Source organism: Acetobacterium sp. (genome assembly GCF_041752335.1).
Taxonomy (GTDB): domain Bacteria; phylum Bacillota; class Clostridia; order Eubacteriales; family Eubacteriaceae; genus Acetobacterium.
In genome coordinates, this window is sequence record NZ_JBGSHG010000015.1 from 1 (window position 1) to 57671 (window position 57671).

At 45.9% G+C, this 57671-nt stretch carries 52 protein-coding genes, 1 tRNA gene, 1 other RNA gene and 1 riboswitch; of the genes, 12 read left to right on the plus strand and 42 right to left on the minus strand.

Annotated elements, in window-relative coordinates; all coding sequences use genetic code 11:
- Positions 1-276: 276 nt before the first annotated feature.
- Positions 277-1047 carry a methyltransferase domain-containing protein gene (locus ACEW8F_RS02705; protein ID WP_373481938.1) on the minus strand — a complete coding sequence of 257 codons (771 nt, stop codon included), beginning with the start codon at positions 1045-1047 and terminating at the stop codon, positions 277-279.
- A gap of 121 nt (positions 1048-1168) precedes the next feature.
- Here ACEW8F_RS02705 and ACEW8F_RS02710 point away from each other — a divergent pair, with 121 nt between their 5' ends.
- Positions 1169-2029: a LysR family transcriptional regulator gene (locus ACEW8F_RS02710; protein WP_373481939.1), complete on the plus strand. Its 861-nt coding sequence runs from the start codon at positions 1169-1171 to the stop codon at positions 2027-2029.
- Between the two features lie 105 nt (positions 2030-2134).
- On the opposite strand, the gene ACEW8F_RS02715 is transcribed toward ACEW8F_RS02710, so the two are convergent.
- Positions 2135-3274 (minus strand): 1-propanol dehydrogenase PduQ, encoded by a 1140-nt coding sequence (locus tag ACEW8F_RS02715; protein ID WP_373481940.1) that lies wholly within the window; start codon positions 3272-3274, stop codon positions 2135-2137.
- Positions 3275-3485: 211 nt separating this feature from the next.
- An RNA gene (gene ffs / locus ACEW8F_RS02720) (signal recognition particle sRNA large type) lies at positions 3486-3751 on the minus strand.
- A 138-nt stretch (positions 3752-3889) separates the two neighbouring features.
- Between ffs and ACEW8F_RS02725 the strand changes: the two genes are divergently transcribed.
- The 7 genes from ACEW8F_RS02725 to ACEW8F_RS02755 are packed head-to-tail and all read left to right on the plus strand — an operon-like array spanning position 3890 to position 10600.
- Positions 3890-5566 (plus strand): 2-oxoacid:acceptor oxidoreductase subunit alpha, encoded by a 1677-nt coding sequence (locus ACEW8F_RS02725; protein ID WP_373481941.1) that lies wholly within the window; start codon positions 3890-3892, stop codon positions 5564-5566.
- A 1-nt stretch (position 5567) separates the two neighbouring features.
- On the plus strand, positions 5568-6419 hold the full coding sequence (locus tag ACEW8F_RS02730) for a 2-oxoacid:ferredoxin oxidoreductase subunit beta (RefSeq protein WP_373481942.1): 852 nt from the start codon (positions 5568-5570) through the stop codon (positions 6417-6419).
- Positions 6420-6448: 29 nt separating this feature from the next.
- Entirely contained in the window at positions 6449-6883 is a 435-nt protein-coding gene (locus ACEW8F_RS02735) for a desulfoferrodoxin family protein (RefSeq protein WP_373481943.1), read from the plus strand.
- 30 nt (positions 6884-6913) lie between these two features.
- Positions 6914-8149: an iron-containing alcohol dehydrogenase gene (locus tag ACEW8F_RS02740; RefSeq protein ID WP_373481944.1), complete on the plus strand. Its 1236-nt coding sequence runs from the start codon at positions 6914-6916 to the stop codon at positions 8147-8149.
- A gap of 59 nt (positions 8150-8208) precedes the next feature.
- Positions 8209-8382: a MoaD/ThiS family protein gene (locus ACEW8F_RS02745; protein WP_373481945.1), complete on the plus strand. Its 174-nt coding sequence runs from the start codon at positions 8209-8211 to the stop codon at positions 8380-8382.
- A 12-nt stretch (positions 8383-8394) separates the two neighbouring features.
- Positions 8395-10395 carry an aldehyde ferredoxin oxidoreductase family protein gene (locus tag ACEW8F_RS02750; protein ID WP_373481946.1) on the plus strand — a complete coding sequence of 667 codons (2001 nt, stop codon included), beginning with the start codon at positions 8395-8397 and terminating at the stop codon, positions 10393-10395.
- The gene (locus ACEW8F_RS02755; protein WP_373481947.1) at positions 10388-10600 is read left to right on the plus strand and encodes an ATP-binding protein; all 213 of its coding nucleotides are present in this window, start codon (positions 10388-10390) and stop codon (positions 10598-10600) included. The genes ACEW8F_RS02750 and ACEW8F_RS02755 overlap by 8 nt, the downstream gene beginning before the upstream one ends.
- Positions 10601-10661: 61 nt before the next feature.
- Here the strand turns inward: ACEW8F_RS02755 and ACEW8F_RS02760 are convergent, their stop codons facing one another.
- From ACEW8F_RS02760 to ACEW8F_RS02825, 14 genes are all read right to left on the minus strand, one after another.
- A complete protein-coding gene (locus tag ACEW8F_RS02760) occupies positions 10662-11165 on the minus strand; it encodes a GNAT family N-acetyltransferase (protein ID WP_373481948.1) in 504 nt (167 codons plus the stop codon).
- Positions 11166-11332: 167 nt separating this feature from the next.
- On the minus strand, positions 11333-13603 hold the full coding sequence (locus tag ACEW8F_RS02765; protein WP_373481949.1) for a glucose PTS transporter subunit IIA: 2271 nt from the start codon (positions 13601-13603) through the stop codon (positions 11333-11335).
- 263 nt (positions 13604-13866) lie between these two features.
- Positions 13867-14775, minus strand: a complete 909-nt coding sequence (locus tag ACEW8F_RS02770; RefSeq protein ID WP_373481950.1) for an FMN-binding protein — start codon at positions 14773-14775, stop codon at positions 13867-13869.
- Positions 14776-14981: 206 nt separating this feature from the next.
- Entirely contained in the window at positions 14982-15563 is a 582-nt protein-coding gene (locus tag ACEW8F_RS02775; protein ID WP_373481951.1) for a chromate transporter, read from the minus strand.
- Positions 15563-16156 (minus strand): chromate transporter, encoded by a 594-nt coding sequence (locus ACEW8F_RS02780; protein ID WP_373481952.1) that lies wholly within the window; start codon positions 16154-16156, stop codon positions 15563-15565. Before ACEW8F_RS02780 ends, ACEW8F_RS02775 begins: the two co-directional genes overlap by 1 nt.
- A 10-nt stretch (positions 16157-16166) precedes the next feature.
- The gene (locus tag ACEW8F_RS02785; protein WP_373481953.1) at positions 16167-16853 is read right to left on the minus strand and encodes a 4'-phosphopantetheinyl transferase superfamily protein; all 687 of its coding nucleotides are present in this window, start codon (positions 16851-16853) and stop codon (positions 16167-16169) included.
- Positions 16854-16988: 135 nt separating this feature from the next.
- Complete coding sequence (locus ACEW8F_RS02790) at positions 16989-17198, minus strand: (Fe-S)-binding protein (protein WP_373481954.1); 210 nt, start codon at positions 17196-17198, stop codon at positions 16989-16991.
- A 107-nt stretch (positions 17199-17305) separates the two neighbouring features.
- A tRNA-Gln gene (locus tag ACEW8F_RS02795) sits at positions 17306-17380 on the minus strand.
- 99 nt (positions 17381-17479) lie between these two features.
- Positions 17480-18268 carry a TatD family hydrolase gene (locus ACEW8F_RS02800; protein ID WP_373481955.1) on the minus strand — a complete coding sequence of 263 codons (789 nt, stop codon included), beginning with the start codon at positions 18266-18268 and terminating at the stop codon, positions 17480-17482.
- On the minus strand, positions 18262-19596 hold the full coding sequence (locus ACEW8F_RS02805; RefSeq protein WP_373481956.1) for a CCA tRNA nucleotidyltransferase: 1335 nt from the start codon (positions 19594-19596) through the stop codon (positions 18262-18264). Before ACEW8F_RS02805 ends, ACEW8F_RS02800 begins: the two co-directional genes overlap by 7 nt.
- A complete protein-coding gene (locus tag ACEW8F_RS02810) occupies positions 19586-20164 on the minus strand; it encodes an HDIG domain-containing metalloprotein (protein WP_373481957.1) in 579 nt (192 codons plus the stop codon). Before ACEW8F_RS02810 ends, ACEW8F_RS02805 begins: the two co-directional genes overlap by 11 nt.
- 249 nt (positions 20165-20413) lie before the next feature.
- Positions 20414-21235 carry an aminotransferase class IV gene (locus ACEW8F_RS02815; protein ID WP_373481958.1) on the minus strand — a complete coding sequence of 274 codons (822 nt, stop codon included), beginning with the start codon at positions 21233-21235 and terminating at the stop codon, positions 20414-20416.
- A gap of 2 nt (positions 21236-21237) precedes the next feature.
- Positions 21238-22608 carry an aminodeoxychorismate synthase component I gene (gene pabB / locus ACEW8F_RS02820; protein WP_373481959.1) on the minus strand — a complete coding sequence of 457 codons (1371 nt, stop codon included), beginning with the start codon at positions 22606-22608 and terminating at the stop codon, positions 21238-21240.
- Positions 22602-23189, minus strand: coding sequence for an aminodeoxychorismate/anthranilate synthase component II (locus ACEW8F_RS02825; RefSeq protein WP_373481960.1), 588 nt, complete (start codon positions 23187-23189; stop codon positions 22602-22604). Before ACEW8F_RS02825 ends, pabB begins: the two co-directional genes overlap by 7 nt.
- A 254-nt stretch (positions 23190-23443) precedes the next feature.
- A riboswitch (cobalamin riboswitch) is annotated at positions 23444-23612 on the plus strand.
- 115 nt (positions 23613-23727) lie between these two features.
- Between ACEW8F_RS02825 and ACEW8F_RS02830 the strand changes: the two genes are divergently transcribed.
- Together ACEW8F_RS02830 and ACEW8F_RS02835 are read left to right on the plus strand one after the other, a co-directional pair.
- Complete coding sequence (locus ACEW8F_RS02830) at positions 23728-24261, plus strand: ECF transporter S component (protein ID WP_373481961.1); 534 nt, start codon at positions 23728-23730, stop codon at positions 24259-24261.
- A gap of 101 nt (positions 24262-24362) precedes the next feature.
- A complete protein-coding gene (locus ACEW8F_RS02835) occupies positions 24363-25094 on the plus strand; it encodes an alpha-ribazole-5-phosphate synthase (RefSeq protein WP_373481962.1) in 732 nt (243 codons plus the stop codon).
- 115 nt (positions 25095-25209) lie between these two features.
- Here ACEW8F_RS02835 and ACEW8F_RS02840 read toward each other — a convergent pair whose 3' ends face one another.
- The 3 genes from ACEW8F_RS02840 to aroF form a co-directional block, all read right to left on the minus strand.
- Positions 25210-25815 (minus strand): aromatic acid exporter family protein, encoded by a 606-nt coding sequence (locus ACEW8F_RS02840; RefSeq protein ID WP_373481963.1) that lies wholly within the window; start codon positions 25813-25815, stop codon positions 25210-25212.
- 175 nt (positions 25816-25990) lie between these two features.
- Positions 25991-26884 (minus strand): prephenate dehydrogenase, encoded by an 894-nt coding sequence (locus ACEW8F_RS02845; RefSeq protein ID WP_373481964.1) that lies wholly within the window; start codon positions 26882-26884, stop codon positions 25991-25993.
- The gene (gene aroF, locus ACEW8F_RS02850) at positions 26884-27894 is read right to left on the minus strand and encodes a 3-deoxy-7-phosphoheptulonate synthase (RefSeq protein ID WP_373481965.1); all 1011 of its coding nucleotides are present in this window, start codon (positions 27892-27894) and stop codon (positions 26884-26886) included. The genes ACEW8F_RS02845 and aroF overlap by 1 nt, the downstream gene beginning before the upstream one ends.
- A 593-nt stretch (positions 27895-28487) precedes the next feature.
- Here aroF and ACEW8F_RS02855 point away from each other — a divergent pair.
- Both ACEW8F_RS02855 and metA read left to right on the plus strand, forming a co-directional pair.
- The gene (locus ACEW8F_RS02855; protein ID WP_373481966.1) at positions 28488-29771 is read left to right on the plus strand and encodes an O-acetylhomoserine aminocarboxypropyltransferase/cysteine synthase family protein; all 1284 of its coding nucleotides are present in this window, start codon (positions 28488-28490) and stop codon (positions 29769-29771) included.
- Between the two features lie 29 nt (positions 29772-29800).
- Positions 29801-30721 carry a homoserine O-succinyltransferase gene (gene metA / locus ACEW8F_RS02860; protein WP_373481967.1) on the plus strand — a complete coding sequence of 307 codons (921 nt, stop codon included), beginning with the start codon at positions 29801-29803 and terminating at the stop codon, positions 30719-30721.
- A gap of 41 nt (positions 30722-30762) precedes the next feature.
- Here metA and ACEW8F_RS02865 read toward each other — a convergent pair whose 3' ends face one another.
- From ACEW8F_RS02865 to ACEW8F_RS02970, 22 genes are all read right to left on the minus strand, one after another.
- On the minus strand, positions 30763-31182 hold the full coding sequence (locus tag ACEW8F_RS02865) for a hypothetical protein (RefSeq protein ID WP_373481968.1): 420 nt from the start codon (positions 31180-31182) through the stop codon (positions 30763-30765).
- A 329-nt stretch (positions 31183-31511) separates the two neighbouring features.
- A complete protein-coding gene (gene mtnK / locus ACEW8F_RS02870) occupies positions 31512-32798 on the minus strand; it encodes an S-methyl-5-thioribose kinase (RefSeq protein ID WP_373481969.1) in 1287 nt (428 codons plus the stop codon).
- A 109-nt stretch (positions 32799-32907) separates the two neighbouring features.
- Entirely contained in the window at positions 32908-33681 is a 774-nt protein-coding gene (locus tag ACEW8F_RS02875) for an ABC transporter permease (RefSeq protein ID WP_373481970.1), read from the minus strand.
- Positions 33681-34298 (minus strand): ATP-binding cassette domain-containing protein, encoded by a 618-nt coding sequence (locus tag ACEW8F_RS02880; RefSeq protein ID WP_373481971.1) that lies wholly within the window; start codon positions 34296-34298, stop codon positions 33681-33683. Before ACEW8F_RS02880 ends, ACEW8F_RS02875 begins: the two co-directional genes overlap by 1 nt.
- A 44-nt stretch (positions 34299-34342) precedes the next feature.
- Positions 34343-35164, minus strand: a complete 822-nt coding sequence (locus ACEW8F_RS02885; protein WP_373481972.1) for a nitroreductase family protein — start codon at positions 35162-35164, stop codon at positions 34343-34345.
- 39 nt (positions 35165-35203) lie between these two features.
- Positions 35204-36034, minus strand: coding sequence for an undecaprenyl-diphosphate phosphatase (locus tag ACEW8F_RS02890; RefSeq protein ID WP_373481973.1), 831 nt, complete (start codon positions 36032-36034; stop codon positions 35204-35206).
- 235 nt (positions 36035-36269) lie between these two features.
- On the minus strand, positions 36270-37517 hold the full coding sequence (locus tag ACEW8F_RS02895; protein WP_373481974.1) for a serpin family protein: 1248 nt from the start codon (positions 37515-37517) through the stop codon (positions 36270-36272).
- Between the two features lie 64 nt (positions 37518-37581).
- Complete coding sequence (locus tag ACEW8F_RS02900) at positions 37582-38154, minus strand: carbonic anhydrase (protein WP_373481975.1); 573 nt, start codon at positions 38152-38154, stop codon at positions 37582-37584.
- A 48-nt stretch (positions 38155-38202) separates the two neighbouring features.
- Entirely contained in the window at positions 38203-40101 is a 1899-nt protein-coding gene (locus tag ACEW8F_RS02905; RefSeq protein ID WP_373481976.1) for an HD domain-containing phosphohydrolase, read from the minus strand.
- Positions 40091-43084, minus strand: a complete 2994-nt coding sequence (locus tag ACEW8F_RS02910) for a response regulator (protein ID WP_373481977.1) — start codon at positions 43082-43084, stop codon at positions 40091-40093. The genes ACEW8F_RS02905 and ACEW8F_RS02910 overlap by 11 nt, the downstream gene beginning before the upstream one ends.
- Before the next feature lie 136 nt (positions 43085-43220).
- Positions 43221-44054, minus strand: a complete 834-nt coding sequence (locus ACEW8F_RS02915) for a protein-glutamate O-methyltransferase CheR (protein ID WP_373481978.1) — start codon at positions 44052-44054, stop codon at positions 43221-43223.
- A 50-nt stretch (positions 44055-44104) separates the two neighbouring features.
- Positions 44105-46036 (minus strand): HD domain-containing phosphohydrolase, encoded by a 1932-nt coding sequence (locus ACEW8F_RS02920; protein ID WP_373481979.1) that lies wholly within the window; start codon positions 46034-46036, stop codon positions 44105-44107.
- A 37-nt stretch (positions 46037-46073) separates the two neighbouring features.
- Positions 46074-47075 (minus strand): diguanylate cyclase, encoded by a 1002-nt coding sequence (locus ACEW8F_RS02925; RefSeq protein ID WP_373481980.1) that lies wholly within the window; start codon positions 47073-47075, stop codon positions 46074-46076.
- Positions 47076-47146: 71 nt separating this feature from the next.
- On the minus strand, positions 47147-48406 hold the full coding sequence (gene uvsE, locus ACEW8F_RS02930) for a UV DNA damage repair endonuclease UvsE (RefSeq protein ID WP_373481981.1): 1260 nt from the start codon (positions 48404-48406) through the stop codon (positions 47147-47149).
- A gap of 297 nt (positions 48407-48703) precedes the next feature.
- On the minus strand, positions 48704-51142 hold the full coding sequence (locus ACEW8F_RS02935; RefSeq protein ID WP_373481982.1) for an HD domain-containing phosphohydrolase: 2439 nt from the start codon (positions 51140-51142) through the stop codon (positions 48704-48706).
- Positions 51143-51305: 163 nt separating this feature from the next.
- The gene (locus ACEW8F_RS02940; RefSeq protein WP_373481983.1) at positions 51306-51992 is read right to left on the minus strand and encodes a CDGSH iron-sulfur domain-containing protein; all 687 of its coding nucleotides are present in this window, start codon (positions 51990-51992) and stop codon (positions 51306-51308) included.
- 54 nt (positions 51993-52046) lie between these two features.
- On the minus strand, positions 52047-52781 hold the full coding sequence (locus tag ACEW8F_RS02945; protein ID WP_373481984.1) for an amino acid ABC transporter ATP-binding protein: 735 nt from the start codon (positions 52779-52781) through the stop codon (positions 52047-52049).
- The gene (locus tag ACEW8F_RS02950; RefSeq protein WP_373481985.1) at positions 52753-53538 is read right to left on the minus strand and encodes an amino acid ABC transporter permease; all 786 of its coding nucleotides are present in this window, start codon (positions 53536-53538) and stop codon (positions 52753-52755) included. The genes ACEW8F_RS02945 and ACEW8F_RS02950 overlap by 29 nt, the downstream gene beginning before the upstream one ends.
- An 8-nt stretch (positions 53539-53546) precedes the next feature.
- Positions 53547-54359: a transporter substrate-binding domain-containing protein gene (locus ACEW8F_RS02955; protein ID WP_373481986.1), complete on the minus strand. Its 813-nt coding sequence runs from the start codon at positions 54357-54359 to the stop codon at positions 53547-53549.
- A gap of 25 nt (positions 54360-54384) precedes the next feature.
- Complete coding sequence (locus tag ACEW8F_RS02960) at positions 54385-54684, minus strand: cupin domain-containing protein (protein ID WP_373481987.1); 300 nt, start codon at positions 54682-54684, stop codon at positions 54385-54387.
- Positions 54685-54775: 91 nt separating this feature from the next.
- Positions 54776-55753, minus strand: a complete 978-nt coding sequence (locus ACEW8F_RS02965; RefSeq protein WP_373481988.1) for a YbgA family protein — start codon at positions 55751-55753, stop codon at positions 54776-54778.
- A 135-nt stretch (positions 55754-55888) separates the two neighbouring features.
- Positions 55889-57646: a GGDEF domain-containing protein gene (locus tag ACEW8F_RS02970; protein ID WP_373481989.1), complete on the minus strand. Its 1758-nt coding sequence runs from the start codon at positions 57644-57646 to the stop codon at positions 55889-55891.
- Positions 57647-57671 lie beyond the last annotated feature (25 nt).

Below are 57671 nucleotides of genomic sequence, written 5' to 3' on the forward strand. Positions count from 1 at the left end.
TCAGACCGGAAGTTTGCCGCCGGCTTCCTTCAGATTCCCCGTCGCCGGGGACACCCTTGCCTTAAGCTATGCACTTGGCACTACCTACCCGTGCTCGGGACTTTCACCCGTTAGATTGCGCCCATGCCGGGCGCACCATAAAAAGACACCCTTCTTAATGAATGGGTGTCTTTTTTTATGCCGCCGCGCCGCGCTGGCTTATTGATTGATCTTGCGGGCCAGTCGCTCATCGTCATCAAACTGGAAATAAAGGCTCCGATCTGTATATAGCCAGCACTATTTTGTCGCAATGAAAAAAATCCGCTTGAACTCAAATAAAATCTTACCGTCTTTCTGAACATTATACCCTTTTTTAATTTCATACAATACTTTTTTATAGAATTCCGGTTTCTGTGACTCCGCAAATCGATTTGCATAGGGTCTTAGCCCGGTACTCATACAGAATTGTAAAATGTCTTCATGGGTATTCATAAGATGAAAATAATTGGTTTGCCATAATTCGATCTTTGAAAAATGGTTTGTCAGTTCATCATAATAAAATCCTGGCGAATGAGATCGGAACAAGTCTTTTTCAACGCCCTTGAAAATCTCCGCATCATAAGTCTTTACTGCTTCAGCTATGCATCCGGCTATGGTCATGGCCGAGAAATAGGGTATCTGAACCGCCAAGATTCCATCTGGCATCAGAATTTCACTTAGGTTCCTGATCACTTTTGCCTGATCTTCAAACCATTGCAGGGCGGCATTCGAAAAAACCAGATCAAATTTTCCTAAATCCTTTAGCGGTTTGCTGCAGTCTCGTTCCAGCCAGGTTACATCCTTTAGTGTTTCTCTTGCTTGTGTTAACATGGATGGCGACGAATCGGCACCCAGAATTTCCGCTGCTGTGAAGCGATTTCGTAATGGCAGGGTACTCATTCCCGAGCCACAGCCAATATCAATTATCCGTTTTAATGAATCGCTGCCGATTCTGTTTACCAGATCTACTGAAGGTTGTGCTCGTTCTTTTTCAAATTGACGATACAGTGTTACATTCCAGTCTTCCATCTTTTTGTCCCCCCAAAAAAATTTTTTTGAATTGATTGTCTTATTATAACGGATACTATATAATTTGTGAAATAGATCTTATTGATCTTATCAATTCGAAATGACGATCACAGGAGAGCTCATGGATACCCAGTACTTAAAAACATTTATTCAGCTATCAGCCACTAAAAATTTTACCCAGACCGCAAAACTGCTTTTTGTGGCCCAATCCACCGTCACCAACCGGATCAATGAACTGGAAAAAGCGCTTGGCAAACAGTTGTTTGTCCGCGCTAAAAAACAGGTTGCCCTAACTGCCGAGGGGCAATTATTTTTAGGCTATGCCAAGCGACTCCTGGAGCTCGAGGAAAATGCCATCGAACAAATCAATGCCCCTGATTTCAGCCGCAAGCTGATTCGTTTTGGGACGACCAATTCCATTTATGAAAATTACCTGTATCCCATTATCCGTTCGGTGTTAACCAATGATTTAAATACCGCCAGCAGAATCGTCATCAATCATTCTTTCGAGGTGCTTTCATTTCTTCAGGACGGTTTAATCGACATTGCCTTTACCTATATTCCTTTTACCAAAAACGGCTATATCTGTACGCCCTTTAAAGAAGATGAATTGATTCTGGTGACTGGCAAAAAAAATCCTGCTTTTGCCAGTGGCATTGCGCAGAAAGATCTGATCGCACTTGATTATCTCTTCTGCAATTTTGCCCTTTTGAAAGTCGGGCTGTTCATCCGCGAATTATTCCCGCCCCACCATCAATTTAAATTTGAAATTGATAACAGCAGTAAACTGATCCCCTTTTTATTAGACGGCATCGGCTACAGTTTTTTACCCAAAAGTCTGATTTCCCAATATCTTGCGGATCACTCGCTGATCTCAATTCCGTTATTGGATTTTAATACCCCCACCATCAAAAGCTATTACACCTATAAATATGACGATTCCTTTGTTTTGACTAACATCATCCCCCTGATTGAGGCTTGATGCGTTCTCGAAATAGCCGCAAACAAAAAAACACCCGGTTGAAGACTTTTTATGGTCTTCTAGCGGGTGTAATTCTTAGTTCTTAATTTAATTGCAACTGTTTATTTAGACGCCGTAATAGGCCTGATCCATCACACCTTTCATTTTTTCCCGGGTGACGGCCACCGGGTTGGTGGTGGTACAGATATCAGCCATGGCTTTGTCCAGCATTTCTTCCCGGGCGCTAAGGTAATCTGCTTCGGAAACTCCGAAAACCTTGAGCGAAACCGGGATATTTAATGAAGCACTGAGAGCGACCACGCTGTTATACAGAGTTTCGGTGACGTTGCCGGAGACGTTTAAGATGCCAGAGCCGCTTAACAGCCGGGCATACTGATGCTGAACCTTTTCGTCCTGACCGTTAAATTTGATCACATAGGGCAGGACAATGGCATTGGCCAGTCCGTGGGGCAGATGAAAGATCGCACCGAAGGCATGGGCAATACTGTGGGTAATACCCAGACCGGCGCTGTTAAAGGCGATTCCGGCCATACAGGAGGCAATCTGCATACTGCCTTTAGCTTCTAGATCCGAGCCGTTGACATAACTGGGATAGAGGCTGCGAAAGACCAGTTCCACGGCCTTGTTGGCATAACACCGGGCAAAGGGATTGTTATTGGTGGAAATAAAGGCTTCGATGGCATGGGTCATAACATCCATGCCAGTGGCTGCGGTGGCGCCGGCCGGGACGCTTTCAATCAACTGGGGATCAAGGATCGCTTCATCTGGCATCATCAGGATATCGGTTAAGGGAATTTTGGTATTTTTCTGTTTATCGGTGATAACAGCATATTCGGTAACCTCCGAGCCGGTGCCGGCGGTGGTTGGAATGGCGATAAACAAAGGTTTATGAACATAACGATCTTCAAAAAAGATTCGTTTAAAATTAACGCAATAGAAAATAATCGCCTTGGCCGCATCAATAACCGAACCGCCACCGATGGCAATCAGGGCATCTGGCTTGTTCATAATAATATGCATCAGTCCTTTTTCCACAATTTCAGTGGAAGGATCGGACTCAATATCGGCAAAAACGTGATAGGTAACGCCTTTGGCATCCAGTTCATCGGTTAATTTTTTTAACAAACCAAACTTCACCATCCCCTGGTCAGTGGCAATACAGACATTTTTGAAATTATGTTTCTCAATTTGTTTCAGGGAACCTTCCCCATAATAAATTGCTGGCTTCACTTGAAAAAATCGCATGGGTTTTTCCTCACATTCTTAGTTTATTCTATCCGTCAGTACGGAATCATGCTCAAAACGCTTTCGTTTTTTATTATAACAAGAATAATAATTGAAATACAGGTCATCCCTAATTTTTATTCCATGATGACCATTAAGTATCATAATTTTGCACCAACACAAAAAGTCTATTGAATACCAAACTCAGTTTGGCATTCAATAGACTTTTTTGTCGTGCACCCCACTTCGACTACCAACTTCCAAGCGTTACACAGGCAGTTAGCTCAAATCAGATGATCCTCCGGCACATAGAAGGCCTTACTTACCGCTGCTTCATTCCTGACCTGACGGGGTTCATAAGTTTCTATTGCGAAGGGTCCAACTCTCAACGCCACTTTCCTCTGGCTGACCTCAAACTTTGGCGCCTCGATGGGGAATTCAACCCTGCTACAGCGGATTGCAGGTTACAAAGCACCGCTAACTCTCCGTCTAGCACGACCTAGTTATTATAGCCTATTAATTTATAATTGACAAGAAAAAATAAATCCTTTAAGAAAGATGAAAATGTCTTTAATTGGGTAAGTAATAACAGAGCCATGTTTATCATTGGCTATTATCTTGAATGGAGGGTTCTGTATGTATAACATACTTTTAGGCGGAGCTGCCGGAGACGGCATCGAAACAATGTCCGCGCTTTTTGAAAAAATGCTGAAACAATCGGGTTGTCATCTATTTACAATCCGTGATTTTATGTCCCGGGTCCGGGGGGGCCACAATTTTACCCAGATCCGCTTTGGCAACCAACCCCTTCACGCCCACCGGGATGCCCTGGATGGGATCTTTGCCATCGATGAGACAACTTATCAGGAACACCAACCCCAGCTTACTTATGATGGTTTTATTTTATGTGATGAATCATTGCCGATTGACGATTTCCGGGCCATAAAATTACCCCTTAAAGCGATCGCCACCAAGCTTGGCAACGCCAAAGTGGTCAGCAGTGTGGCCACCGGGGCCCTGCTTAAGCTCTTTAATATTCCCCTTGATCACGCTGCGACGATTATCAAGTCAGAGCTCCGGGCTGACCTGGTGGAGATCAACATAAGCGCCATCAAAAGCGGCTATGATTTAGTGGACGCGAGTTATGGTTTCCCGCTGGCCCAGACTACCGAACACCTGCTGTTATCCGGGAACACCGCCATTGGCTTAGGTGCCGTGGCAGCCGGGATCCGTTTTTATTCGGCCTACCCAATGTCTCCATCAACTACCCTGCTGGACTTCTTTAGCGCCCAGAGCAGCACCATGGCCATCGCCGTGGAACAGGCCGAGGACGAGATTGCCGCCATCAACATGGCGATTGGGGCCTCCTATGCCGGAGCCACTGCCATGACCGGCACCTCCGGCGGCGGCTTTTCACTGATGGTGGAAGCCCTGGGCTTTACCGGTATTGCCGAAATTCCGCTGGTGGCAGTAGATGTTCAGCGGCCCGGACCGGCCACCGGCTTTCCCACCCGAACCGAACAAAGTGATCTCAAATTTGTGATCTCCGCCTCCCAGGGGGAATTCCCGCGGATGGTCATTGCCCTGCGGGATCATGCCGATTGTTTCTATCAGACGGCCCGGAGCCTGGCGCTGGCAAAAAAATATCAGCTCCCGGTGATCCTCTTAAGTGATCAATATCTGGCTGATTCCACCACCACCATTCCGATTCTTGATGCCGGTGAAATTGTCCGTTTTAATGAGCCGGAAGCTGCAACCCTGACCCCAGATCACCCCTATCAGCGCTACGCCCTGACCGAAAACGGTATCTCGCCGCTGCGCATCCCAGGAAAATCCGAGGCTCTGGTACGGGTCGACAGCGACGAGCATGATCAATGGGGGCAGATTACTGAATCCGCCAGTATCCGCAATCAGATGGTGGAAAAGCGGATGAACAAGCTGGAAGGGCTGAAAGCAGAACTGGTTGAACCGGAATTCTGGGGAGCTCATCACTGTCAGTCCTTATTGGTCGGCTTCGGCTCCACCAGTGGCGCCATTAAAGAAGCCATTGACATCCTTAACCAGGAAGAACAAAATTACGGCGGCCTGCTGTTCGGGGATATCTATCCCCTGCCCACCGAACGGCTCCAACATTTTGCCGGTCAGGTAGTGGAAATAATCAACGTCGAACAAAATGCCACCGGCCAGCTGGCGGCGCTGATTCGGGAAGAAACCCTGATCAACTGCGAACACAGCATTCTCAAATACGATGGCCGCCAGTTATCGGTGGACGATATCTTAACTGGCATTAAAAATCTTAAGGGAGGTTTCTAATATGACTAAACCAGCATTCACCACCTCTGAAACAGCCTGGTGCCCAGGTTGCGGCAATTACGCTATTATTGAAACCCTCACCGGGGTTTTAAACCAGCTGGAAACACCGCCCCATCAGGTGGTTCTGGTGGGCGGCATTGGCCAGGCTGCCAAAACAAACCAGTATATCTCTGCCAATGGCTTCAGCGGTCTCCATGGCCGTTCCCTGCCGGCAGCGGTGGCGATCAAAATTGCCAATGATGACCTGACGGTGATTGTCAATACCGGCGACGGCGATTCCTATGGGGAAGGGGGCAATCATTTTCTCCACAATATCCGCCGCAATGTCGACATCACCCATTTTGTTCACGACAATCAGATCTATGGTCTGACTAAGGGGCAGCCCTCACCCACCTCGGATCCCTGTGACCTGGCCCATAAAACCAACGCCTGCAACATGGGAGCAAGCTTCAATCCGCTGCTGATTGCCATTGCCGCCGGCGCCACCTTTGTAGCCCGTTCCTTTTCCGGCGACAAAACCCATCTGGCTCAGATCATGGCCGCGGCAATTAAGCATCCCGGCTACGCCCTGGTGGATATCCTCCAGCCCTGCGTCAGCTTTAATAAGACCAACACCTTTGCCTATTACAAACAGCGGGTTAAACCCCTGGATGACAGCTATGATGCCACCAATAAACTGGCCGCCCTCGAAAAAGCGATGGAATTCGGCGACACCATCCCCATTGGCATCCTCTATCAGGAACAGGCCCCCACCTACGCCGCGAAACGTCCGGAACTGTTTGACACTGTTCCCCTGGTTGATAAACACGTTCCCTGCAGCGATGTTCAGGCCTTAATCAACAGCTATATCTAAAACGAATTAGTAGGAAAAGAGGTAATATTATGGATCCTAAGTTATTTTACCAATGCAACGATTGTAACTCCGTGCTGCTGGAGCTGAACGGCACCCTGACCGAGTACTGCAATCATTCCCAGGCCCTGCTACCGCCCAATACGGTGGACGCTGCCAAAGAAAAACACGTCCCGGTGCTTGTTTTTACAAACCACCAGCTTCGGGTTAAGGTCGGCAGCGTACCCCACCCGATGACTGCCGATCACTCAATTCTCTGGATTTTTGTCCAGACCCGAACTGGCGGACAATATGTCCAGCTGACCCCGGAAAATGCCCCAGAGGCTTTCTTTACCGTGGAACCCCTGGATGTTATCCGGGTTTACGCCTATTGCGATGTCCATGGCCTCTGGATGGTTGACAACGCCGAACTGGATTATGAGGAAATTGTCTGCTCTCCTGATTTTTCTCAGGGCTGTATTGAGTAATGAATACCGTAAAAAATTGGAGGTTACAACATGCAACGCGTAATTAAGATCATTTCACATATTCCCTACCGTAGTTCCCAGCTGGTGATGAAACAAGTCGCCCAGGTGCTGCCCCTGCCCATTCCCCCGGTTCTTCAGGGCCCTGGCATGGTCCGGCGGTTTCCCGAAGTTATCACGATTTCTGGGGTGACCAAAGTTCTGGTTGTCACCGACAAGCCCCTCCATGCCATGGGTTTGCTGGATTCTTTCTTATGCGCCCTGGAAACCAACGGCATCGACGCCATTGTTTTTGACAAGGTTCAGCCCAACCCCACCTTCGAAAATGTCGAAGATGGCCTGGCCCTGTATTACAGCAGCAACTGTCAGGGGGTGGTGGCCTTCGGCGGGGGCTCTCCGATTGACTGTGCCAAAATTATTGCGGCTAAGGTCACCAACCGCAAAAGCATCGAAAAGATGCGGGGACTTTTTAAACTGACCCACAGATTGCCGCCGTTCTTTGCTATTCCCACCACCTCCGGAACCGGTTCTGAGGCGACCATCTGCGCGGTGATCACCGACGTTAAAAACCATGAAAAATTTGCCATCAATGATCCCAAACTGGTGCCCCTGGCCACGGTATTCGATCCCGAACTGACGGCGGGACTACCACCATCCCTGACTGCTACCACCGGGATGGATGCCCTGACCCATGCGGTGGAATCCTATATCGGAAAATACGATACCGCTTTTGTCAAAGAAAAAGCCCTGAATGCCACCGAAATTATTATTAATAATCTGGAAGACTGCTATCATAATGGCCAGAACCTTGAGCTCCGGCTAAAAATGGCCCAGGCCTCCTATGACGCCGGACTGGCCTTCACCCGGGCTTATGTCGGTTATGTCCATGCCATCGCCCATGCCATGGGCGGTTTTTACGGGGTCCCCCACGGCTTGGCAAATGCCATTGTTTTGCCTTATATTCTTGACTTTTCAAAAAAGGCCGCCCAGAAAAAACTGGCGGAACTGGCTTTTTATGCCGGTCTGGGCGAAGCTATGAATGACGATGAAACCCTGGCGGAGCTGTTGATTAAAAAAATAAAAACAATGAATGCCAACATGGGTATTCCCACCACTATTTATGCCCTGAAGCACCAGGATATTCCCGAACTGGCCAAACGCATTCTCAAAGAAGGAAACCCTACCTACCCGGTTCCCCGGATTATGGATTATCAGGAATGCTGTGACATCCTGACACTGCTTTGTCCAAAAACAACACCCGAGGCTTAATAAGGGTTCAGGTCTATCCCCCACCTTTTGCCAGCCTGACCGAACTTGATGAGAGTGGCATGATGCTGCTACCCCCCGCGGCCCGGCTGTTCACCGTTTATCGGCGGCTGAAAATTTCCCTGGTTTTACAGCCGCTAGTGATCTGTTACGTGAACTACCAGCGGGTCAAATTGAATACCCAGTTAAAAGACGGAGATGTGATCAGTTTTATTCTCCCCCTTACTGGAGGATGAGAGGTAATTTTTTTGAAAGGCTATTGCGGAAAAATACTGATGGTGGATCTTTCGGATGCCACCTTTGACGAAATCGAAATCCCCGATGTGATTTACGAACATTTTCTTGCCGGGGTGGGCCTGGGCGCCTATATCCTCTATAAATATCTGCCCCAGGGGGCCGATCCCTTGGGGCCGGATAATATTCTCGGCTTTGTCAGCGGCCTCCTCACCGGCACCGGCAGTTTTATGACCGGCCGCTGGCTGGCGGTCTGCAAGTCGCCCCTCACCGGCGGCTTCGGCGATGCCAATTGCGGCGGCACCTTTTCACCGGCGATCAAGCAATGTGGCTATGATGGCATCTTTTTAAAGGGTTGTGCCCCCACACCCAAAATACTCTTTATTGATAATAGCGGCCCGCAACTGATGGACGCCGCGGATCTCTGGGGTCTGGACACGGTGGCAACCGAAGCCGCCATCAATCATAAAATCACTGCTAACAAAAAGCTGGCCATTGCCACCATCGGCCCGGCCGGCGAGCATCAGTCGCTGATCGCCGGGATTTCCAACGATGGCGGCCGGATGGCTGCACGATCCGGAGTCGGCACCGTGATGGGATCCAAAAAACTGAAGGCCGTGGTTCTGGCCGGCTCAAAAATGATCCGCTCCGACAATCCTGAAGCGATCAAAATCATCAGTCAGGATTATGCCAAAAAGGTCAAGGCTGCCAATCTTCCCCCGCTAGCCACCGGAGCAATTCTGCCAATGCTGGGCAAATCGATGGTGGCCACCGATAAGGCCATCCCCATTGACGGCATGTTATCCACGGCCATCATGAAAAAATGGGGCACTGGCTTTACCAACACCATGGGCATGACCATGGGCGATACCCCGGTCAAAAACTGGAAGGGTTCAGTGGTGGATTTTCCCTATGGCAAGTACCGCCATATGAATCCCGACCGCATCCAAAAGCACGAAACCCAGAAGTATCATTGCTATTCCTGCGTGATTGGCTGCGGCGGCGTCTGTGATATCAGCGGCATTTCCAACGGCCGTTTTCCCCACACCCACAAGCCGGAGTACGAAACTGTGGCCGCCTTTGGGCCCCTGCTGTTAAATAAAGACCGGGATTCCATTTTTTTGATTAATGAACTCCTCAACCGTGGCGGGATGGACAGTATTTCTGCTGGAAATACCATCGCCTTTGCCCTGGAATGTTACGAAAAAGGCTGGCTCAGCCCGGAGGTCACCGGTGGACTGGATCTCACCTGGGGCAATGCCGAAGCGATTATCACCCTAGTCGAACAAATGATTGCCGGAGTCGGCTTTGGTGCCATTCTCCAGCACGGGGTTAAAAAAGCCAGCGCCATCCTGGGTCTTGAATCTGCACCCCTGGCCATCCACGCCGGCGGACAGGAACCGGGGATGCATGACCCCCGGCTGGATCCGATCCTCGGCATCCACTATAGCTGCGACCCCACCCCCGGCCGCCACACCATCGGCGCCAGCAGTTATTACACCTATATGCGGATTTGGGAGGATGTGACCTGGGCGCCCAAGGTCAAACTAGGGGAAGATAAGAACGACGAATACGAAGCCACCAATCAGGTCGGCCTTAAATCGATGATTAATGTCTGTATTAAACAGATTTTGGATGGCTCCGGCGGCTGTTTTTTTGCCCTGGTCAGCGGACTCAATCACTTTAAGCTTTTTGATTATCTCAACGCTGCCACCGGCTGGCAGAAAACCGCCAACGAATACATGACCATCGGTCTGCGGATGCAAACCCTGCGCCAGGCCTTTAACGTCCGGGAAGGGATCAACCCCCGGGATTTTAAAATGAATGAACGTCTCAGCGGCCACCCGCCCTTAAAAGAAGGTCCTCTTAAAGGGAAAAGTTTTGATATCGATGAAATGATGAGTATTCACTACCAGTTTATGGGCTGGGATAAAAAAACTGGCATCCCCACCAAAACCGCCCTTGAGGATCTGGGCTTCTGCGATCTGGAAATGGAGGGCGCAACCCATGACTGATAAGAAAAAACCCGTTATCGATTATGAGCTATGCATGGCCTGCGGTATCTGCTCTGGCGATTGCCCACTGAGCTGCATCGCCCTGCGTAAAACCGATATCGACCGCTACCAGAAAGCCTACCCGGTGCTGGATGAGTACTACCGCTGTAACGGCTGCACCCGCTGCGCCAAAGCCTGCCCGATGGAAGCGATCCGGATGATGTGATTACCAAAAAAAGATGCTCAATGATTTTTATATCATTCAGCATCTTTTTCATTATTCTCTTTCACTTAATCAAGGCATACATACAATAGTCGGTTATCTTTCCTTTTTTATAGATGGCTTTCTTGCAGATTCCTTCCAGTTGGAAGCCGGCCTTTTCCAGAGCCGTTCGGGATCCAATGTTTTCCACAAAGGGTCGGGCATAAATTCTGAAGATATCAAAATTGGCAAATCCGTATTCACAGGTTTGAATAATGGCTTTTGTCATAATCCCTTTGCCCCAGAACGGTTCACCTAGCCAGTATCCCATCTCGGCCGTCTTACAACTGACATCGTCCTGAAGCATCAATCCCACCGAACCAATGGGCTCATTGTCAATGACAATGGCTTTGATCGACTGTTTGGTCTGATCGCGGTGCATACACTGGTCAATGAACATATGGGCATCGTCCAAGGTGTAGGGTGATGGAAAAGCGTTTCTCAAGAAGCAGGCAACCTTGGGGTTATTGGCATAACGCACAATATTTTCCGCATCATCCAGTTTCCAATCTCTTAATTCAAATTTCATCTTTCTTCCTCCTGTATGATATAAGTCATGTTATGTCAGACCAGATCCCTGGCTTATGCCGGTTTTTGGCCTGACTGCAACATGCGAGCTGACACATTTATTTCACTGTAACCTGTCCATTATTGTCGACAAATTTGACGGCATTCAATGGTCTGTCTACTGCCGTTTCAGGATTCAATGGCAAAGGCATCTTCACTGCTTTTAATGGCACCACTCTTAATCAGTATTATCTTTTGAGCTTCTTCTAAATTAGTCACAACAATCGGGATAGCAGTTGAAGGGGCGTGATCCGCCAGATATTCCATATCTACCTTCATCAGCAGATCTCCTTTCTTAACTTTATCGCCGGTTTTGACAAAAACATCAAATCCCTTTCCCTCCAGTTTAACCGTATCAATCCCGACATGAATAAGGATTTCGGTGCCATTCACACTGGTTAGTCCGATCGCATGTTTAGTGGGAAAAACCAGAGTCACATCAGCATCACAGGGAGCATAGATGGTGTCCCCAGTGGGGAAAATCACAATCCCATCCCCCACCATTTTGTTGCTGAAGGCATCATCCGGTGCTGCGGTTATGCTCTGCACATCACCATCAACGGGAGCGGCAAAAACTTCGCGAGTCTTGATTTTATCTTCTTTTGCTTCTTTTGCTTCTTTTGCTTCTTTTACTTCTTTTGCTTCTTCTGTTTCCATTATTGTCTCTTTTTCAGGCGCTTTTTCCACCAGCGGGACCACTGTTTCCTGATCACTTTCAGGACTTTCAAGATATTCATCCAATCTGGACTTAATGACCGTGACCTTGGGTCCATAAATAACCTGAACCCCATTTCCTTGTTGGATAACCCCCATGGCTCCAGAAAGCTTAAGGATTTTTTCATCAACCTTTTCTCCATCCAGCACCGTCACCCGCAGTCGGGTTGCACATGAATCGAGATCACTGATGTTCGTCTTCCCACCTAACCCGTCGACAATCATTGCCGATCCGGGATCACTGGATTCAACGTCCTGATTCTTGCCTTTATTTTTTTCTTTGTCATAATCGGCCCGGGTATAGAGCTTGGTTTCTTCATCTTCTTCCTCCCGACCTGGAGTTTTGAGATTAAATTTATTGATTAAGATCTTAAATAAAAAGTAGTAGAGAACAAAGTAACCAGCCCCGACAAGGACAATATAGAGCCAGTTGGTCTTGGCATTGCCCTGGAGAATCCCAAAGAGGGTGAGGTCAATAATCCCACCGGAAAAGGTCATTCCAACCCCGACATTGAGCATATGCATAAACATATAGGACAAGCCGGCGAAGATACAATGGATGATATATAAAAATGGGGCGACAAATAAAAATGTAAATTCAATCGGCTCGGTAATTCCGGTGATCATGGCGGTTAACGCCGCCGATATCAATAACCCCCCGACCGCTTTCTGTTTAGTGGTTTTGGCGCATTTATACATCGCCAAAGCGGCCCCTGGTAATCCAAAAATCATAAACGGGAATTTCCCCGACATAAAACGGGTGGCTTCCACTGAAAAGTGGGTAACATCAGGGCTGGCTAATTGGGCAAAAAAGATATTTTGGGCCCCTTCAACCAACACCCCATCGACGACCATGGATCCCCCCAGACCGGTTTGCCAGAACGGCAGATAAAAAACATGGTGCAACCCAAAGGGAATTAAGGCCCGTTCGATAAAGCCATAGATGAAGGTACCAAAATACCCGGATGCAATAACCAAACCACCGATGGCATAAATACCATTTTGAATAAATGGCCACAAAAAGAACATGAGCCCACCAATAAATAAAAAGACCAGGGCAGTAATAATAGGGACAAATCGAGTTCCGCCAAAAAATGATACCACCGGGGGAAATTCTACCTTGTAGAAGCGGTTATGAAGGGCTGCTGTTACCAGACCAACCAGAATACCGCCGAACACACCCATTTGCAGCGAGGTAATACCGACTACCGCGGCGATTGAACCGCTGGGCAAAAGCTTATCGGCCACAATCGGAACCATCGCCGTGCCGCTGCTCTCGGCAGCCAGCCGGGCCAGATCATTGGCGGTTTGCAGGGTTTCCGGCGTATAGGTTCCAGTAATGGTTATCAGCACCCCGATCACCGCATGCATGACTAGAAATCCAATCACGCCGGCCAGGGCGGCCACGGCTTTTTCCTGCTTAGCCATCCCGATGGCTACCCCCATGGCAAAGATAACGGGCAGATTGGCAAAGATGATATTCCCAGCCGCCAGCATGATACTTAAAGCATTATTGGCAATGGTTCCTGGACCCATAACCCCCATCAGATTGTAGGATTCAAGCATGGTCACATTGGTAAATGATCCACCAATCCCCAATAGCAGTCCGGCCACCGGCAATAACGCAATGGGCAACATGAAAGAACGTCCCACCCGCTGTAAAACACCAAAAATCTTATCCTTCACAATGATCGCCTCTTTCTTTGTTCGATTATTTATTTTTTCTTCTTAATAACAGTATTACCCCATTTCTTTCAAAATATTGAAGAAGTTTTTTTTACCCCAAAAAAAGACACCACCCCCCACTCAATTTGACTTCGCAGCAAATCTAAGGGGGGTGGATGTCCAGTCATTCGATAACATCATTAAAAATACGTTCAATCGTGTAAAAAATGCTCTCTTGATTTTACCCTTTTCCAGAACCCTCGTTAAATAAGGCGAGCTAAATTCTACAAGCTGGGCAGGGTTCCCGAAATCACCGCCGGGGCCAGGGCATTGATGACCGCCTGCATGATCCCGTTTGAGGTATAGGTTGCTCCCGAAATTGTATCAACCACTGGTGTCTGGGCGGCGATAATGGCGGCTGGTACCGCATCAATGGCCTTGCCATAATATTTTACATTATTTTCGTTGTGGGAAACTACCAGAACATCAGTAATCACATTTCCGGCCACCGTGACACAGACCGTCAGCTCCGGTCCGTAACCTTCGGCCACCCCGGTATAGGTGCCATCCTTCAAATCAACACTGCCCAAAAACAGATTGGCCTTGGTCACCACCGTATCGGTTACTGTTGTATCCGTCGTCATCGTTGATGAGCTTTCAGCCGGAGCGGTGCCGGCATTTTCAGTCGTTACGGGCTCGGTTTGATCCTTCGCGGCTGTTGCGATCACCGTTTCGGTTCCATACAATTTTGCCACCGAAGTCTCCACTTCCCTCAATGAACATTTAAAAAAGAGCTCGGGGCCCATAATCCCGCCAACTTCCCAAAGGTGTATCCCCAGAAAGACAATCAGCACCACGGTTAACCAGCGATGCGGTTTGATCCAGGTGCACTTTCCGGGCAACAATTTTCTGAGCATATAAGTTAATCCTAACAGCACCCCCATTACCATACACAGGGTCCCAAAGTTAAATGACAGAATAGCTCCCGATGAAAAGAACCCATGGATACAAGCGGTGATCACAAAAGCGATTCCCATTGTTTTATGTGAATTTCTCAGATTTCGATTAATTTTGGCGATGAATTTATTTTTTCTTTGTCCCTTATTAACGATTCGTAATAAATATATGATTGCCAGTAAAACGGCAAAAATGACGCTTAACCAGGCAGTTAATACATTAATGATAACGGTCATCTTCAGTTCCTCCTTTTTTTCTTATCATAGCAGAGAATTATGACATCTTTGTGTCATATAAATAAGTATATCATGTTTTTGTGATGATTCTGTGAATAGACCGATCCCTTTAATCATTATTTAAGCCAGCTTCTTAAAAATAAATTCGTTTATTTGAATTTTTTCAAATAAAATAAGACCTATTGCCAAACAATAGATCCTAGCCATTAAACAAACATCGGCAATACACCAAAAAACAACATCCCCAGTCCGGCAGAGATTAAGATTAATTTGATCGGATGCAATTTAAACCGGAAATAGACAAAGACGCCAATGACGAAAATAATTATTTCCAGATATTGGAGGCTGGCAAAAAAATCACTGGCCGAGTGGATTTCGACCCCCTCGCCAATAAATCCGGTGGACATCAGCAACAGTACCGCCGCGGCAATTAGACCAATCACCACCGGCCGCATGCCATAAAGAGCTCCCTGAACCCATTTATTCTGCTGAAAATTGGTAAACGCCTTGGCAATAAAAAGAATAATGACAAATGAGGGCAGCACCACTGCCGTGGTTGTCACCAGGGCCCCCGGAAAGCCCCCCATTTCCATACCCACAAAGGTGGCAATATTCACCGCAAAGGGCCCGGGGGTGGACTCGGCTACGGCAATAAAATCCGTCAATTCCAACAGGGTCAGCCAGCCATGGGCCACCACTTCCTGCTGGATCAGCGGAATCATAGCGTAGCCACCGCCGATGGTAAATAAACCAATTTTAAAAAAGGTGATAAACAGCTCCAGATACATTATTTATCCTCCCCGGTTTTTGCTTTGTTCGCAATTTTTCGATTCAACCAGAGCTGATAGAAAAGACCCGTCACCGCACCGCCCACCAGCAGATAAATGACATTGATGTCGGTAAATGACGCCAGCCCAAAAGCCAGGATTAAAATCAGCACTGTCAATGGCGTATACTCTCCCTTTTTGCCCATTTTAACCACAGCCCCCAGAATCAACACAATGACGCCGGCCCGGACCCCTCTAAAGGCATAGGCTACCCATTCCAGGCTTTGAAACTCCTGGAAAAACAGGGCAATTAAACTGATGATCGTCAATGAGGGGATCACCACCCCCAGAGTGGCCAACAGTGAGCCCCAAAATCCAGCCACCTTATAACCGACAAAGGTCGCTGTGTTGATGGCAATCACCCCGGGGGTCGCTTCGGCAATGGCAAAGATATCTAAAATATCCTTGCTTTTTATCCAGTGATGCCGTTCCACGGTTTCATATTCAATCAGCGGGATCATCGCATAGCCACCACCAAAGGTGAACAGACCGATCTTAAAAAAAGTAATAAAGACGGTTAACAGCTTTTCCTTTTGACTCGTTGTCGATTCCAATTCTTACCTCCTATAAGCTGATCCATTGCAATTTTTCCTGAAAACCGATGGTATCGGTGACACCCCATAAAACATAGTGCTCCAGATCGGGATAATTCTTAATCATCACCGGTATTCTTTTTCCGTCTGCTACGATGGCAGTCCCGGGATTGATTGCCAATTCATTTAGACAATCTATCTGAAATGCATCCATCGGCAGATTAAATCCCTTGCTGGTGTACTTCATATAGGCTTCTTTGAGCGCCCAGAGATCATAAAAACCGTGGATCTGTTTTTCCGTCGGCAGCGCGAAAAGCCAGTCGGCCTCTAAAGCAGCAAAAAAACGCCGGGCCAGTTTTAAATTGGGAAGCTCCATTTTTTGAATATCCACGCCCACCGACCGGGACCCAAGACCGCAGACTACATAGTCGCCGGAGTGTGAGAGGTTAAAATGAATATCCGGATAATCCGTAAGCCATGGTTTGCCATCCGCTCCGGCTTTTATCGCCAGCGGTTTATAAATGCCATAGACCTGGCTCATCGCTTCCTTAAGTAGCATTTCGGCTCCTACTGACAAAGCTTTAGCTCCTGATGTTTTAAGCCGCTCGGCTTTTTCCCGTCGTGCTTCCGATACCTCTTTCATTGCTGCTGCTAATCGACAGGGCTCGTTCAAAATCCTAACATCCGCGATAAAAATTCGGGTTTTTGTGCTTTCCATTTTTCGCTCCATTTATTGCTTTTTCTGAGCCATGCCATTCCGGCATCGAAACGGCTTTGCCTTTTGTCCGCTTGATTACATTATACTATAAAAAAGATAAGAGCAAGCAAACAATGTTTATTGTCCGCCTACTCTTTATTCTCTATTTGGATCTATTAATGACTGAATTTCCTGGCGGTTTTTTTCATAGATATCTTCTCTGATGGCTGAGCATCCGCCAATGGTTTTTTTACCCTGCAATAATTTTTCGGCAAAGGCCATGCAATTATTTTCGCCACAGTTTTTACAATTAGTATGGGGCAAGTATTCATAAATATCAAAGACGCTGATCTTTTGATCCCTCATGGTTTTCTCCCGTTTTTTCACGATCTGATGATCGACACCATCAACATAAGCAGATATGACAAAACCTGCTTTTTAAGTTGTCTTAAAGAGCAGGTTAAATTTCATTTTGGCAGAGGTAGCAGGATTCGAACCTGCGAGTGATGGAGTCAGAGTCCATTGCCTTACCGCTTGGCGATACCCCTTTATTCATTTTCTGTCCCGAAGGTACGCTAAACATTCTATCTGAATTTATTTCGATTGTCAAGGAAAATGAACCTTAGATTTGCTTTTTTTATATTTTTTTATCCCTGGTTTATATTTTCGCCAATCCCAAACACCCTTTTAGCATTTTGACTGGTAATCTCCGCCACCTCTTCCACCGCCATCCCGCGGATCCGGGCAATTTCGGCGGCCACGAAACGCACATAGGCCGGCTCATTCCGTTTGCCCCGATGGGGGGTGGGCGTCAGGTAAGGACTGTCCGTTTCAATCAGCAAGCGGTCCAACGGCATCATTGCGACGACTTCCGGCAGTTTCCGGGCATTGCTGAAGGTCAGTGGCCCGGAAATCGACAGATGAAAGCCCATGTCCAGAAAGATTTTAGCCATTTCCACCGAACCGCTATAGCTATGCATGATGCCGCCGTACTCCGGCGCAAAGTATTCTTTTAAGATCCTAACCATATCTTCCATCGATTCCCGGTTATGGATCACAATTGGCAGCTCCACCGCTTTAGCGATGATCAGCTGGCGGATAAACACCTCCTGCTGCACCTCCCGGGGGGAATAGTCATAGTGGTAATCCAGACCGATTTCGCCGATGGCCACGACCTTTTCTTTTTTGGCCCATTCCGTTAACAGCGGATCGTGTTTTTCGGCAACGTAATCTTTGGCATCATGGGGGTGAATCCCCACCGTGGCATAAACCATCGGGTATTTCTCACTCATTGCCACGGCCCGGAAGCTGGAGGCCTCATCGGCGCCGGGATTGATAATCAGTTCCACCCCGGCGGCCCGGGCGTTTTCCAAAACCGCTTCGCGGTCCTCATTAAATTTTTGATCGTCGATATGGGCATGGCTGTCAATTAACATTTGTGCATCTCCTTTGCTTTTTCAATTAGAATATCTTTTTCGTTTTGATAGGCTTCCTCAATGACGCCTTCCAGCAGTTGTTTGAGAATCCGACCGATTTCGACGCCGTTTTCTATCCCCAGACCAATCAGATCGTTACCGTTGACGGCCAGATCTTTCAGCGAAAAACAGGCCTTTTCAGCGATCACCTGATCCAGCAACGCTTCCAGTCTTTGCAGTGACGCCAACCGGCCATGATACGCAGGTGCCTGAGCCAGGTTATCGCCCCGCTTAATCGCAATCAGATCACGAAATAGGGGCTCTGTCAGACGATTCAGCCAGCGCTTGACGCTGGTTTTATCGGCATCGATCAGGGTATCGTGGTATTTCACCAGTACACAGACCTGATCAATCGTATTTTTACTGATCCGCAAAGCGGTTAAGCGCTCCCGGGCCATGTCTTCAGACAGCTTGCTGTGGCCTTTAAAATGCCCCACGCCAGCATCATCCCGGGTAAAGGTCTGGGGTTTCCCCAGATCGTGAAAAAGCATCGCCCACCGCAACCGCGGCACCGGCGCCAGGGTTTCCATCGCCACCGCCGTATGGGTCAGCACATCATAACAGTGATGGGGATTCATCTGATCAAAGTTTTTAGCCGGAAGCAGCTCGGGGATCACCACCCCCAGCACCGCTGTTTCTTCCAGAATGATCGCTTTGGCGTTTTTTCCACAGATTAATTTATCAAGTTCGGTGGCAATCCGCTCCGCCGAAATGTTGCGAAGTTGTCCACAATTCTGCCGGATCGCCACGCCGGTTTCCCCATCCAGGGAAAAACCCAGAACCGCCGCAAAACGCAGTCCCCGAAGCATTCGCAAAGCATCCTCAGCCATTCGCTGGTGAGGATTACCGACCCCACGGATGATCTCTTTTTTGAGATCAGCTGCTCCGCCAAAGCAGTCAATCAGACCTTTTTGGGGATGGTAGGCCATCGCGTTGATGGTAAAATCGCGCCTGGCCAGGTCATCTGCCAGGTTTCTGGTGAACTTCACCGCATCCGGATGGCGGCTGTCAGAATAATCGCCTTCGATCCGGTGGGTCGTTATTTCGATCGCCATCCCCTCGATAATGACGGTCACAGTACCGTGGCGGATACCGGTTTCAACGACCCGATGGCCTACGAAACAATCGATAATTTCCGCTGGGGTGGCGTCGGTGGTCATATCAAAGTCTGTCGGCGGGGTGGCCAGCAGAAAATCCCGGACACAGCCGCCCACCAGATATCCACAGAATCCACAGCTTTCCAGCTGCTTAAAGGCCTTTTCTACCGGATCCGGGAGATTAAGCTTCATTACTTCCCAGGCCAATGTCATCGGCCACGGCCCGCATTCCCAAAATCGTTTCCTGCATCAGCTCATCCAGGGAATAACCGGCCATCTCGGCGCCTTTGGTGACAACCTCGCGATTGACCCCAGCAGCAAAACTGGCAGTTTTGAATTTCTTTTTCACCGATTTCAGCTCCAGATCGTTGACGCTTTTGGAGGGCCGCATATAGGCGCAGGCAGTGATCAGCCCGGCCAGTTCGTCGGTGGCATAGAGAATTTTTTCCATCTGATGAGTGGGCTCGACATCCGCGCAGAGACCAAAGCCATGGCTGACGACACTGTTAATAAAGGCTTTTTCATAATCGTTGGCTTCCAGGATTTCGACCACCTTGACGCAGTGTTGCTCCGGATATTTTTCGTAATCCAGATCGTGCAGCAGCCCGACAATTCCCCAGTAATCAGGGTCTTCCCCTTCCAGTTTGGCAAAATGCTCCATCACTCCAGAAACCGCCAGGCCATGATTAATCAGGGATTCGCTTTCATTATATTCCTTTAACAGTGCCAGTGCTTTTTCTCGATCCAATTGTGTACTCATTTTTTCTCCTTATTCTTCTCTTAAATTAACCGGCTGATTGCCACTTCATTATCAACAAACAAAAATCGCATTAATATTGGTGTCACCTTAATCTGCTTTTTATTAAGTGTATTTTAACACAGTTTAAGGCAGATCGACAAAGCCTGTTTTAAATTCTTAAGCTTTTCGCCACTACACAAAAAGCCCCGCCAGGGATTTTTGGCATCCAAGGCAGAGCTGGTGTTTCTTTTTTTGTATTTTTAATTAATTTTATTCAGATCCTTCATTCAAACCCCAAGTTTGTTGAAACAGCGCATCAATCCGATGGGTCAGCGTTTCGGAGCCGATCCCATAGTGCCCTTCATCGACCTGCTTCACCGGCATGATTTCCATCAGCGAATTGGTGATAAAAACCTCATCAGCAGCCAGCAATTGGGCGCTGGTATAATGCCCCTCTTCAATCGGGATAAGATTGGCTTTTAGCAGCTGAATCACCCGATTTCTGACAATTCCGGCCAGCAGCCCGCAATCCCTTGAGGGGGTACAGACGGTTCCGTTTTTGATCAAAAAGAGATTGGTCATGCAGCCTTCAGCCAGATAGCCCCGGGTGTTATAAAAAATCGCTTCGGAAAAACCGCGGGCCTTGGCCTCATTTAAAATCAGCAGATTCTCCAGATAATTGTTGGACTTGATCGTCACCAGCCGGGATGTTTCATTACGCACCGCATCATTGGTACAAATTTTCAGGCCCTGCTCAAACATCTGGCGGTCGTAATGATTTTCCCGGGCCGTGATCAAAAGGTTATCGGCTTTTAGCCCCTTACTAAGGGTAACCCGCAGCCCGCCCCGAGCGATCTCATTTTTTGCGATGATCTTCAAACAGTCCGTCCGGATCTGATCAGGTTGAACTGTCAGATTAAGCCCCATCACCAGGGCACTCTGCTTCAAGCGCTCCATATGATCCGCAAAGAAAACCAGTTTTCCACGAACCACGTTGATCGTTTCAAACACCCCATAGCCATAAAGAAAGCCCTGATCCAGCGGCATCTGGAGTTTCTTTGAAATTTCTCCGTTATAACTGACGTAGTCCATTTTTAATACCGTTTCAATGCGTCCATCAGGGCTCGGCCCTTATCGAATGTTTCTTGATACTCAGACTCGTTGTCGGAATCCCAGACGATTCCGCCGCCGACCTGAAAATAGCCTTTACCATCCTTGCAGACAATCGTCCGAATAACGATATTGAGATCGAGATCGCCATTGAAACCAATATAGCCAATCGAACCGGTATAAATGTTTCGCTGGGTCGGCTCCAGTTCGTCAATAATCTCCATCGCCCGGATCTTTGGTGCCCCGGTTATCGAGCCGCCGGGGAAGGTGGCTTTGACACAATCGATGGCATCGAGATCGTCTTTTAATTCGGCTGTCACCGTTGCGACCAGGTGAAAAACGGTCTGATACGTTTCCAGCTTGAACAATTCCGGTACCTTAACGGTGCCGGTTTTGGCGATTTTTCCAAGATCATTCCGCTCCAGATCGACAATCATCAGCAGCTCCGCCTTATCCTTTTCGCTGTTGACCAGGGTCTCCCGGTTCGCCGCATCTTCTGCCGCGGATTTGCCCCGGGGCATGGTACCCTTAATCGGTCGGGTTTCAATATTGCGACCCTGAACCAGAATAAAACGCTCCGGTGAACTGGAGACAATCTGGCCGACCCCAAAATCGATATAGCTGGCAAAGGGCGCCGGGTTGATTTTTCTAAGTTCGCTGTATAATTCCAATGGGCTGATCTGTAAATCAGCGTTAAACCGCTGGGTCAGATTGGTCTGGTAAATATCTCCAGCTAAAATGTATTCGTGAACCGCATCCAGGGCTTTCATATATTCCGGCTTGGTGAAATTACCCCGGAATTCGATCGCTTCATTGATTTTAAAATCCGAACGGATGGCGACCCTGGGATCGCCGGCAAATTTTTTGGCTAAGCGGCTGACAATATCCGCTTCATTTTCTTCAATTCCCAGGGCGGCCACATAGGTTTTATTTTCTTTATGATCGATGATCACAATGCCATCGTAGAAACCCATAAAACAATCGGGGATACCCACATCATCGACGGCGCTGCGGGGAAACTCTTCCAGATGATGACAAAGGTCATAGGAAAAATAACCCACCGCCCCGCCGATAAACGGAAACGGGGATGGATAGTCCATCTGATATTGTTTTAATAATTTTTGCAGCTCATCAAAAGGATCTCCGGTAACCGTTTTCGTTGCGGTTTTGGTTGTAACGGTGATGGCATCCGCTTTACTGGTAAAGACCAGAAACGGATTCCCGCCGATAAATGAATAGCGTCCCAGGCTGTCCGGGTCTCTTCCGCTGTCCAGAAAGAAACTGTAGGGCTCATCTTTAAATAAAAGATAGCTTTCAAAACTGGTTAAGTCGGTTTTTATTTCTTGTATTAGCATCTTGCACCATTCGCTTTTGTCGATTGAAAAAAGTTGTCCAATAATTCCATGCCCATTTCAGTGAGAATCGCTTCGGGATGAAACTGCACCCCCTCAATCGGGTAGTCCTTATGCCGCAGACCCATGATCTCATTTTGATTGGTTCGGGCAGTAATTTCAAAAAACTCGGGAATTTCCTGATTTTCCACCACCAATGAATGGTATCGCGTCACCTTCAGGGGATTATTGAGACCATCAAACACTCCGACATTGTCATGGGCGATGGCATGAACTTTGCCATGGACCGGCTCCAGGGCTTTGGTAATCTTACAGCCAAAGGCCTGACCGATGATCTGATGGCCCAGACAAATACCCAGGATCGGGATTTCGCCCTTAAAACGGTGCACGACATCCAGACAAATGCCAGATTCGTTGGGAGTACATGGCCCCGGTGATAAAACGATCATCGACGGTGCCATCGCAGCAATCTCGTCCAGGCTGATTTTATCATTTCTCTTTACAATCACCGTTTCATTTAGTCCTTCCAGATACTGAACCAAATTGTAGGTGAATGAATCATAGTTGTCGATCATTAGAATCAATTTTTATACCTCTTGTATTAATCATTTTGTGCAGTATTGTATCATACTCCTAGGGTTCAATACAATGAATTATAGCTGGAATATTTGGTTTGAATTTCACGGTTAACCCGCCGTTTTCCTGAAATAGACTGACCAGAATTTACCCCCCAGGCAGGCCTTATGGTTCCCGCTTTGCTTTTTTCTCTGGCAAATATTATTAGCCCTATTTAATTTCAATTTGACAAAGCGAGTCCTGATGTGCTATCATGCTCCCATGTAAATAAAGCTTTTTTGGTGCCTTGAAAAAGGAGAATAGGGAAACAGGTTAAAATCCTGTAGGGACCCACCACTGTATCGTTGAGCACTTGTCATTACCACCTCACGGGAAGGGACAAACTGCGATGAAACTGACTCAGGAGACCTGCCAGAAATGATTCCATTTGGACGACGGTAAAGTTCACATCTGTATAAGATGTGAACTTTTTTTGTTTAAAACTGGAATCAGTTTACCTTTTCTATCGCCATAAAATGCTTTATAATCAAATCACAAGGAGTAAATATGAAAATTAATACCCGACAACTCGTCTTTATGGCGCTTTTAATTGCCCTCTCTTTTGTAGGTGCGCAGTTAAAAGTTTTTGGCACGATTGCCTTCGATTCACTGCCGGCTTTTTTAGGTACCCTGTTAATGGGCCCGGTGGCTGGCGCCATTATTGCTATTATCGGCCATCTCTTAACCGCTCTTACCTCAGGATTCCCAATGACCATACCCGTTCACCTTGCCATTGGCCTGGGAATGGGGCTGATCATGGTGGCCGCCTGGTATAGCTATATTTTTGTTAAAAAAGCAGCTAACGAAATCGTTGGCCTGATTGTCAGCGTTATCGTTGCCGCCATCTGCAACGGCCCGATCCTGCTGTTACTGTGTTCGCCACTGTTAGTTCCGATGTTAACCTGGCCCGGCCTCATTGCCATGATGTTTCCCCTGGCCCTGGTCGGTGGTATCAATGCCCTGATTGCCGCCCTTGTCTTTAAAGCGTTACCGCTGTCGGTTAAAAATCAGGTATCTTCAGTAACCTCAGCCCAGGCATAGACAGAAGATAGCTAAAAACCGCTGCAGCAATAACGAAGTAACTCGCCAAGCCCGGGGCACTTTCACTATTACGCAAAGCCAATCCCCGAAAGGAGAATCTTATGAAAACTTATCAATATCGTGACCTGTCGGTCATTGAGCTTCCCGATTCCCTCCTGGTCACTGCCTGTGACAGTAGCGGCGGCGTCGGGGAAAAGCCTGGCGATGAGTTGTGTGTTCCGACCAAATATATCTCCATTTTTGCCGCCCGGGTGTGTCTTTTTGAACAGCTGGCCTGCGGCGCCCGGATTATCGGTCTCTCCAATACCATCGTCGGGGAGATGCAGCCCACCGGCGCAGCCCTGATCCAGGGTATTCGGGAAGAACTGGAGCGGGCCGGGATCGGGCATCTGCCGATTAATGGATCAACGGAAGAAAATTTCAAAACCTGTATGACCGGCTTTGGCATTTTTGTGATCGGCATGGCTGAGCGATTACGCATCACCCCCTCCGTATCCGGGGATGTGGTGATCTGCATCGGCAAACCCAAATACGGTGCTGCCCTTGTTGTCGATGGCGATCCGGAAATCGCTAATTATCAGGATCTCCGAACCTTAACTTCAAATCCTGCAGTCAATGAGATCGTCCCCTGCGGTTCCAAGGGAATTTTATACGAGGCCGCCAATCTGGCCGCTATTTATCATCTCCGCTTTCAAACTGTGCCCAATGATCTGAATATAACAGATTCTTCCGGACCGGCAACCACCGTGATTGCCAGCGTCAAACCTTCGGGTTTATCCGGACTAACTGCCGTCTTCAAGGATAAATTGACAGTTATCGGCCATTTCAGATAAATACCTTCAAACAAAAAAAGACCACCTGGTATTAAGGGTGGTCTCTTTTTTAAGGGGAGGGGTAATTATATTTTAGTTTGTCCAGACGTCACAAAAATCCAAATAAACGTAAAATCTAGGGTTTGAATATCATATACAAAATGCTTGTTACTTTAAATTTTTTGCGGCCGCTTTCCGGCTTTTCTTCAACGCTGATCTGATCATTTTCTGATCCCTCAGCGGCAGACTTTTCATCACATTCCGGCACCTTGATAAAACGATTAATTAAAAACGCCACAATGATCCCAAATGTTGTTTCTAAAAGCCTTAAGATTGCCAGCATATAAGTACCCGCATCCTGGGGATAGCTGGTCATCAGAATGAGAAACACCACAACGGTAATGACGATGGCACCAGACTTATTGATAGTATTGCACAAGTAAATCAATCCCATAATTCCCACCGGAATGATGAAAACATAGGCAAATTGATAGGGGATTAAGCTGGCTATAAAAATGCCGAGCATTCCCACTGCTCCTCCAAAGACGGTTCCTAAAATTCGATTCCAACCCGTTTCAATGGAATTTTCAATGCTCGGTCCCATCGTAATCACGGCTGCAATAGCTGCAACCAGCGGATTGAATTCCGGGCCCATGATGGCAAATACCACCACACAGATGAATACTGCCAGCACCGTTTTTATGTTTCTCATACCAATAGCTGGCAGATGACATAATTTCATGATCTTTTTGCTCCAATTATTTGTTTGACTTTTACTCAGGTCATTTTGTTCCCACTAAAAATCGCGGTTCAAAACGTTTCTTTACCTAGAGTATACTCCCATATTAAATTATGTCAATAGAGTAATCATTTTCAGACTGATGTAATAGTTTTCACACCGCATCTCTTAAGCAAACTCACAGATTTTTTAAGTTCTTTGCCTTCCGAATCTCCCCCATGGCAACTCGTTTTTCGCGCACCGATTTAAGCCGGGTGATCAATTCTTCCTTTTCATCCAATCGGATCATTTCTTTCATCGCTTCCAGACTGGCCTCAAATTTCTCGATCTGGTCCAATAGGTTTTTACGGTTGCACATAAACAGCTCGGTCCACATCGGTGCATTGATCATGGCAATCCGGGTCAGATCACCAAAACTGCCGCCCTCAAAATCAGTGATCGAGAGATCATCCTCGCAATCCACTAAGGCTGCCGCGATCACATGACAGAGCTGGGAGGTAAAGGCTATTTTTTGGTCGTGGATTTCGGTGGTGGTTTCGACAATATGGTTAAATCCCAAATCGGTAACAATGTCCCGGATCAACTCAATATTTTCCGGTTGATTGGTAGGTAACGGGGTCAGAATATAATTCCGATTTTTAAAAATCCGGTCATCGGCCCCGCCAAAGCCTTCTTTTTCACTGCCGGCCATCGGATGTCCGGGAATATAATCAATATCTTTACGCAACAGATTTCCCAGATTTTTAAAAACCACTTCTTTGACCCCGATAATATCCGTAACAATCGCCCCCGGTTTGAAGTCTTCCATATAGAGGGCTAAAAACGCCAGGGTGTCCATCGGTGTCAAACAGATAAAAACCAGATCACAGCGGGGCAACATTTTTTGCAGCCCCACCGAATCCCAGACCCCTTCATCAATCACACCCTGAGCCAGGGCCTTGTCGATAACCGCCGGGTTTAAATCATACGCCCAGATTTCTCCGGGCCCCTGTTTCCTGAGTCCCATGGCCAGCGCCCCGCCCATCAGACCCAGGCCGATAAAGCCAACGATGGAATCTTCTCTTTTTTTCATTACATCACCTTGTTCTCAAATTCAGCGTATTTTTTAACCGTAATCATGATTTTATGGAATTGTTCCGGGGTAATCGACTGTTCGCCATCACAAAGGGCTTCTTCAGGATTATTATGGACCTCAATCATCACTCCATCGGCGCCGGCGGCAATGGCGGCCTTCGTCAATGCTTCAACGGTCCAGGATAGCCCAGTGGCATGGCTGGGGTCAACGATAATCGGCAAATGGCTTTTTTGTTTGAGCACCGGGATGCAACTGATATCCAGAGTATTGCGGGTGGCGGTTTCAAAGGTCCGGATCCCCCGCTCGCACAAGATGACCTTTTCGTTTCCTTCTTTCATGATGTACTCGGCCGACATCAGGAATTCCTGCATCGTCGATGACATCCCCCGTTTTAACAGAATTGGCTTATCTATTTTTCCCAATTCCCGGAGTAAATCAAAATTCTGCATATTTCTGGCGCCTACCTGGATTACATCGACATCTTCAAAAGCCGGCAATTGTTCCAATGACATCAGTTCGCTGACAATCGGAAGCCCGGTCTCTTTTCTGGCGATTTTTAACAATTCCAGTCCTTCAAAACCCAGTCCCTGAAAAGCGTATGGCGAAGTTCGCGGTTTGAAGGCGCCCCCACGCAGAAAGGTAGCTCCGGATTCCTTGACCCTTTTGGCAATCTCTACCACCTGTTCTTCACTTTCTACCGAACAGGGGCCGGCGATTACGGTGATGGTTCCTTCGCCAACTTTTCGGCCTTTGACGTTAATGATGGTATCATTGGGATGAAAAAGACGATTGGCTTTCTTATAAGGTTCCTGAACCCTGAGCACATTCTCCACAATACGATTTGAACGGATTTTTTCCACATCAGCCAAGGTTGTATCCCCTACTATTCCCAGAATGGTGTGATCCACACCTTTTGAATAATGAATGCTTAATCCCTGTGTTTCGATCATTTTAATTAACCTCTGAATATCTTCTTCTTTGGTGTTGGGTTTAACGACTATTATCATTTTTTCCTCCATTATTTTACTCACTGACCACGCAGTTTTTTTATCTTCGGTGCACCGAAGACCACCGGAAACCGGTCTACTGATTTCCCGTGATTCGCAGGCAGTCGCCAAATTGCTAGCATGATATTTGACCTTTGCCTTGCGAAAAAAAAAGAGACTTCCTAAGAAGCCTCCTAAAAATCAACTTTTATTCAATACACCTGTATCGCTAAAAATTTCTCATGGGTTGGGATTCTCAAAGGGACTTAATTTATTACACGCAAAATAACCAAAGCTAAAGAACCAATAGCTTTGGGTGTTAACGTAATAATATTCATTTAAGTTTCTTTTTAACTCTTCCATGATATTCCTCTCAGGACACCCTACAGATGAGAAAATAAACTTCTCCACAACCTTGTTGACCTGTAACGTGTATTTTGATTTATTATAGACCTTATTTTTATTAATGTCAAACGAATAGTTATGAATAATTGTTAATTTTTCATTCTTTGTTTTACGTATTGACAAAGCCCGGTTATTCATGTTATATTGCATATTATTCCTACTTGAATTATATGTATTTTATAAACAAAAAAATCCAAGGAGATACGATTATGAAAGATACCCGCAAATTTGAAACCCTCCAGCTTCATGGGGGTCAAAATCCTGATCCCACCACCCACGCAGTGGCAGTGCCGATTTATCAGACCACCTCTTACGTTTTTGACAACAGCGAACACGCTCAGCGGCTTTTTAGCTTAGAAGAACCGGGAAACATCTATACCCGGATCATGAATCCCACTACCAGTGTTCTGGAAGAGCGGATGGCTCTTTTAGAAGGCGGCGTTGGCGCTCTGGCTTTTGCTTCCGGCTCGGCAGCTATTACCGCAACAATCCTGAATATTACCGGTACCGGTGATGAACTGGTTGCCGCATCCACTCTTTATGGGGGCACCTATAATCTCTTTAATGCCACGCTGCCCCGGCTCGGTATTAAAACAACTTTTGTTAACCCGGATGATCCCGAAAATTTCCGCACCGCCATCAACGAGAATACCAAGGCCATTTATATCGAATCACTGGGGAATCCGGGTATTAATATTGTCGATGTTCAAGCAGTGGCTAAGATCGCCCATGACAACGGGCTGCCGCTGATCGTTGACAACACCTTTGCCACCCCCTATTTATTCAGACCATTGGATTTTGGTGCCGACATTGTCGTTTATTCAGCCACCAAATTTATTGGCGGACACGGCACCACCATCGGCGGCATCATCGTTGACGGCGGCACCTTTGACTGGGCCGGCAGCGGCCGCTTTCCGGTGTTCACCACCCCGGATGCCAGCTATCACGGCATTACCTACGCCACCGATATCGGCGCCGCAGCCTTTATTGTCAAAGCCCGGGTGCAACTACTGCGGGATACCGGCGCCTGCATCAGTCCGTTTAATGCCTTTCTGCTGTTACAGGGTCTGGAAACCCTGTCTCTGCGCCTCGATCGCCATCTGGAAAACACCCAGAAAGTTGTCGCTTTTTTAAGTGATCATCCTCAAGTTACCTGGGTGAACTACCCCGCTCTTTTTGGCAACCCCTATAAGACACTTTCCGAAGAATACTTTAAAAAGGGCCCCGGCTCAATTTTTACCTTTGGCATCAAAGGGGGCATCGCAGCGGCCCGGAAATTCATTGACAGCCTGACCCTGTTTACCCACCTGGCCAATGTCGCCGATGCCAAATCACTGGTGATCCATCCGGCTACCACCACCCATTTGCAGCTCTCCGGAGACGATCTGATTGCCGCCGGAATCACCGAAGATATGATCCGTTTATCGATCGGTCTGGAACACAGCGATGATATCCTGGCTGATCTCGATCAGGCTTTAACCAAAGCTCTTTAGTTTTTATTCAATCACCCGGAGGTGAACATATGCCAATCAAAATACCCAATAGCCTGCCCGCCAGTCAGATTCTGACCAATGAAAATATCTTTGTGATGGATGCTGACCGGGCCAGTCACCAGGACATCCGGCCCTTAAAAATTGCTATCCTCAACCTGATGCCCACCAAAATTTCCACCGAAACCCAGCTTTTGCGGTTGTTGGGAAATACCCCGCTGCAAATAGAAGTGACTTTGCTGCAAACCAAAACCTATGAAAGTAAAAACACCTCTTCCGAACACCTGGGCTCCTTCTATTGCTATTTTGAAGATGTTAAGGAGCAACGTTTTGATGGCCTCATTATCACCGGAGCCCCCATTGAAACCCTGGAATTTGAGGCGGTAGACTACTGGGATGAGCTCACCCAGATTATGGACTGGAGCAAAACCAACGTCTTTTCCACCCTGCACATCTGCTGGGGTGCCCAGGCCGGTCTTTATTATCATTATGGGATTCAAAAGTATTTATTGCCCCAAAAAGCCTTTGGTGTTTTTGAGCACCACCTGGAGAAGGGCTATGTCAAACTCTTTCGGGGCTTTGATGACAGCTTCTACGTTCCTCATTCCCGGCACACCGGGATTCACCGGGAACTCATTGATGCCCACCCGGATCTGGAGGTCATGGCCGCGTCCAACGATGCCGGGGTCTATATCGCCACCGCTCAAAATGGCCGGCAAATTTTTGTCACCGGTCATAGCGAATACGATCCCGAAACATTGAAAGGTGAATATGACCGGGATGTTTCTCAGGGAAAACCCATTAATGTCCCGATCAACTATTACCCCAATGACGATCCCACTCAGCCCCCGGTGGTACGCTGGCGGGGCCATGCCAACCTGTTATTCAGTAACTGGCTGAATTACTACGTTTATCAGGAAACTCCCTATGAATTATCGGAGGCGACATTTTAAGGGTATTATAAAAGCGCAGGTTGCCCTGCGCTTTTATTTTTCTATTTAATGACGAATTCGGTGACGGTATCGGGTTCTTCCCGGTCATCAATATAAATTTCGACGGCATAACTACCCGGTGTGGTGACCAGCTCGGCTGGAAGGATTCCCCATAGCGGGGCATCACTGACATCGCCGTTATTGATGGTGACTGAATCCACTACCTGTCCTTCTAAATACCAGACAAAGGTAATATCAGTGTCTTCCGGTGCGTTATGTAATTCAGCCGCTACATAGACATCCGTATTGACTGGAAATTCGGTAACCTTGTCAATTGGCATGGAGCTGTCATCCACTCCCGTTGTCATCACCGCATTGCTGACATTAGCGGTGGTTGAACTGCAGCTTGCCCCCATAAAAAGCACTGACACCAACATAATGGTTATGGCCAAAAGATAAAGTGTTAATTTATTTTTTTTCATGACTTTTTTCCTCCTGAATGATAATTTTTACGCGAATAGCTGGAATCCCATTTCTGCATATTATTCTAGTTTCACTGACCGCAGCTTGACTGGCTAATTGATCTGCAACCGATTTCAGTAGATGCTACCAAACCTACCCGTCCGTCCTTTTATTAAATCCCTGTTTTTCGCTTAACCCTCCCTTTTATAAAAAAGATAATCTGTTCTCGATCCAAACTATTTCCGTATACTTATTTTACCACATTTTTAACTAAATAAACATTCCCTGGTTTGCATTTCAGCAAACAAAAAACTCAAGCGAAAAATCACCTGAGTTTTTATTATTTATCCTAATTTGTCACCCTGGCTTGCTTCCGGTTTTTCAACGCCTTGATCACGTCAAAATAGCGATAGGTAATGGTTTCAATTAACGAAATGATGTCTTCTGCAGATTCCATCTCTTCCCGCTTCATAATCAGCGCATCCGCAATCAGCAGGGACAGCCGCCGGGCACAGTTTCGGCTAACCGGATTCTTGAGCACATCAAAATCAGGCAGTGGCACAATGCCGCCGACCCGACTGACAATCTGGCAGCCGGTGAAGCCACAGACCTCTTTAATATAGGTTCGCAGCAAATCATCGCGATACTCGGTGTACTCACGATACATCGGCTTGGCATCCTGATCCCAGCATTCGGTATAAACCTTTTGATATTCATGGATCAGGTCACGGATAGTGCCCAGCATTTCCTGACGATAGGCTTTCCGGGACGCTTTGGTTCCTTCTTCATGGTGGAACCAGGCAATATATTCATAAACCAGATTTCCCAGCAGATAGCCGGTATCGGATGAGGACGGCCCCATAAAGGGGTATTCCATATCGATGATTTTCATCTCGTTTTCGTCGATCATAATGTTGGAGGTGTGCAGATCACCATGAACCAGGCATTCACTTTTCTTCATGAAAATACCCCGCAGCTTCAAGAGTTCAACCCGCAGTTCCCGTTTTTCCCAGAGCAGATCACTCATGGCCAGATGATTGGGATCTCCCGGTGGTAAATCCACTTCAACCTCAATAAAAGATTCCCTGAGGAACAGGATCGTTTCCATAATGACCCGCATCTCAGGATTCATAAATTTACATTCCAGAACCTTATGGGCAATCTGATCCAAATAAATCTCGGAGGTATAGAAATTCGATTTGGCCAGGAATTCACCCATCTGTCTGGAGAATTGAGGGAACCGTTTGCCCTTGATCAACTCAAAGCGCATAATCTTAAGCCGGCCGCAATCCTCATAAATAAAGAGATTATTGTCCGGATCGAGATGATACATTTCCGGCAGATACTCTGGGGTAATTGCGGATCTTAGCTTAATGATTTCCGATTCCAGCTGATTGCGCTTGGCAGTCAGCGGCACCCCTTCGCCAAATAGCTTCAAGTAGGGTTTGGCCTGTTTGAGAATAACCGACTTTCCGGTTTCATCCCAGACCCGATAAATATGATTGACAAAGCCATCCCCATCGTCCTCCCCGCCGCCAACCTCATAAACCTCAAGCCGGGCTGCGGCCGGAAAAACATCCGTATAGGCTTTAATATATTCAATGACGGTACTGGGTGTTAAATCTTTATAGGACATCTGCTACCTCGCGATTTTAAACGGATTCAATGTTTTTACATTTTATCACGAAGAGCGGTAGAAATAAATGAACTAATTATTTGACTACCGGGAATTTTTTGTGCTAAATCTAGAGAATCAGCCGATCATAATCATCGAAGGCCTTCTTCCGGGTTAACAAAATGGAAAAGTGGATGCCAAAATAGCGGGAGATCAGAATCGCTCCCATAATCACAATCTGATAGACAATGGCTGTCATCGGCATCGAGCCGCCGAGAATCTGGCCGGTCATCATCCCCGGCAGGGAGACCAGACCAATGGTTTCGGTGGAAGCGATGATCGGATTCATGCAGGCGATAATCGCCTCTTTGTACCAGGGCAGGGTGGATTCCCACTGATTGGCTGACAAGGCCAGCTGATAATGATACTGCCGTTCATTTTGTCTTAACCCATTGTAAAAGGTATTAATCCCGATGATGTTGCCGCTGAGACTATTGCCCAGCAGCATGCCCATCAGGGGGATGTAGTATTGGGCATCAAAAATATTGTCAAGGCCAATCACAAATTGGTTGATAAAGAGAATCATCACCAGATTGGGAATCCCAAAGCCAATCAGAATCGGCACAAACTGATTTTTCATGGTCAAGCCACAGGTTTTAACAGTGGATAACCCGGCCGCCCCGACCATAAATAAAACATAGGCTGAATTAACCCAGAGGTTGTTGAATAAAAAGATATACTGCAGGAAAAAACCCACCAGCACCAGCTGGATCGTCATTCTAAACAAGGCATAAATGATCCGTTTATTGAGCCCAATTCCCAGTTTGTAATTGATGATGGCCATTGGCAACACAAAGATCAGCAGAAAAAGCGGGGTATAAAAAGGTATTTCCTGAACACCCATTACCAGATCACCTCCCGCAGTCCCCGCTTTTGATAGATATCATCATGGGAAACCACTAAAATGGTTTTATCATAGCCCAACAGCAGCTCTACCATTTTTGTCTTGAGTTCCAGATCCAGCCCGGTGGTGATTTCGTCCAGGATCCAGATATCGCGATCCAGCAGAATCCCCAGAATCAAGGCCAGCCGCTGCCGTTCCCCCCCGGACAGGGCGTCGACATTTCTTTCCAGGGTATCTTCCGACAGCGCCATCGTCGCCAGCCAGTCGCGCAACACCGTTTCCCGATAGTTTATTTGGCGGTTCGCCTGAAATTTAAACACCGCCGCAAAAACATCCCGGACAATTCCTTTAGGAATATCGGCATCCTGACTCACATAGGAAATCTTACTGCGAATGAGATTCACCGTTTCCCCAGACAGCTTAATCCCATCGACAAATATTTCACCCGCATCCGGCACCACAAATCCCAGCAGCATCTTTACCAGACTGGTTTTTCCCCGACCCGATGGGGCACAAAAAAGGACTTTTTTAAATTGCTCAATTTCCAGATTAAAGTCTGAAAAAATCATCCGCTGATCAAATTTTAACTGAATATTTCGGAATTCCAGATAAGCCATCTTTCACCTCGCGTTTAAACTCTGTTACTGCCAGACTGATGGCCTTAGCGCCAGGATACTTCCGGTTTTTTTCGGGGTACGGTTCTTTGATATTTAACATCAGGGTATCCCATTACCAGACAGGCGATCACCTCTTTGCTGTCATCAATACCCAAAAAGGCTTTGATTTTAGGATTGCCATAAGCTGCCCTGACAAAGAAACCACTGTAAAACATTCCCAATCCCTGGGCATGGATCATTAATTCCATCGAGTTGGCCGCTAATCCACCATTTATCGGAGCATCAGAAACCACTAAAAGCAAGCCCTTGGCATTGAAAAAAAGGCTTGTCGGTAATTCGGGATCGGACAAATAATCTTCATACATTTTCATCCAGCGTTTTGCATAATACTTAAATAAAGTATTTTTGTTTTGTTTATCTGCTAAAATATTTTCCCCCAGTTTATTCAGGCCTTCCAGTCCCAGCCCAGTCAGCTTCCGTATCTCATCCTGAACCACAATATATGAAACATTTTGACTATTGCTACCGGTTGGGGTAAAGCGTCCTGCTTCAATAATCTGTTCAATTTTATCCTTCTCAATGGGTTGATCTGTAAACTGACGAACCGAACGTCTGAACTTAATATAATTCAGCAGTTTGTCCGGCGTGATATCAAAGCTGTTCGCCTGATATTCTTTAACCTCTGCCATATCATAATCGCTTATACTCACCGCATCAACCGGGCAGATGGCAATGCAGTGTCCGCACTTTATGCATGTTCGATTTAGTGGTATAGCCTTGTCCTCTTTTAAAACAATATCATTGGGGAAACAATCATCAACACATGCGCCACAGCCAATACATTTTTCCTGATCAATCTTAATCATTTTTTCTTCCTTTCAACATCCGCTGAATTTCAAATCGACCTAGTTACCGGTGATAAAGAAATACAGCAATACAATCACACCCAGGACAATCCGATACCAGCCGAAGATTTTAAAGTCGTGCTTTTTGATATAGGTCATTAAAAACTTAATCGCCAATATGGAGGTGACAAAGGCCGCAATCATCCCGATCAATAAAATAAAGGCTTCCCAGAGGGTAAAAGCAAAACCGAATTTAATCAGTTTTAGAAAGCTGATCCCAAACATTACCGGAACAGCCATAAAAAAGGTGAACTCGGCAGCCACCGTTCGGGAAGTTCCCAAAATCATTCCACCAAGAATAGTAACTCCAGAACGTGATGTCCCCGGCACAATCGATAAGGCCTGAAAGGCTCCAATCTGCAAGGCTTTTTTATAGGTCAGCTGCGATAATTTGACAACTTCCGGTTGGCGCTTTTTATTGTGGTTTTCAATCACGATAAAAAGAATCCCATACAGAATCAACATCGCTGAAACCGTGATTGAATTCATAAAGTAGGTATCGAAAAGGCTGTCAAGCAGCAAATAGGCCACAATCCCGGGAATACAGGCCACCGCAATTTTTGACCAGAGAATGACAGTATTTTTCCTGATCATTATTTTTTTATCTTTAACCGAAAACGGCACCAGTTTATGCCAATAGATATAAACAACTGCTAAAATTGCCCCTAATTGAATAACATACAAAAACATTTCAATAAATGGCTCCGACATATTGAGTTTAATAACGTCATCCACCAAGATCATGTGTCCGGTACTGCTGATTGGCAACCACTCGGTTACCCCTTCCACAATCCCCAGCAGGACTGCTTTTAAAATTTCCAAAAATCCCATTTTTCCCTCTCTTTTGCCTGTAATTTTAAGTCGTTTTGTCCCACAAACGCATCACTTAGCGTTCAAACCGCGATGAAACAATCAATGAACTTACATCATTAAGTTTACTTTTTTATCCCCATAATTACAACGTTTTTATGGAATTATCAAAAAAATAGAACCTAGTCTTAAAAAAAGCCAAAGCAAAAAGATCCGGTGCTGTCTGTCAGAACAACACCGGATCCGGGCTCAAATTTTATTTGCTGGGGTCAAGCACCGATCCCATAAAGATGATGGCTCCCGTTTTACGGTCCTGGATGGCATAGAAAAAAGGTCGGTCGAATTTGAGTTCAAAGTCATAAACCGGCATGCTGGTCGTTCCAACTTCCACCGAGGTCACGGCGGCGGCTTCGGTGCCGGCCTCATCCACCTGGATAAAGGTTTTATGCTTGACATCGCTGATATAAATATCGCCAGCCGTTCCGGCTGCTGCCATCCCCGAAAAATCTGCTTTTCCTGGTTCAAAGACGATTCCCATACCCAAATCAGTTAATGCCTGGTTCAATGAATTTTCATATTCCATGGTGAACTTCGGCAGCGTCAGACTACCCTCTTTTTCTTCAAAAAGAGCCATCCAGTTTGACCAGTTATCCTGATTGAGCTGTTTTTGGAATTCACTCAGGTGGACCTCTTCATCGGGTAAAAATAGTACCATGGCCATCTGCTGCTCTTCCCCATAGGGAAGCCGCAAGGCCTGAAAACCGGCTGTTTTAAAATAATCATAAGTACCGCTCTGATACATTGTCGGCGCTGTCACGGTCTGTCCGTCGGCCAGTTTAAAACTTTGGTCGGTGGTGAGCTCCTGCTCAAAGGGACTGGTCCAGGCACCTTTGAAATAAATGGCATTAATCAGAAACATGATCGTTTCCGACTTAATCGGCGGTGTGACAATCTGATCAATGGTCCCCTGGGTTTGATCTTTGACCCATTTGTTGATTACATCGGCTGACTTGGGATCAGCGAAATCCAGCTTTTTTGCCTCAGCCTGATAATCATTCTGAACCGTCTCGACAAATGCTTCCGAAAATTTAAAATCCTCAAACATCCAGATCGAGTTGGCAATATTCAAGCTTACCTTGGGGTCAGCGGAAGTTAAAAAATAAAGCAGGGCCCGATTGTTGTTGTTGAGACTGTCAATATCAATTCCCTGAATATTCAGCGCCGTTGCCATCGCCTCGCGGGTCGCTCCGGTTGCGCCATTGTAGGCCATATCCATTGCCAGCGATACCCCCACCGGTGAAATCATCAAGTTTTCATTCCCCAGCGCCAGATTTTTGTAAAGATTAAAACCAAAATCATTGGCCTTTTCAACCATAGCCGCATCAAAAGAATTAAGCACATCCGCATCCGGTTTTGATATCGCCGTTTTTTTGCAGCCGGATGCCATCAATAATACCGCGACCAAACCAAATGCACCCATCAATACTGCTAATCTTCGTTTCATCTTCGTCCCCTTTTCATTCTTTAATCACCCATGGACTCAGTCAGCTGAGTTTTACTCTAATTGATTATCCAAAGAATTCTACCACTCCGGATTCCATGTTATACTTCCCCCCTAAAACCTTGACCCTTCCTTCACTGATCAAATTATTAATCGTTTCGCTTTGAAGGATCCGTTTGATACTGTTATCAATATTGAGGTTTTCGCATTTACTGACATTTTCTTCACCCTCAATGGCGGGATGGATTTCTTCCAATATCGAGGCAATATAACCATGCCCATGTCCCTGCATGGCTGCCGCCACCGCGCCGCAATGATTGTGTCCCAGTACCAGAACCACGGAAGTACCCAAATGACCCGCAGCGTACTCAATACTGCCCAGCTCGAAATCGCCAACTACGTTTCCAGCGGTTCGAATTACAAACAGTTCGCCAATACCGGCCGAAAAAATATGTTCCGGCGGCACCCGGGAATCTGAACAGGTCACCACCACCGCATAGGGCTTCTGACCCGCTTCCACATTTTTGATTCGAACTGTCTGGGAAACATCACCATTGTTTTTTTCCGTTTTCACAAAGTCCTGATTTCCTTTTTGCAGTTTTTTAATTGCCGCTTCAATCGTATCTTTCTTTTCGCACATAACAACCCTCTCTCAAATTTTCATATTTCCAAAAAGCGCCCCTCTACTTTATGCTTCGATCAGCACTTTTTCAATAAAAACAGCTGCTATTTTCGGATCAAACTGGGTCCCGGCACATTTTTTTATTTCAGCTACCGCTTCATCCACACTCAGTCCTTTTCGATAGGCCCGATCACAGGTCATCGCATCAAAGGCATCTGCCACCCCGATGATGCGGGCCTGAATCGAAATTTCTTCGCCAAGCAACTGTTTCGGGTAGCCTTTTCCATCCCAGCGCTCCTGATGCTCCAGCACATATCTGGCCAGCTCCGAAAATTCGCTGGACGAACTTAAAATCCGATACCCAATCTCCGGATGCCGTTGAATTTTTTTCCATTCGTCCGAATCCAGACCACCGGGTTTATTCAGTATTTTTTCATCAATGCCCATTTTTCCGATATCATGGATTAAGCCGGCAGCCTTGACCTGACTGATATCGTCCTGGTCAAAATCCATTTTGATCGCAATTTTCTCGCAGATCTCACTGACCCGTTGCGAGTGCAACATTTCCCGGCTGCTTTTTTCATAAAGGGTATTCATAATCAGATCGATGGTCTTGTTTTTAATGCTGGCGCTTTCATAAAGCTTATGCCGATACATATTGTCTTCGGCATTTTTCAATACTTCCTGGATATTTTGATCGCTACTGGTTTTGGTTTCGTAGCCCAACGAGATGGAGAAATTAATAGCCCCAACCGATTGTTCCTGGGCTGCCGCTCTCATCCGTTTGACGATTTTTGAAGTCTCGCTTTCATCTGTTTTAGGCAGCAAAATAATAAATTCATCACCGCTGAGCCGGGCCACCACATCCTGATCCCGACACTCTTCGCGGATTATCCGGGCCACCTTCTTGAGTAGCTCATCACCTAACTCATGACCAAATGATTCATTGATCAGTTTCAGTCCATTCACGTCGGAAATAACCAGGCTTAAGGGCAGATTTTCAGCTCGATCAATCGTAGCTAAAGCTTCTTCGTAATAGTGGCGGTTGTAAACCCCGGTGAGGTAGTCGTGATCACTTAAATAGCGAATCTTTTCTTCGGTCTGTTTCCGTTCGGTAATATCGGATATGATTACCGCCACCTGCTGCGGTTCAGGGGAATAGGCCACCACTTCAAAGAATTTTTCAAATTGCCGAAAATACTTTTCATAGCGCACCGATTCTCTCGTTTTTATTAATTGCGCGTATTTGGCAACCAGAAAATCTTTTGAATCCGGCATCATTTCAGTCAGCGTCTTTCCCAGAATATCCTGACTTTTAAAGCCAGTCAGCCGTTCAAAGCTGGCATTCACATACAAAAAATTACAGTCCGTTGGTTTTCCGTTTTCATCGATCAGCATTTCATGGACTGCCAGGCCCTGTTCCATTTGGGTAATCAGCCGGCGGTTGCGTTCTTCGCTTATTTTCAAACTTTCCAACAGCTCCATTGTTTTCATATGGGCCGTTTTTAGGGCGGCTGTCTTTTCTTCCACCATCTGGGCCAACCGCCCTTGTTCGTCCCGTTTTTGCCGATTCGCCGTTTTTATTTTTACCATCGCCCTAATCTGAGCCGTGAGTTCTGATTCATCGATGGGTTTGGCCAAAAAAGCCTCAGCGCCGGATTCAAGGGCCAGAATGCGATGCTCCCGATCCCCTTTAATGGCAGTGACAAAGACTACCGGGATTTCTTTGGTGCGCTTTTCAGCTTTCAGTTTTTGACAGACCTCAAAGCCATCCATTCCCGGCATTACAATATCCAGCAGAATCACATCCGGATCTTCTTCGCCGGCAATCGCTATGCCCTTCAGCCCGGTGGTGGCCGTCAACACCCGGGCTGCTGGAAAGGCCTCCCGAATCAGTGCACGCATGGTAATCAGATTGTCCTGATTATCATCGATTGCTAAGAATTTCAATAGTCTATCGGCCATAGAGCACCTCTTGGATTACTTTCAAAAACTCCCGTTCAATAATCGGTTTGGGAATAAAGGCATCAAATCCCTGAGCTAAAATGCCTTCCCGGTCCTGGGTCATAGCACTGGCTGTCAATGCGATAACGGGAATATTTTCCAACCCCGGCATGGCCCGAATCGCTTTAAAGGCCTGAACGCCATCAATTCCCGGCAGGGCGATATCCATCAAAATCAGATCTGGCACAAATTTTTTGGCGATGTCAATACTCTCCTGACCGTCAGCCGCTTCCAGTACCCGGAAATGATCGTTGAGCAATGCTTTAACGGTGATCATATTGTCGGGATTGTCTTCCACTGCCAGTACCAGTGGCTTGCGCTGATCAGTTCGGAGTTCCCAGCCCTTGGCTTTTTTGGCCCGGGCTTCCGGATAAAGCATGGAAGCGATGGCTTTTTTTAGCTCATCGCGGTTGACATCACCTTTTTGAATCAGTTGGTGAATATTGTTTCTGGTCAGATCTTTCAGCTCATCCCGGGTAATATGTTTGGCGGTCAGTATCAACACCGGCACATGGGCGGTGGGTTCTGCTTCCCTAAGGGTATGCAGCAGTTCAAAGCCATCAATTCCCGGCATCATTAAATCCAGCACCATCGCATCAGGAATAACCTCTTCCATAATTGCAAAGGCTTCTTTGGCATCCCGGGCCACTTTAATTGTATAGCCGCATTCTTCCAGCAGATCGCGGATCTGAATCACGGCCGGTTCGCTGTCTTCAACCATCAGCAGGGTTTTGGCCGCGGCATCGGCCGATGGTTTACCGGACAAATTCGGCACCTCTGCTTTCAGCGCTCGTTTAAAACCTTCCCACTCAGTTTCAGCTGCTTGTTTTATCACTTTATTATCTGACGAATAATTGATTGGCAGCGCCAGGATAAATTCAGAACCCTGACCCACCACGCTTGTTACGCTGACTGTTCCACCCAGGAGGTTGGCATATTTTTTGGCAATCGCCAATCCAAGTCCGGTTCCGCCAAACTTGCGGGAGGTGCTGCCATCCGCCTGTCTGAATTCATCAAAAATAAACGGCAGATAATTTGCATCGATACCGATACCGGTATCCTTGACCCGAATTTCAATGTTTTCACCGTCCTGACCCACGGATAGCTCAACCTGACCTATTTCGGTGAACTTAACCGCATTACCGGCCAGATTTTCCAGAATATGACGACATTTATCGCTGTCACTATTGATATAAACGGCGGTGTCTTTGGCGCCGTTTATACAGATCACGTTTTTCTCATGGGCCTGGGGCGCCAGCATTTCCACCACCTCATTGATCAATTGGTTGACATTAAAGGTGGTAATCTCAAGCTCTTCGCGGCCGGCCTCGATCCGGGAAATATCCAGAATATCATTGATCAGCGCCAGCAGGTTTTTGCCATTCCGTTCGATCACTTCCAGATAACTGTATTCTTCTTCGGGTATTTCATTTTTAAGGCGCCGGTTCAAAATCCCCGACAGGGCAATCACTGAATTAAGGGGGGTTCGTAGCTCGTGACTCATATTGGATAGAAAGTTTGTTTTAAGCTGGTTGGCATCATTGAGCTCTTTTTTCTGCATTTCCAGTTCGATATTCTGATGGATCAGCTCCACCGACTGTTCTTCCATTTCGTTCTTTTGGGCATCCAGTTCCCGATTCTGGTGCTCCAGTTTTTCGGAAAACTCTTTAATCGTCCGATAAGCCAGAATCCCTTCAATTCTGGCACTCATGGTACTGATGGTTTTTTCAATAAAATCAATGGCTTTTTGATTGTATTTGCCGATGGCTGCCAGGGACACCACCGCAATGACTTCTCCCCCAAAAATAACGGGAATGGTAATGATTTCCCGGGGCATAAACTTCCCGCTGACTGCATAAAAAGCAAATCGCGAATCCTCGGGAATGTCTTTAATATGGGTATATCGGCCACTGGCCAGCGAAGCTCCGAATTCACCTTCCAGGGTATTCCCGTCAAATGCTGCTCGACCCTTGTCATCCAGACCGATGGATTCAAAATGTTCAAACTGATTGTTACTGGCATTGAGCAGATACACCGCGACAACCTGAGAATCAGTGTAGCGGGACAGGGTATTCAGGGTTCTTCGGAAGAATTTTCGGGCGTCTTCTTCTTCCAGCATAATCTTGATGAAATTGGCGGTTCGTTCGTTGAGTTCAATGTTTTTCTGAATATCATCGGCGAGAATATTAAAAGATTCGGACAGCATTCCAAATTCATTGTTGTAATGATAGCTGCTCCTGGCGTTATGATTGCCATTCTGGAACTCATCGGTTGTTCGGGTAAGCTCATTTAAGGGTTCCTGAATATTGCGGAGTAAAATATAGCTGACCAGTGCTGATAAAACAACAATAATCAGAACCATCATCAACAATTGCATTTCTATTTTTGCAGATAAATCCGATGAACCCTGATAGAGTTCCTCGGCCTTGTTGCTGGCATAAATTTTCACCACGGCCATCTTTTCATTTAATGTTTCCCGATAAATTCCCGCCTTTTCGCCAGGCAGCAGACTTTTCCTGGCGGCTTCCAGATCGCCGGCAAGGGTAAGTTCCACAATTTCGGCCCGGGCAGTTTCCCAGTTAATATAGGCTTTATAAGCCTCATCCACGTCCTGTTTCGGGCCCAGGTACAGCTCCCGCAATATATCAAACTGGATCTGGATATCGGCATCGTATTGTTCCATTAATGCAATGGCGTTTTCACGGTCTTCCAGAGTATTTGCCAGCATCAGATCGCGTGCGCCCACCCGCATCGTGAGAATATCAGCATCCAGACGGTCAATTGCTTTGGTGACCTGAAAGGGATGATCATACATGGTTTCGGCTTGATTGACAATGGCATTCGTTTGATTAAAAACCACGATTCCCAGCGCAATCACAAAAATAAGAATGACCGCAAAACCGCTGCGAAGCTGTGTTTTTACCTTTAAATTTTTGATGTTCATTTTTTCTCCCTGGACCATTTATATGAAGTGCAACAATTCTGGAAACACAGCACAATGGTTGTTTTTCTTTATTTAAATAAATGAGTTTAGTGACTGCGTTCAACACCTACATTTAACGCAAGAGATTCTGACGCTGCTACTGATTGATTTTAAAAACAGGCGCTCCTGAAGGCAGGATTTTTAATTCCTCATCTTTGCCGATGAATATCGATTCCGCCTCACCGGTGACTAAATAGCCGCCTTCGGCCAGCGAACGTTTTAACTTCCTGACAATCGACCTTCTCACATCAGTACGGTAGTAAAAAAGCAGGTTGCAGCAAAAGATAATATCAAAATCACCAAAAATACTATCTGGTGGATTACTGGAATGGGGATCCAATAAATCATACTCCGAAAAATCAATCTTTTCTTTTAAACCGGGAGCAACAGCATAGACTTCTCCCTGTTTGGCAAAATAATTTTTCAGGTATTTCATCCGAATGTTTAAAACGCTATCCGCGTCAAAAATGCCGGTTCTGGCAGTGCCGAGAGCTTCCCTGGAAAGATCGGTGGCAAAAATCCGAAACCGCATCGGTTTTGATGAAGAACTTATCAATTCTTCCAGCAGAATCGCAATGGAATAGGCTTCCTGACCGGTGGAACAGCCTGCCGACCATACTCGGATCTCACCGTTTTCCGGCTTCTGGCTGAACAGATGGGGTAAAACCAGCTGCTCCAGTACAGCAAAGGTCAGGGAGTTCCTGAAAAACTGACTATAGGTAATCTGAAAAGACGCCATTAAACGATCAGCTTCATGGGAATTTGCCTGTAAATACGAAGGATAATCCGACTGGCTGACAGCGATGCCGGTTATCCGCCGCTGCAGCGATTTTTCCAGAAAGGCCTCATCATAAATGGTCAGATCTTTTTTGTAGGTCTCTTTCATAACCTGAATCATCTCACGAATAAAGCAATCTGTCTGAGTTCCCATTAACATCCCCCTATGCCTCCTGCTTGATTGTAATAGTCTGTTGGTGCTCGCTAATGAATCATTTCCGAATGCACCATCTCGACCAGTATTTTTGCTACCAGGGGATCAAAATGAGTTCCCGCACAGCGCTTGATTTCGGCAATGGCCTCATCCTGTGCCAGACCTTTGCGATAGGTCCGGTCACTGGTCATGGCATCAAAGGAGTCTGCCACCGCTACAATTCTGCCCTGCAGCGATATTTCTTCACCCCTCAAGCCTTTGGGGTAGCCTCGTCCATCCCAGCGCTCATGATGTTCCAGAATACAATTAGCCATTTCCGAAAATTCATTCACGGAGCTGAGGATCCGATACCCGATTTCCGGATGCCGCTGGATTTCCTTCCATTCATCCTGACTGAGGGCTCCGGGTTTGTTGAGGATCTTTTCGTCGATCCCCATTTTCCCGATATCGTGAATCAGCCCGGCGGTCCGAATCTGATTGATTTCATCCTGATCCAGTTTCATTCGCATGCCGATTTTTTCACAGATGTGCCCTACCCGGTTTGAATGCATCATTTCCCGATTACTCTTTTCATAAAGGGTGTTCATAATCAGTTTAATGGTTTTGCTGCGCATGCTAGCACTTTGATAAAGTTTGTGACGGTACATATCATCCTCAGCATTCTTAAGCACCTTCTGGATATTCTCTTCTTTTCGGGTTTTTGTTTGACTGCCAAAAGCAATCGAGAGTTTCAGTCCTCTTATTTTTTCCCGGGCCGCTAACACTTCCAGCCTTTTGATGATCAGCGCCGCGGTTTCAGCATCGGTTCGCGCCAAAATAATCACGAATTCATCGCCGCCCAATCTGGCAATCACGTCATTTTCCCGGCAACCGCTTTTTATCACATTTGAAGCCATCTGCAGCAGTTCATCCCCAACCGCATGGCCAAAGGAATCATTGATCATTTTTAAGCCATTGACATCGGCCATGACCAGGGTTAGGGGGTAATTATCTTCGGTATCCAGTTTAATCAGAACCTCTTCATAAAATCGCCGGTTAAACAGACCGGTCAGGTAATCATGGTAGCTTAGGTACCTGATTTCCTCTTCTGTTTTTCTGATCCGGGTGATATCCTGAACGGTTCCAAAATTGCCAATATGATTGTTGTTCTCATCAAATTGGGGGATCATCCGCATATTTATAATCCGTTCTTCGCCATCCCGGCGAAGAATCCGAAAAATAAAATCGGCTGTGGATTTTGCGACCATTACCTGGCTGATGTTTTCCAGCACAACGGGGATCTCATCAGGATGGACAAATTCTAGAAACCAATCTTTGGTACTGACCTCGTCCATGGTAACGGCCCCAAAAATATTGAGAACTTCCTCGGAACAATTGATTTTGTCACTTTCAAAATTAATTTCGTAACTTCCCAAGTGGGCCAGTTTCTGGGCTTCAACCAGCGCTTTTTCGCTTTTTTTGCGAGCTTCATTTTCCTTTTCCAGGGATTTCAGAAGTTTAAGGGTTCTGGCATGAGCTGCTTTTAATGACTCGGTCTGTTTTCTGACCCGAATATCGAGCCGCTTTTTTTCATTGCGTTTTTGAAGATTGGCCCGTCTGATCTTAGCCATGGCTCTGATTTGAGAAATCAATTCCTGTTCATCAACGGGTTTGGAAAGAAAACCTTCGCCGCCACATTCCAGGGCTAGAATCCGATGTTCCCGATCCCCCCGGGAGGCCGTCACAAAAACCACCGGGATATCTGCCAGATCGGTTCGGGCTTTTAATTTTCGGCACACATCAAAACCATCCATATCCGGCATGATAACATCCATAAATATAATATCCGGATCCTCTGCTACCGCTATTTCAAACCCGGTTCTGCCATCAAAAGCCATCAACACACTGGCTTCCGGAAATGCATCTTGGATCAGGGCTTTTAAGACAATCACATTATCCCGGTTGTCATCAATCACTAAAATCTTTAATTGTCTCGTTTCCACAGCTCACCTCGTCCATCAATTTTCCTGCATCTTTTCACTACTGACATTCAACCCGGTTCCGGCCCTTTTCTTTGGCCCGGTTTCGGGCCGTATGGGCTCTGGAAATCAGGGTTGCCGGCAGCAAGTCTTTACGATAAGCGGATACCCCAAAACTGGCTGTTAATTTTTCAACCGTTTTAAAACTCGTCTTTTCAACGATTGTCCTCATCTTTTCAGCCAGGGTAAAGGCACCCTTTTCATCGGTATCCGGTAGAATAATCAGAAATTCCTCACCGCTCCAGCGACCAACAAGATCTGTCCCCCGGACATTTTCTTTAAGGATCTCTGCAATTGCCACCAGCAGGTCATCTCCGACCGGATTTCCGTAAGCATCATTGATACTTGTCAGGGAATCCACATCCATCAGAATAATTGCAAAAGGAGCCTTGGTGCGTTCGGACCGTTCCAGTTCGTATTGCAGAAACTCATCGAGTTTGGGCCGATTATATACCTGGGTCAGCTTGTCCCTGATCGACAGCTGAATAATTTCCTCTTCTAATCGCTTGATTTTTGTAATATCCCGGATTACGCTTAAGATGTGGGGTTCTCCCTCAATCTTAATCGCCTGAGCTGAAACCAGACCCACAAACATTACATTATTTGCATCATAGACCATGATTTCCATATTCTCACTGACGCCGGTTCGTTTCAGTTCAGCGATTAACTGCGCTCTTTTATCTAATTCGAAATATAAATCGTGGATGTTCATCGATTCATCGATGATGGTCTTTCCCCGTGTCTGTATCATTTTTAAAAAGGCCTGATTATAGGCCAATAATTTTCCATCTTCCATGGTGGTAATAATGGTTGGATCAGGAAATAAGTCAAAAATCATTTCAAAATGCTTTCTGCAGGCACTTCGAATTTCCCGCACCATCCCATCGAGCTCAATAAAATCGGGATCATTCCCGTATTTTCCCAAAACATCCTGATCCGGTTTTTCGTCAGCAACAATGTTTTTCAGATACTTAATCAATTCTCTGATTTCGGCATTCAACATGATCTTTCTTGCACCACTTTCTAATTCATTATTGAAAATCTATTTCAATAAACCTGCCACTCCATTTTTGGTCAAATAATAACATAATAGTAAGAGTCCAGCAGATAGTTCTGTTCATACTTAACGGTCATTTTCCATAAATTTTTCTTCACTTTTTTAAGCGAAGCCTCCCCTTTTTCATATTGATCCAGCAATTTTAAAAAATACTTCTTTTCACTGGGCAAGGCAAGGGTCCTGAAATATCCCCAAATATGCTGGGCCACATTAATCGAGTTTCCGATCGTGGTTTCTTTCTGAAACGAGGTTTCGATAAGATTATAAAACTCCATACTGGGATAACTGTCTTTATTGTTAAGCAGCTTTCGAATCTCCAGATAATCCAGCGGCGATCTTTCCAGCACGGCATATTTATACTTGCTCCACTCATGTTCCAGCCGATTGATTTCTTTTTTTCCAATTGTGCAATTAATGCATTTGATGGCTGACAGATTCTTGTCTTTAACTTCCAGCATGATATCCAGATCTCGGCCCTTCAATTCCTGATAGAAAGCCATAAATTCGGTAATCCCAATGGTTTTGGAATGAGATCCGGCTTTTTTTTCCGAATTTTGTTGGGAATAATGAATCTTCTGATTGCCATCCTGGCTTTTCCATGTATGTTTGCAGGCATCAATCCAAAAACAATGGGACTGATTTGTTTCACAGGGATTCACCTGATGATGCAGATTATCAAAGACAACCGGGATATCCAGGGCTTTTCCAATGATTAAAACATCTTCAATGGTATAGGATTTATCGTCATTTTCAAGCACAAGTCGATTCTTGACGGCTTGATCCAACCCGTGGTAGTTTTTCAGGAATCGTTTAACCGCCTGTTTTTTATCATTATAAACCCCGCCCACATGGAGGATCAACTTATGCTCTGAATTCAGCCCCAGACTGTCCAATAAACGGGCGTGATAATTGAGATCTAACCTGGCGTTTGCCACGATGTTTTCGTCGGCTGAATTTAAAACCGTATACTGTCCCGGATGCATGGAAACCCGCATCCCGCTTTTAGCAATTTTCTTGCCAATTTTTTTTAACTGTTTTTCAAATACTTCCCACCAAATAATCCGGTTAACCGGATTCGATCCAAAAGGGATCAGGGATGAGCTGATTCTAAATAATTCAACCTTATTATCAATATTGTAATCAATCATATTTTCAAGCGCGTTCAAATTATGCTTGATCAATTCAGTCAATTTTTCATCGGACGCATTTTTAAGTAAGCACGTTTTTAATTCAGTATTCGGCACACCTATCGTTAAACATGCATATCCTATCCTCATAATAACCTTCTTTCCTAAACCATTCACACAATTCAATCACTTTTATTGGCTTATGACCTGATCATCTGAGCCTTACAAATAACCATTATCCCCAATCTTTATCCAAGCCCCCTGATGGTGGGTGGCTAAGATCAGTTCGATACGATATTACCGATGATTTTGTTTATTATACCAGAAATGAATCTGAAGATACAGTGAATTGGCGGTAAAAACAATGATATCTCTGTTAATTTTCAAACAAAAAAGAGCCTGATATCAGACTCCTTCAGCTTCTCGATCAATTCCCGGCAGGATTAATTAGCGATCCGTTTGGGGATTTTCAGGAATCAGTGAAAACTCTTTGGCCAGCACTTTTTCGATAAATGTGCGGGTCACTTCCGGATCGAACTGGGTTCCGGCATTCTTTCTGAGCTCATAAATGGCTTCTGTCCGACTCAGTCCTTTGCGATAGGTGCGATCACAGGTCATCGCGTCATAGGCATCCGCCACTCCGATAATTCGTGCCTGAATGGAAATTTCTTCCCCTTTGAGTTTTTTGGGGTAACCTTTGCCATCCCATCGCTCATGATGTTCATAGACATATTTGGACATTTCTGAAAATTCACTGGATGAACTCAGGATGCGATAACCAATTTCCGGATGACGCTGGATTTCCTGCCATTCTTCAAAGTTCAGCCGTCCTTCTTTATTGAGAATTTTTTCATCAATGCCCATTTTTCCAATATCATGCATCAGCCCGGCTGCCCCAATTTGATTGACAGCATCCTTGCTCAGCTCCATCTCCCCGGCAATGGATTTACAGAGCTCACTCACTCTTCGGGAATGAAGCATTTCCCGGCTGCTCTTTTCATAGAGGGTATTCATAATCAGTTCGATGGTTTTATTCTTGATGCTGGCACTTTCGTAGAGCTTATGCCGATACATGTCATCTTCCGCCCGTTTATAGATTTCCTGGATATCCTGGTCTTCCATTTCCTTGATTTCGTAGCCAAAGGATATCGAAATATCAACTGCCCCGATTTTATCATTGGCGATTTTGGCTTTCAGGTCATTGATCAAATCAACCGCCTGGAAAATATCCGTCTGCGGCAGAATCACGATAAATTCATCCCCACCCAACCGGGCAACAATACTGTTTTCGGGAACGGTTGTGGTGATCAGTCGGGCCGCTTTTTTTAAGAGTTCATCGCCCATGACATGGCCAAAAGAATCATTAATCAGTTTTAGTCCATTCACATCCGCCATAATCAGGGTAATCGGTAAATTTTCGGGGATGTCCAGCCGCCCCAGTTCTTCCTCATAAAACCGTCGATTATGAAGTCCGGTAAGATAATCATGATAACTCAAATAGCGGATTTCCTGCTCCGCCCGCCTTCTCTCGGTGATATCTGAAATAATCACCGCAAATTGTTTGAACCGGGGTGAATAGGCAACCACTTCAAAATATTTATCCACCTCCTTGTCATAGTGTTCGAAATGGATTGGTTGACCGGTCATCGCCACCCGTCCGTATTTTTCGATCCAGCTTTTGTCCATCTCTGGGATGATCTCCAGGGCCGTTTTGCCGATGATATCCTCCCGTTTCATACCGGTTAGCTTCTCATAGCTGTCATTGGCATCCAAATAACGAAAATTCACCGGATTTCCGGATTGATCAAAGATGACCTCATGGACCGCCAGTCCCTGGGCCATTTGGGTGATCAGCAACCGATGTTTTTCTTCGCTTTCTTTCAAGGCTGTTTCCGCCTGGTGGCGATCGGTAAAATCAACGAGCATATAGCTCACCAGCTTTCGCTTGATATCAAAATCATTTCTATTGACATATAGCCAGCGAATATCTTCCCTAACCTTTATTTTTACCGGGGTCCGTTTATGATCGCCCCGATTGAGAATTCTCAAGATTTCTGATACACTTTCCTTTTTTCCATCAAAAAAAAGGGTTGCCACAGGATTCATGCAAATAATTTCATCATCAGCATTGATTAAAAAGGCGACCTCGCCAATATTCCAGAAAGTTTGTTTCCAGCGATTGATCTCCAGTTCAAACAGATCGTTTTTAACTTCATTTAACCCGATCATGGCTGAAATGAATAAAATCACCACTGGTGTGGGGTCGATATATTTGTCAAAACCCATTAGAATGACGAGCACGGCAATCCAGGATGTCTGTAGTGACAAGAGAACAAAACGATAGCTTTTTTGCAAACTCGGGGACTTTGAATTTATGAGCACCTTTATTAATTCAATTGTAGAAAATAATATAAAAATTGCATAATAAGCCAGAATCAGATAATACCCGATGTTTTTCGAGGTACTGGCCACGGAAAAGCCGTTAACCGTGATCAATTTCACCCAATTAAAGGCCAGCTGGTGAGCCGGATTGGTGATATAAACGAGCCACAGAATGCCGGAGACAACAAATAATAAATATTTCACCTGGCCCGGTATTTTTCTCCTGACAAATTGAGAAATAAATAATATTCCCAATGTTGGGATAAAGACCACTCCCAGGTTCTCGAAATTCCGGGCAAAGATCATCATTTGAATATTTTGGGAATTAAGCGAAAGAAAATAACCAAATACATAAATTGCCGCACAAAACATCAGTAGCGAAAAATAATTAAACTGCTCGCCCACTTTTTGTTTTAAAAGCCTGATCCCCACAAAAGTGTATATGACAGTAATAATTGGCAATGCAAATACGATTAAATTCAATAACACATTTTGGATATCCATACACTTCCTCATTCCGGAGAGTTGCCCGAGAATTTTGCTCTCTTACCGATCAACCCATATTAAAATAAATTATTCTTGGCAGAAATATTATCATAGCAGGCAAAGGTTAATTTAACCTTTGTCTGCTGTGTTTTAACGATACCAAAACATTTGAACAGCCGGATTATTTTTGATCCTGATATTTAATATGCACATGGGTGGCATCACAAAAAGGCTTATTAATTGATTCACCACAGCGGCATAAGACAAAGCGATTTCGTCTTTCATAGAGACTGCCATCCGCTGATTGCAGGGGAATGCCGCCCTTGACAAAGATACCGCAGCTCACCTCCCGCTCCGGATCCTGAAGAATCACGATCTCCGGTTCGTATTCGGGTTCAATGGCGGTGCCGTTTTTTTCCAATGCCACTAAACGTCCGGCTGGACATTCACTGGCCGCTTTAATGGCTTCTTCTTTGAGCCTGGGATCATCCGACTGGCCTATCAGCTGCCAGGCGGTGCCATCGTTGCGGTGACAGAATCTGGCAAAAGCACAGCGGTGATCATCTCTCATATCCAGATCGGCTCCGATCAGCAACTCAGCCCGATCCTCAAAATCAGCTTTCGACGCCGACTCATCGCCGTGAAAATCACATTTTGAATGCTCGCCATCACAAAAAGGCGGATTTTTTGACTTTCCGCACCGACACAGAGTGTAGGTTTTGGCCTGGGGAAGGTCTCGCCCTTCGGTATAAACATAATTTTTTCCCTGGGACGTGATTATTTTCTCTGAGAGTTTAATATTCCCGGTAACCACATAGGGACCGTCTTTCAAAATTTTAATTTTTCCCGCTATTTCTTTTTCCATCATCAATCTCCGTATGCAAATCGAATTTCTGGTTTTCAAAAGGAATCATCTCCTTAATCAAACCTTCCATTCAAGAATTTTATTTAAAAACAACTGCAATTCCCTTGTTTGAGGATGCTTAAATATTTGGGAACTGTCGCCGCTTTCAATGATTTGTTTATTGGCCAAAAAAACAACCTTTTCACAGGCGTTTTTGGCGAAACCCATTTCATGGGTTACAATAATGGTTTTTAGCCCATCATTTTGAAGCTCCCCCAACATATTCAGCACCTCCGCCGTATATTCAGGATCCAGGGCTGAGGTTGGTTCATCCAGCAGCAAAAGCTTGGGCTGAACCGCCACCGCTCTGGCAATGGCAATTCGTTGCTGCTGACCGCCAGAAAGCTGGAACGGATACTTATTTATTTCATCAGTTAAGCCAAAACGTTCAAACAGTGTACTGCTGATCTCAAGAGCCTCGGTTTTACCCATCCCCAATGCGTGTACCAGCGGCAACAGCATATTCTCCATAGCGGTGAGATGCTCAAACAGCCCCTTGGATTGAAAAACGAATCCGATATTGCGACGATAACTATACAGGTATTTTTTGCTGAATTCAATGGTCTCGCCATTAATTTTCAGTGTTCCGGAATCTGGAGCCAAAAGTCCGCCGATAATCCTCAGCAAGGTTGATTTCCCGCCGCCGGATGGCCCAATCACTGCAATCGAATGAATATCGAAGGAACCGCATACATCCTTTAAAACCAGTTCTTCCTCAAAGGTTTTACAAATATTTATTAACTCGATATTCATGGTTAAACCTCCTTTCCAATACGCCTGAAAGGATGGAAACACTGAAGGTCAGAATAAAATACAACACCCCGACAAAAAGATAATTTTCAAACATTCTAAAATTATCCGCCGAAATTTCCTGGACAGTTTGGGTGAGTTCAATCACCGCAATCACCGACAACAATGAAGAATCCTTGATAATCGAGGCAAACTGACCCGCCAGGGCCGGAAGAATTCGAGCCATTAATATCGGAAAGGTAACCAGCTGCAACGTTTTAACCGGCGTCAACCCAATCGACTTGGCCACCTCATATTGCTGCCGGTCGATACTCGCCAGGCCCCCGCGGATGATTTCCGAAATATAAGCCCCTTCAAAGATCGATAAGATCACCACGCCGGCTACATAACGGTTATCCACCCCCCAGGCCGTGCCAATGATGTAGTAGAAAAAATAAATCTGTACCAGCAGTGGGGTTCCCCTAATAATCTGAACATAGGCCCGGCAAAAATAACTGATGGCCAGGATCCTTGCGTTTTGACCAATGGCCGTGAGTGAGCCGATGACCAGACTGACAATCAAACTGGCCATCGAAATAATTACCGTCATCAAAAACCCTTCCCAGAGTCTCTGCCGATATTGGTAAAGGGTTGTAAAATCCAATTCAAGGCCGATGGAACTCACCGAAAACCAGAGAAATCCAATCAGGACGACAGCCACAAAAATAGCACTAGCCGCCTTATTTGCTAATGATGGCTCTTTACTCCATGTCTGTTTCATCGATCACCTTAATCAAAAAACCATGGAAAGCCAAGAGCATCAAAGGTTTGTTTTTCTTCCTTCAGGTATTTATCGGTCAATTCCTCAAAGCCTCCCTGGGCTTTGAAGGTTTCAATAAAGCTGTCAATCTCGGTTAAAAGTTCTTCATTTCCCTTATTCACAGCCATGCCCCAGCTTTCACTATCCTGGAAAGGAATCAGGATGGCTTTGGTGGTATCCAGGTTTAACTGATTTTGTCGGTAAATCGTCAACTGATCATAAATAAAGGCATCCGCTTTTCCCTGGGTTACCTCAGTTACGCAGGCATTTTCGGATGACAGGGCATTAACCGTGGCATTACTTAAATTTTTTGATGCATAGATGTTTCCGGTAGTTCCCTTTTTCACAGCCACGACCTTGCCCGGCTGATTTAAATCTTCCACCTGATTGATCGTGGCGTTTTTATTTACCAGCAGCCCCAGATAGGACTGGGCATAAGGCACCGAAAAATCAACCACTTCTTTGCGCTCGTCGGTAATGGTCATCGAGGAAATCACCACATCCACCTTGCCAGTTTGGAGTGATGGAATCAGTCCATCCCAATTGGTATTTTCGATCTGAACCGGTCGGCCCAGATATTCGCCCAGGGCATAAGCCAAATCAACACTGACCCCACTGGGATTGCCCTGATCATCCTTTGTCTCAAAAGGCGGGTAGGCCAGTTCCATTCCGACAATCAAGGGTTTTTCATCATTTTCCGTATCCTTGTTAGCGGTGCTGCAGCCGGTCAGCAGCGATCCGGCCATAACCAGTACCACTATCATCAACACTAACTTCTTCATTATTTTTGCTCCTTCTCCGCAATCCTTAATAAAACACACATAGCCAGATACAGGGCGGGTCTGCTGAGGTATAAGCGACCCGATGCTTCTGGTGGGCCGGGATTAACAGCGTATCCCCCTTTTTCAGAGTGATCGTCCTGCCATCGTCAAATGCCAGTTGAGCTCTTCCCTCCAGCAAAATCACATATTCGCTTTCCGCCTGATCATACCAGTCGGATTGCTGACCGGTGCTGATAATCCGCTCGATCCGAACCCTTTCATTCTGCTCCAGAATTGATATTACCTCATCATTGACAGGCAACCCGGACATTTCATAAACATTCATCCGTGACCTCGTTTCTTAATCATATCATAAAACTGTCCTTGAATATAGTTTTAACCCCACCTTTGATGCTATTTTCGTCATCGATATTTCTTTATTTCTTGATCAGATCTTCCATTTTTCCGGAGTCGCTGATATCCATTAATTCTTCTGGAAAAGGCTCCCAGATACTCTGTTCCAGCAGGTAGGGGTCATTATATTTGATGACATAGGACTTGAGCACATTGATGGGAACACTCAGGGGAATTTTGCCGTTTTTATATTTTTCAAAACTGTCCAGAATAAAGGTCTTTTCCCCACTGGCAAGATGTTCCGAAAAATAACCGAAAATATGCATCATCACATTAATATAATTACTATACCGGGGAATTCTGAAAAAAGCAATCCCCAGATGCTCTTTATAGCTGTTGATAACCGCCTCCACCGGCAGCTTGTCATGGTTGGCCACAATTCGCCCCAGTACTTTTTGCTCCTTCTGACTATAGGCCATCAGCAAATATTTGTTATTGGCCTGAAATTTAACCAATGCTGCCATGGTTCCTGCTTTTTCCACCTGGCGAAAACTGCACATCGTATAGAGTTTGGCCAGAAAATGCTCCCGTATTCTAAAATTGGTTAACCGGCCCTCTTCTTCAATGGCCAGGTAGGGATACCGTTTAAAAACCTGTTCGGCAAAAATACCCTGACCTTTGATGGAACCGGTGGTTTTGGACTTGCCGAGATAGACTTTGACATCCTTGGTGCCGCAGGATGGCGAACGCCCTTTTAAGATAAAGCCGTCCACCTTGCCCAGACGATCAAAAAAATCATCGCTGAAAGCGATCATTTGCTGCGTATACTCGGTATCCGATGCCGGTTGGTACAAAACAATCTGCTCGTTTTCCAGCACCAGGCGAATGGGATTCCGGGGCACCCCCAAGCCAATTTCCACCTCGGCGCAAACCGGATGATAATCCACATAATCTTTCAATTTTTCGACAAACTTATCGGGCAGGGTCTGTCCATTATAGCGGCAGGCATCAAAGCCCATACATTTACTGACCACAACCTGGGGTCTTAATTCTTGATCCATTTTTTCTCTCCTCGCTTGATTGATCTTAAATTGTTCTTACCCATTTGCGGAAAGCTTCAATCATTCGGATCCCCGGCAGCCGCTTCCAAACAAAAAAAAGACGCGCCATGCGCATCTGTTTTTATGTTGACCGGATCAGCTCAACAGGTAATTACTGCCCTGTTTTTTCTTGCATTTCTTTTTTATTTTGGCCGCTGTTTCCGCCAATTCAAAGATGGTTTTGTTATGATCGCTGGCCACTCCAGCAATGGAAACCGAGAGAAAGGGGAAATTCTCCTCGACATCCTTGCGGTCCTTGGAGGTAATATAACCTTTGTCGATATCGTCTTTATTATAATATTTAACCACCGCATCATTAAAGGTACCAATGATACTGATACACAATTGTTCGGTTTTCTTTTTGGGAACAATCGCAATAAAATCATCCCCACCAATATGACCAATGAAATATTCGGGCGGAATCCGGGTTTTTAAGATTTCGGCAAACTCCTTTAACACCCGATCGCCATTTTCAAACCCATAAAGATCATTGTAGGCTTTGAAATTATCGAGATCGAAATAAAGAATGGTTCTTCTATCTTTTCCTTTGAGGGCCTTTTCAAGCTGCTGCTCAATCATCAGATTGCCGGGAAGTTCGGTCAGCGGATTGAGATGTTTGGCATAGACAAATTCGATTTCGATCAGTTTTTCCATCAGATCTTTGACCGTCACTGTTCCCTGAAACTGGTCTTCCCGGGTTACGATAATAAAGTCATAGATCTTGTCAAAATCACGTTGCATGGCATTCTTGCCAACAATATCGATGGTTGCCCGGCAATCGACATGCATAAAATCGGTATCCATGATGTTACAAACCGGTTTGTTGGCATAGAGAATATACCCGTATTGTCCGCTGATCCTTTTATACAGGGCATTTCGGGTAATCACCCCAATCGGAACCCGATCTTCAACCACACAAAATCCGGAGAGGGTTTCATTTTTTTTAAACATTTCGTGAACCTGTGAAACAAGGATATCCGGTGGGATGGTTTTCTCCAGTTTGCAGATGGACTCAATGCGGTCATCCAGCACCCGATTATCCAGCAGTTTTCTTTTATGGGCATTCTCTTCCATGACGATTTCAACCACATCCTTCGAGATTGAATTTAGGATTCCATTTGGCTTTTGAATAAAAAATCCCTGGCCATACTGAACCCCGATGTTGATCAGCGTCAGCAATTCTTCCTTGGTTTCGATCCCTTCGGCAATCAACGAGGTTTCTGTATATTCAGAAAACTCATTCAAACATCTTACCAGGGATTGTTTGGTCATATCTTTGTCAATGTCCCGAATCAGTTTCATGTCCAGCTTAATATAATTGGGATGAATATCCGAAATTAAATTGAGCCCCGAATAACCGGCACCAGCATCATCAATGGCGATGCGGTAATCCTGTTCCTTATAATTGTCAATCGTTTTAATAAAATCAGCCAGATGATTAATGGCTTCGCTCTCAGTAATTTCAAAGATAATTCGTTTGGGATCAATGTCAAATTTCTCCAGATACTCCCGGGTAAATCCTTTTCTGAATTGAGCGTCCTGCATGATATTGGGATTGACATTTAAAAAAAGTTTGAATTCACTTTCTATTTTAAAGGCCGCTTCAAAGGCCTTTGAACGGCAGAGAAATTCCAGCTCCCAGAGTTTATTAAATTTTTGCGCACATTTAAATAGCATATCCGGGGTATGAAGCGCCGAATCCACAGGCCCCCGACTCAGTGCTTCATAACCATGGACCGTTCCGTCCAGCAATGAAACAATCGGCTGAAAAACCGTCTTGATTTTTTTTTGATAAAGTATTTCTAAGAGCTCCCCTCTCAACCGCTCTTCTTCATTATTCTGATTGATATCCAAAAACATTCCTCCCCGTTATTTATGT

What these genes read in the sequence shown, in the direction of transcription:
- ACEW8F_RS02740 (WP_373481944.1), top strand. Translation starts at nt 6,914, where the DNA reads ATGCAACGCGTAATTAAGATCATTTCACATATTCCCTACCGTAGTTCC.
- ACEW8F_RS02755 (WP_373481947.1), top strand. Translation starts at nt 10,388, where the DNA reads ATGACTGATAAGAAAAAACCCGTTATCGATTATGAGCTATGCATGGCC.
- ACEW8F_RS02735 (WP_373481943.1), top strand. Translation starts at nt 6,449, where the DNA reads ATGGATCCTAAGTTATTTTACCAATGCAACGATTGTAACTCCGTGCTG.
- ACEW8F_RS02935 (WP_373481982.1), bottom strand. Translation starts at nt 51,142, where the DNA reads ATGGATATCCAAAATGTGTTATTGAATTTAATCGTATTTGCATTGCCA.
- ACEW8F_RS02800 (WP_373481955.1), bottom strand. Translation starts at nt 18,268, where the DNA reads ATGTTAATTGACAGCCATGCCCATATCGACGATCAAAAATTTAATGAG.
- ACEW8F_RS02900 (WP_373481975.1), bottom strand. Translation starts at nt 38,154, where the DNA reads ATGTGCGAAAAGAAAGATACGATTGAAGCGGCAATTAAAAAACTGCAA.
- ACEW8F_RS02845 (WP_373481964.1), bottom strand. Translation starts at nt 26,884, where the DNA reads ATGAAAAAAAGAGAAGATTCCATCGTTGGCTTTATCGGCCTGGGTCTG.
- uvsE (WP_373481981.1), bottom strand. Translation starts at nt 48,406, where the DNA reads ATGAGGATAGGATATGCATGTTTAACGATAGGTGTGCCGAATACTGAA.
- ACEW8F_RS02880 (WP_373481971.1), bottom strand. Translation starts at nt 34,298, where the DNA reads ATGGCTTATCTGGAATTCCGAAATATTCAGTTAAAATTTGATCAGCGG.
- aroF (WP_373481965.1), bottom strand. Translation starts at nt 27,894, where the DNA reads ATGATAATAGTCGTTAAACCCAACACCAAAGAAGAAGATATTCAGAGG.
- ACEW8F_RS02810 (WP_373481957.1), bottom strand. Translation starts at nt 20,164, where the DNA reads ATGAGTACACAATTGGATCGAGAAAAAGCACTGGCACTGTTAAAGGAA.
- ACEW8F_RS02835 (WP_373481962.1), top strand. Translation starts at nt 24,363, where the DNA reads ATGAAAACTTATCAATATCGTGACCTGTCGGTCATTGAGCTTCCCGAT.
- ACEW8F_RS02855 (WP_373481966.1), top strand. Translation starts at nt 28,488, where the DNA reads ATGAAAGATACCCGCAAATTTGAAACCCTCCAGCTTCATGGGGGTCAA.
- ACEW8F_RS02775 (WP_373481951.1), bottom strand. Translation starts at nt 15,563, where the DNA reads ATGTATCTGGAGCTGTTTATCACCTTTTTTAAAATTGGTTTATTTACC.
- ACEW8F_RS02895 (WP_373481974.1), bottom strand. Translation starts at nt 37,517, where the DNA reads ATGAAACGAAGATTAGCAGTATTGATGGGTGCATTTGGTTTGGTCGCG.
- ACEW8F_RS02725 (WP_373481941.1), top strand. Translation starts at nt 3,890, where the DNA reads ATGTATAACATACTTTTAGGCGGAGCTGCCGGAGACGGCATCGAAACA.
- ACEW8F_RS02945 (WP_373481984.1), bottom strand. Translation starts at nt 52,781, where the DNA reads ATGAATATCGAGTTAATAAATATTTGTAAAACCTTTGAGGAAGAACTG.
- mtnK (WP_373481969.1), bottom strand. Translation starts at nt 32,798, where the DNA reads ATGTCCTATAAAGATTTAACACCCAGTACCGTCATTGAATATATTAAA.
- ACEW8F_RS02910 (WP_373481977.1), bottom strand. Translation starts at nt 43,084, where the DNA reads ATGAACATCAAAAATTTAAAGGTAAAAACACAGCTTCGCAGCGGTTTT.
- ACEW8F_RS02770 (WP_373481950.1), bottom strand. Translation starts at nt 14,775, where the DNA reads ATGACCGTTATCATTAATGTATTAACTGCCTGGTTAAGCGTCATTTTT.
- ACEW8F_RS02925 (WP_373481980.1), bottom strand. Translation starts at nt 47,075, where the DNA reads ATGTTGAATGCCGAAATCAGAGAATTGATTAAGTATCTGAAAAACATT.
- ACEW8F_RS02875 (WP_373481970.1), bottom strand. Translation starts at nt 33,681, where the DNA reads ATGGGTGTTCAGGAAATACCTTTTTATACCCCGCTTTTTCTGCTGATC.
- ACEW8F_RS02885 (WP_373481972.1), bottom strand. Translation starts at nt 35,164, where the DNA reads ATGATTAAGATTGATCAGGAAAAATGTATTGGCTGTGGCGCATGTGTT.
- ACEW8F_RS02940 (WP_373481983.1), bottom strand. Translation starts at nt 51,992, where the DNA reads ATGATGGAAAAAGAAATAGCGGGAAAAATTAAAATTTTGAAAGACGGT.
- ACEW8F_RS02710 (WP_373481939.1), top strand. Translation starts at nt 1,169, where the DNA reads ATGGATACCCAGTACTTAAAAACATTTATTCAGCTATCAGCCACTAAA.
- ACEW8F_RS02865 (WP_373481968.1), bottom strand. Translation starts at nt 31,182, where the DNA reads ATGAAAAAAAATAAATTAACACTTTATCTTTTGGCCATAACCATTATG.
- metA (WP_373481967.1), top strand. Translation starts at nt 29,801, where the DNA reads ATGCCAATCAAAATACCCAATAGCCTGCCCGCCAGTCAGATTCTGACC.
- ACEW8F_RS02960 (WP_373481987.1), bottom strand. Translation starts at nt 54,684, where the DNA reads ATGAATGTTTATGAAATGTCCGGGTTGCCTGTCAATGATGAGGTAATA.
- ACEW8F_RS02905 (WP_373481976.1), bottom strand. Translation starts at nt 40,101, where the DNA reads ATGGCCGATAGACTATTGAAATTCTTAGCAATCGATGATAATCAGGAC.
- ACEW8F_RS02785 (WP_373481953.1), bottom strand. Translation starts at nt 16,853, where the DNA reads ATGGAAAGCACAAAAACCCGAATTTTTATCGCGGATGTTAGGATTTTG.
- ACEW8F_RS02955 (WP_373481986.1), bottom strand. Translation starts at nt 54,359, where the DNA reads ATGAAGAAGTTAGTGTTGATGATAGTGGTACTGGTTATGGCCGGATCG.
- ACEW8F_RS02715 (WP_373481940.1), bottom strand. Translation starts at nt 3,274, where the DNA reads ATGCGATTTTTTCAAGTGAAGCCAGCAATTTATTATGGGGAAGGTTCC.
- ACEW8F_RS02965 (WP_373481988.1), bottom strand. Translation starts at nt 55,753, where the DNA reads ATGGATCAAGAATTAAGACCCCAGGTTGTGGTCAGTAAATGTATGGGC.
- ACEW8F_RS02840 (WP_373481963.1), bottom strand. Translation starts at nt 25,815, where the DNA reads ATGAAATTATGTCATCTGCCAGCTATTGGTATGAGAAACATAAAAACG.
- ACEW8F_RS02805 (WP_373481956.1), bottom strand. Translation starts at nt 19,596, where the DNA reads ATGAAGCTTAATCTCCCGGATCCGGTAGAAAAGGCCTTTAAGCAGCTG.
- ACEW8F_RS02745 (WP_373481945.1), top strand. Translation starts at nt 8,209, where the DNA reads ATGATGCTGCTACCCCCCGCGGCCCGGCTGTTCACCGTTTATCGGCGG.
- ACEW8F_RS02760 (WP_373481948.1), bottom strand. Translation starts at nt 11,165, where the DNA reads ATGAAATTTGAATTAAGAGATTGGAAACTGGATGATGCGGAAAATATT.
- ACEW8F_RS02790 (WP_373481954.1), bottom strand. Translation starts at nt 17,198, where the DNA reads ATGAGGGATCAAAAGATCAGCGTCTTTGATATTTATGAATACTTGCCC.
- ACEW8F_RS02915 (WP_373481978.1), bottom strand. Translation starts at nt 44,054, where the DNA reads ATGGGAACTCAGACAGATTGCTTTATTCGTGAGATGATTCAGGTTATG.
- ACEW8F_RS02950 (WP_373481985.1), bottom strand. Translation starts at nt 53,538, where the DNA reads ATGAAACAGACATGGAGTAAAGAGCCATCATTAGCAAATAAGGCGGCT.
- ACEW8F_RS02815 (WP_373481958.1), bottom strand. Translation starts at nt 21,235, where the DNA reads ATGGACTACGTCAGTTATAACGGAGAAATTTCAAAGAAACTCCAGATG.
- ACEW8F_RS02705 (WP_373481938.1), bottom strand. Translation starts at nt 1,047, where the DNA reads ATGGAAGACTGGAATGTAACACTGTATCGTCAATTTGAAAAAGAACGA.
- ACEW8F_RS02890 (WP_373481973.1), bottom strand. Translation starts at nt 36,034, where the DNA reads ATGGGATTTTTGGAAATTTTAAAAGCAGTCCTGCTGGGGATTGTGGAA.
- ACEW8F_RS02730 (WP_373481942.1), top strand. Translation starts at nt 5,568, where the DNA reads ATGACTAAACCAGCATTCACCACCTCTGAAACAGCCTGGTGCCCAGGT.
- pabB (WP_373481959.1), bottom strand. Translation starts at nt 22,608, where the DNA reads ATGCTAATACAAGAAATAAAAACCGACTTAACCAGTTTTGAAAGCTAT.
- ACEW8F_RS02830 (WP_373481961.1), top strand. Translation starts at nt 23,728, where the DNA reads ATGAAAATTAATACCCGACAACTCGTCTTTATGGCGCTTTTAATTGCC.